Raw genomic sequence first — 56,361 nt, 5'->3', positions numbered from 1 at the left:
TCAATCCAGCGCTGCCCGGCCCCGCCGCCCATCACAGCAGGCTGGCAAGCCGGCGCACGCCCTCTTCGATCTGCGCGGGGGTGACGGCGCAGAAGGGCAGCCGCAGGAAGCGGGCGCTCGGGACGGGCTGGTCATCGTGCGGATCCGCGTAGAAGGGGCCTCCGGGGGTGAGCACCAGCCCCTGGTCCTTGGCCCGTCCCATCAGGTTCTCCGTCCGGGCGGCCTCCGGGAGGAGGACGCTCACGAAGAAGCCGCCATCGGGGATGAAGGCCTGCGCGCCGGGCAGGTGGCGCCGCACCGCATTGCCCATGGCCTCCCAGCGCGGCCGGTACAGGGCCTTGAGCGTGTCGATGTTCGGCTGGAGCCAGCCCCGGCGGATGAACTCGGCCACGGCGGCCTGGCTCGGCAGCACGGGCGAGAGCACCGTGTCCTCTGCCAGCTTCGTCACCGCCTTGATGAGCTCGGCCGGTGCCAGCATGAATCCCACGCGCAGGCCCGGGCTGAGCAGCTTGCTGAACGAGCTGAGCGTGACGATGCGCGAGGCGTCGAGCTCCCGCAGCAGCGGGTGCTCCTCGCCCTGGAAGCGCAGCTTGCGGTAGGGGATGTCCTCCAGCACCCAGAAGCCGTACTGGTTGGCCAGCTCCACCACGCGCTGGCGCTTCTGCCGCGAGAGGGTGGCGCCCGCGGGGTTCTGGAAGTCCGGCACCAGGTACAGGAACGCGGGCACGTTCTTCTTCAGCGCCGCCTCCAAGTGCTGCACGCTGATGCCGTCGCTCTCCAGCGGAATGCCCACCACGCGCGCGCCGCGCCGGCGGAACGTGGTGATGGCCCGGTCGTAGCTGGGCTGCTCGGTGAACACCACCGAGCCCGGGCGGATGAGGTGCGCGGACAGCAAGTCTTGCAGGTGCAGCGAGCCGTTGCCGATGAGCACCTCGGCCTCGCTCACGCGGTACTCCTTGGCCAGCTCCTGACGCAGCGGGAGGTATCCCTGCTGCTGCCCGTACTGGAGGACGACGGCGGTGTCGCCTTCCAGCGCCGCCGTGAAGCACTCGGCGAGTTGCCGGGTCGGAAAGGCCTCGGTCGGCGGCACACCACGCGTAAAGACGATTGTGTCGGTCATGAATGCGGTCGCGGTCAGGGGACGCGAACGAAGGCCCGCGTCAAGGACACCGAGTGTAATGGTGCCCTCCTGACGCGTCGAGTCTTCGATGCCACGGCGTGTCATGCCCACCACACGCCGCGGCCCCGGTTTTCAAAAGCGGTCGCTCTTGCTGTTCAAATGGTCGGCACGTCCTGCGCGAAGCCCTCGTTGATGAGCCGGTCCCGGAGCGAGTTGGAAATCACCTGCCCCTGGGTCTGGTGCGGCACGTTCTGGTAGGTGACGTCGATCTTGTCGTACTTGCGCTTGGCGCCGGGCGCCGTCGCGGAGGGCGTGAAGGACTCGGCCGGGGCGCTGGGATCGTACCCGCGGCCCGGGCCGATGTTCTGGTTGATCTTGGTGTTGACGCTGCCCGCGTAGCGGTAGCTGCCAATCAGTCCAAGGCGGCTGTCGGGCTGGGTCATGTCGAGCCGGTTCTGGTGCGTGGCGGCGTCCTTGCCCGGGTTGAAGAGGTTCTGGTTCTGCGTGGTGTTCAGCAGGTGGTGGGAGTCGCGGTGGAAGGCGCTCGCCGGGTGGGAGGCGTCGTGGTCCACGCGCGTCGTGGTGCGGTTGCCGGTGGGGTCCGCGTCCTTGTACTTCTGCCGGGAGCCGTAGGTCAGGCTGTGCGCCTTGTGGGCCCGGTCATCCGGGATGGCGACCGTGACGCCTTCCTTGTAGGCGTCGGTCTTGGCGTCCGCGGCCTGCCCCGGCAGCCGGTTGCGCTTGTTGAGCGACTCGCCCGAGGGCACGTGGTCCCGGTTGGTGTTCCAGTCCGCCGGCGTCCCGGACACGTGCTTCAGCTCCGAGGAGGGATCATTCGGCCGCACCCGGAGGTTCTTCTCGTAGGGGCCCACGTCCCCGGGGCGCACCGGCTCGCTGGTGCTGTTGCGGTCCGGGCGCGAGCGGTCCACCAGCGTGCCGTTGTCCAGGGACTGCTTCAGGGCCGCGTTCTGCTGGGGATCCAAGGGGGCGCCCTTGTTGCCGGGCTTCGTCTTGTCGAACTCGAAGAACTGGCCGGACTGCTTGTCATAGGCGTAGTTCTTCCCCGTGGCCGGGTCCCACGCCTTGTTGCTGCCCGTGCGCTTGCCGCCGTTCTTCAGCGTGGCGAACTGCGCGGCGTCCATCTCGAAGTAGTCGTTCTTGTGCTGCGTGCGCGTGTTGGGCGAGTCCAGGGTCTGCTGGTGGAACTTGTGGCGCTCGTCCAGGCGCACCTGCACCCGCGGCGGCGTGTTCGGGGCCGCGGGGGTGAGGTTGGGGACCTGCGCGCCCTGGGAGGTGCGCTGCCGCTTGGGGGCGGGGCCCTGCGAAGAGGGGGACAGAGAGGGCGAGAAGGACGGCTTGCTGGAGAGACCCTTGAGGCGGCCCATGGCGGTGCTCCTGCGGAGGAAGGAGAGGTGCGGCGATGACACCCCTTTGTGCACCTGCCGTACCAGGCCGTGCGCCGTCCGCGCCCAAGGGTTGCCCCTGGAATGACGGGGGGTTACGCAGGGGGCACCCTGGCTGGACTGGTGACAGGCGTCCCTGCGTGGTGACGGCTGTCACCAGCCGGGAGCCATGGACCTGGGCGCTCAAGAGTGAGAGACAGGGGAGGCCATGCTGATGACCCCCCTGGGACGTTTCCGCGCCGTGGCCCTGGCCGAGGGCCTTTCCTTCATCGTGCTGCTGTTCATCGCGATGCCCCTGAAGTACCTCGCCGGGATGCCGCTGGCCGTGAAGGTGACGGGCATGCTGCACGGCGTGCTCTTCGTGCTGTACCTCCTGTTGCTGGTGGAGGTGGGCATCACCTACCGGTGGCCGGCGTTCCGGTGGGTGGGCGCGTTCGGGGCCTCGCTGGTCCCCTTCGGCGTCTTCGTGCTGGATGCGCGGCTGCGCCAGGAGACGCCCGCCGCCGGGCAGGACTCCTGAGCCCCCGCCTTCACCGTTTGGGCGGGGGGCGGGTGGCCCGCTCCAGCTCCGACGCGAAGAGCTCGCAGACCTGGCGCACCCGCGGGATGTCGAGCGCGGATCGGGCGCACACCAGGTAGTACGAGCGGTTGAGGAGTGGGCCCAGCTCGATGGGCAGGGGGACGAGGGACGTGGGCGGGGCGTGCGGGGAGTGCAGCCGGGGGAGCGGCAGGGCCCCGAGGCCCGCCTTCGCCGCCTCGAGGAGCACCAGGAGGCTGTCGGAGGTGAACACCGGGGTGAACCCGGGGACGAGCTTCTCGAGCTGGGGATGGGGGTACAGGGAGTCGAGCGGGGGCGCCCAGGAGAGCCAGGGCAGCTCGCTCAGGCGGGGCTTGCGCGGCAGCTTCGCGGCGAGCGCCTTCGAGACGAAGACGGCGCTCTCCAGGGTGAAGGCCTTCACCACCTTCAGCCCCTCTGGCTCCGGCTCCTTGGTGCGCAGCGCGAGGTCCGCCTCGCCCCGGTGGAGATCCAGGTACTGGGTGCTGGCGAGCACCTCCAGGCGCAGGCCCGGGTGCTGTCCGGCGAGCCAGGCCGCGAAGGGCACCAGGAAGGCCACGCTCACGTAAGGGGGTGCCGTGATGCGGACGAGTCCCCCAGGGGCACCCTCGGAGGACTCCGCCGCCCGGCTCACCTCGCCGGCCCACTCCGCCATCCGCCGTGCCGGCAGGAGAAGCCGCTCGCCCGCGCCCGTCAGCGTGGCGCCCTCGGCGCTGCGCCGGAAGAGCGTCAAGCCCAGCGTGTACTCCAGCGCCGCCAGGCGGCGGCTCACCGTGGGCTGGCCGATGCGCAGCTTGCGCGCCGCCTGGCTCAGGCTTCCCGTCTCCGCCACGGCCAGGAACAGCCGCACGTCTTCCCAGGGGATATCCATGGATGCATAGGGCCATGCCGAGACAGCGGATTCCAATCCAATTTTGAATGGGTACAAAGGCCCTGTTTCCCGCTGCTCCTTCTCACCCCGAGGCCGTTCCCATGCGAAAGCTCCTGTCCCTCTGTGTTGGCGTGCTCCTGTTCACCGGCTGCGCCACGGGTTCCCACGACACCCAGAAGTCTTCCCTCGGCGTTCCGCGGCCGTTCTCGGCCCTGGAGGCTGTCATCGATGCGCCCGGCACGGTGACGGTGGAGACCATTGCCTCCAGCGACTGGGCGGCCGACCGCGGGGGGCTCATCAACCTGCAACACCCCCGCGCCCAGGCCGCGGGGCTGACCCCGGGCCAAGAGCCCGTCCAGGTCTACTTCCACGTGCTGAAGCACCCCACGCAGGGCACCTTCCTCATCGAGACGGGCGTCGAGCGGGCCATGCGCGACGCGCCCACGCAGGCGGCCTTCGGCGCGATGGCGGACTCCCTGAAGGGCATGAAGTTCAACATGCCCCTGGGCGAATGGCTGGCCCAGCAGAAGGAGGCCCCCCGGGGGGTGTTCCTCACGCACCTGCATTTCGATCACATCTCGGGCATGGCGGACGTGCCCGCGAAGACCGACGTCTACACGGGCCCCGGGGAGCTGGCCGCCAGCGAGCATGCCGATGCGATGATTCGCGAGGGCACGCAGCGGGCGCTCCAGGGCAAGAACCCCATCCGCGAGTGGGCCTATGAGGCCGATGCGGCCGGGCGCTTCGCCGGGGTGGTGGACATCTTCGGCGATGGCTCGGTCTGGGCGCTCTGGGTCCCTGGCCACACGCCGGGCAGCACCGCCTACCTCGTGCGCACCCCGCAGGGCCCCGTGCTGCTCACCGGCGATGCCTGCCACACGCGCTGGGGCTGGGAGCATGACGTCGAGCCGGGCACCTTCTCGGAGGACATCGCCCGGAGCGCCGGAAGCCTCGCGCAGCTGCGGCGGCTCGCGGCGGAGCACCCGGCCCTGGACGTGCGCTTCGGCCACCAGCGGTAGCCCCGGTTCACGGCAGGGCGGCATCCCCCCAGCGCTGGCGGGCCAGCTCCAGGACGCGGGCGTTCTCCGGCACCTGGTTCAGGAAGCGCTCCCGGCTGGCCGCATCGGAGATGCCCTGGAGGCGGGAGCGCAGGTAGGCCAGGGCCTGGTGCAGGGCTTGTTCTCCGGCGGTGGTGTCGCCCTGGGCGAAGCACGCGTCGGCGAGGAGCTGGAGCGGCCCCACCCCGGCGACGCCCTCGCCCCCCATGACTCCGGCGTGGCACCGCGCGTTTTCCGCCTCGCGCCGGGCCTCCGCCACGTGCCCCTGGCCCCACAACAGGGCCGCCAGGTTCCAGCGCGCCAGGGCCCGGAAGGGCCGGAAGGGCTCCAGCACATCACAGGCCTTGCGCGCCTGCTCCAGGGCCTCGTCCCTCTGTCCCTCCCCGGCGGCCACGCGCGCCAGCACCAGGTACGCCGAGCCGAGGTGGACCCGGTTGAGGGACGGGGGTTCCACCCACTCGCGCACCAGCTCCCGCGCTTCCCGCCAGTGGGCGGGCTCGGGACTGGCCGACAGCACGAGCGCCAGGGTGTGCTGGGCATGGGTGATGGGGAAGGGCTGGCCCACACGCAGCGCCAGGGCCATGCCCCGGCGGGCGCGCTCCTCCGCCTCTTCCCGGTTGCCGAGCTTCAGCAGTGCGTGTGCCGACCAGGTGAAGGCCGCCACCTCGTCCCGCTCCGCGCCGGCGTCCTGCAAGGAGGACTCGGCCTGCTCGGACCAGGCCAGGGCCTTCTGCGGCTCTCCCAGGAGGTAGAGATCCCGGAAGCAGTACACGATGTTCCTCCAGCCCCGCACGACGCTGTCCCGGGCGAGGATGTCCCGCCCGTGCGCCTCCAGGTGGTCGAAGCAGGCCTGGGCCTCCTGGCGGTCCCCGAAATAGGCGACCATGCTGCCCATGAAGCAGACCGCCAGGAAGTAGTCGCTCCGGGCCTCGGGCTCCGGGGCCGTCTCCAGCAGCATCCGGTGGAGTTCGAGCAGGTACTCCCGCTGCCCGAGCTGGGCGCAGCCCAGGCTCAGGCCGCTGATCAGCTTGCTCCAGGCGGCGCTGCCCTTCTGGAGATGGGGCAGCACGGCCCTGCCCGCCTCGGTCATGGTGACGAAGTCATCCATCCAGAAGGCCGCGGTGGCCTGCAGCGCGCGCAGCCGGAGCCCCGCCTCTCCCTCGGGCTCCAGCGCCCAGGCCTCCTCCATGCACCGCTGCATCCCCTGCATGTCGTGCCGGTCGAAGAGGTGCTCGGCGGCCAGGCTGTAGAAGTGGATGGCGCGCGCGGGCCACTGGCCGGACCGGAAGTGTCCGGCGAGGACCTGGGGATCATTCTCGCCGGCCTGTTCCAGCCACAGCCCCGCCCGCCGGTGGCCCGTGGGCTTGTCCCCGCTGGGCACCAGTTCGTAGGCCGCGTCCCGCACGAGGGCATGGCGGAAGCGGTATTCGCGCTCCCCCGGGAAGCGGCTCGTGGGGTGAGCCTCCACCAGCTCCTGCTCCACGAGCTGCTGGAGCCAGGGCTCCAGGGAGAGGCCTGCGGACTCCTCGCCCAGCAGCGCCCGCACGCCCCCCGTCCAGAAGAGGCGGCCCAGGAAGCTGGCCGCCAGCAGCACCTGCCGGGCCTGGGGCTCCAGCCGCCCCAGCCGCGCCTGGAGCATGGCCAGCACCGTCCGGGGCACATCCGTGCCCTGGCCCTCGGCCTCCCCGCGGATCAGCTCCTCCAGGTAGAGGGGGTTGCCGGAGGCCTGTTCCACCAGCCGGTCCACGAGCGCCCCGGGCGCTTTCGCCCCCAGGACTTCCCGGGCCAGCCGCGCCGCCGCCCGGGCGTTCAGCCCGTGCAGGTGCAGCTCCCGCATGCGGGGCGCCCCCAGCTCCGGCAGCGCCTGCTCCACCCCGGGCCGGGCCAGCGCCAGGACCATGAAGGGCCGATCCTTCAAGTCCCGCAGGGCCTCGTCCACCAGCCGCGCGGTGAGCGTATCCCCCCAGTGCAGATCCTCCAGGACGAGCAACACGGGGTGGTGGGCGCACTCGGCCCGCAGGAAGGCCCCCAGCGCCCGGCTCACCTGGGCGCTCATCTGCTGGGGGTTGCCGCGCACGGCCTGGAGCCGGGGGACCGCTTCGTCCGGGAAGGGGGTGCCGCACAGCTCGCCGAGAAACGCGGTGGTTTCCAGGGCCGCCTCGGCGGGCAGGTGCCGTGCGAGCCGGTGCTGGAGCCGCTCCCGGCGGAGCTCCAGCGGCTCGAGGCCCGTCAGCCCGCACAGCTGGCACAGGGCCTGGCCCAGCAGCCCCTGGGCCGAGCCGGCGCGCATGGGGTCTCCCCGGCCCAGCAGCACCTGCACCGGCCGCTGTTCGCGCTCCAGCCGGCGCATGAACTCGTGGCGGAGGCGGGACTTGCCCATGCCCGCGGGGCCCTTCACCAGCACCGCCTGCGCGGAGGACTCGCGCACGCAGGTGTGGAAGAGCAGCTCCAGCTGGGCCAGCTCCTGCTCCCGGCCCACGCAGGGCGTGGGCTTGCCCAGCAAGGGGCGGGAGTCATCCACGCCCAGCGGGGCCCCCTGCAGCAGGAACAGCCCCGAGGGGGAGCGGGTGCAGGGGAAGCGGGTTCCCAGCAGCCCCTCGGTGACGTCGTCCATCACCACGGGCGCGGGGCCCCCCGCGGGCAACTGCTCAAGGCGCTGCAGCAACTGGCCGGCCCGGTCCATGGCCTCGCCCACCGTGCCTCGGCCCTCCCGCCGGCCCTGGCCCGTGGTGAGCACCACGGCGGTGCCGGGAACGTGCTCCTGGATGAGGAGCGCGCAGCGGGCCGCGAGGACCGCTGAATCCGTGGCGGACCCATGCAGGGCCACCAGGGTGAGGGCCAGGGAGCCATCGGCCATGGGCTCGACCTGGCCGCCATGGGGAGACAACCAGGTGCGCAGCTGGCCGTGCAGCGTGTGCCAGGGATGTCCGTGCGCCCCGGCGGGTGGCGGGGGCGTGCGGGAGGTGGCCAGCAGCACGCTGACGAGCTGCTGCTCGGCCTGAACCCGTCCCGGCAGCGGGCTCTCCGCGACGGAGGGCGCGGAGGAGCCGGCGGCGCCGGGCAGGGGCAGGGCTTCCAGGGCCGCCCCCAGGCGGGAGGCATCCGGGAGCCGGTGCGCGGGATCCTTCGCCAGCATCCGGCGGAGCAGCTCCTCCAGGGCCTCGGGCAGCTCGGGCCGCAGCGAGCGCAGCGGCTCTGGCTCGGTGAAGAGAATCTTGGCGAGGACGGCGACGAGGTGGGGCGCGGCGAAGGGACGGCTGCCCGTCAGACACTCGTAGAGCACGCAGCCCAGGGAGAAGATGTCGGCGCTGGGCGTCAGCCCGGCACGGTGAGAAACCTGCTCGGGGGCCATGTAGCCCGGAGTGCCGAGGATGGTCTGGCTGGCGGTGAGCGACACGGAGGGCGCCAGGGAGCGCGCCAGGCCGAAGTCCAGCAGCACGGCGTCTCCGGGTTGGCCCTGGCGAAGGAAGAGGTTCGAGGGCTTGAGGTCCCGGTGGATGATGCCGCGCCCGTGCGCCACGGCGAGCGCCTGGGCCACGCGGTGCAGCAGCGCCAGCGTCTCCTGGAGGCTCAAGGGCTGGCGCGCGAGCCGCTGGGCCAGGTCCTCGCCCTCCAGCCAGTGCATGGCCAGGAAGGGGCGGCCGTCCTCGGTCTGGCCGTGGGCCACGTACGTGACGATGCCGGGGTGCTCGAGGCCGGCCAGCACGGTGGCCTCGCGGGCAAAGCGTTGCAGGGCCTCTGGGCTCTCGGCGCGCAGCAGCTTGAGCGCCACCTGTTGCCCCGTCGTGACATCCTCCGCGCGGTAGACCTCTCCCATGCCACCTTGTCCCACCCGGGATTGGAGCGTGAAGCGCTGGGCGATGCGGGCGGCTTCGGGCCCTGGAAGCCGGGCCTCGTCAGGCCGGCTGGGGATGCGGTCCATAGGGCCGCCAATCTACCGGCTCGCCGCGCATAAGGGCCGCTCTTGCGTGTCACGGCCACGCATCCGCGTGCTCCTGCCACGCGGGAAGGGGGCCAAGACGCGCCTCGTCCGCCTGTCTCCCTCGGAGCCAAGGGCTGCCACGGGCTGGCACGGGGGGTGCTGAAGGGCCCGGCACACCTTCGACGGCTCACCGCAGAAATGAAGACCCAAAATCTTTCCATGGACAGTTTCCTGCCGCGCCTCCCTCCGGAGGCCCTGGGTGGGAGTGGCCCGTTCGCCGCCCAGCACCGGGGGTGGCTCCTGGCGCAAACCCTCCGCTGGTGCCGCGACCGGCAGGAGGCGGAGGACGTCGTCCAAGAGGCGTTGCTGCGCTTCCTTCAGGCGTTTCCAGAAGACGGGCGGCTTCCCCATCCCGGGGCGTGTGAGGCGTGGTTGCGCACCACCGCGATGCGCCTCTTCTATGACCAATGCCGCAGGCGCCAGCTCCATGCGCGCTGGGTGGAGGAGGCCGGGGGAGACGGCACGGGCGCGGCCGCCGAGCCCCCCGAGGCGCGGCCTGGGTATGACACCCTCACGGACGCGCAGCTCGAGGAGGCCATCCACGCCCTGAGCCCGAAGCTGCGGACCACCTTCGAGCTTCACGCGGCGGGGCGGAAGTACCAGGACATCGCCCAGGTCCTGGGGCTCTCGTTGGGGACGGTCTCCAAGCGGCTGTACGACGCCCGGGCCAAGCTCCACAAGCTTCTGCTTCCGCACGTCTGTCAGGCCTGAGCGGAAGCATTTCCTGCACGGCGGGGGCCTGCTCCTGTAAGGACCCAGGCCACCTGTCTCCTCGAATCCGCGACGGTTCGAGTCCAGGTGGAGGCAACCGATGTCCGAGGAACTTCCGTCCCTGGTGGCGGCGCTCTACGCCGCGAGCCACTTCGAGCAAGCCGCGTTCGTCACGCTGCGGGCGCTGCTCCGAAGGGCGGAACAGGCGCTTGGCGCCAGTGGCTTCGCGCGGCAGGGCCGCCTGCTGCGGGGCACCGTGCACCTGCGGCCCGGGGATGCCTACCGGCGGCTGGTGGCGTTGGACCAGGAGGCCCTGGAGGGCCGTCCTCCGGCGCCCGCGGCGCTCCGGGAGGAGGGGCCCCAGGTGGCGCTGCTGGCCTCCGCGTCCTCGTGGCGGGCGGTGGTGGCGCATGGCGGCGCGCTGTCGATCGACGTGGGGCTGGGCACCCTCCAACCCCACCAGGAGCCCTCCCTCAGCCTGTCCGCCCCGCGCCTCACGGTGCCCTTTCCCCAGGACAGCCAGCAACGGCTGCTGAGCCGGCAGGCCACGCACGTGTGCGTGCTGCCGCTGCGGGGGGCCGGGGGCCGCATCGATGGGATGGTCGCGCTGGAGGCCAGCTGCATGGCCGCGATTGGCCAGGAGTTCATCTGGCGGGAGGTGAGCACACCCCTGCAGCTCATCGTGGATGTGGCGGCCCCCTTTCTCACGGGGCTGCCCTCCCACACGGAGGCCCCGCCGGAGACGGACGAGTACCTGCCGGTGGTGGGCGCCTCCATGGCCAGCCTGGTGGGGGTGCTGCGCGTGTTCGCCCGGCAGGACGAGACGCTGCTGCTCAGTGGGCCCACGGGCGCGGGCAAGTCCCGGCTGGCGCGCTGGTGCCATGAGCACTCGTCCCGGCAGAAGGGGCCGTTCGAGAGCCTGGATCTGATGGTGGTGCCCGAGGAACTGCAGATGGGCGAGCTGTTCGGGTGGCGCAAGGGGGCCTTCACGGGCGCGGTGCGGGACAACCCGGGCTTCCTGGCGCGCTCGCAGGGCGGCACCCTGTTCATCGATGAGATCGACAAGCTGTCGCTCAAGGCCCAGGCGGGGCTGCTGCACCTCTTGGAGGAGCGCACCTACCGCACGCTCGGGGATGCGGCGAACACCCAGCGGGCCCACGTGCGCTTCATCATCGGCACCAACGTGGACCTGCACGAGGCGGTGCGCCGGGGGACGTTCCGGGAGGACCTGTACTACCGCATCAACGTGCTGCCCGTGCGGATTCCCTCCCTGGACGAGCGCCGGGATGAGATCAGCGCCTGGGCGCGGCACATGCTCGCGCGCCACCACGCGGAGAAGAACCCGGAGGGCACGGTGCGCCTGTCCCCCGAGGCGGCGCTGCGGCTGGAGCGGGGCGCCTGGCCCGGCAACCTGCGGCAGCTCGACAACATCATCCGGCGCGCCTACACGCTGGCCCTGGTGCAGCAGGGCGAGAGCCGCCAGGCGCTGGAGCTGGGCGAGGCGCATGTCCAGCAGGCCCTGTCCTATGAGGAGGTCTCCCAGGGCTCGCTCGTGGAGGCGATGAGCCAGGCGGCGCGGGCATTCGTGATGGAGGCCCAGCGGAGAGGCGCGCCGCTCGACATTGATCTGGCCGAGAGCCTGCGGGGCTTTGTCCTGGCCGAGGCCGTCCAGCAAGTGGGCCGGGAGGAGGCCTTCCGGCTCGTGGGGCGCGAGTCCCTGGTGAAGAGCCGCAACCACCTGAAGGCCCTGCGGCAGGAGGTGAAGAAGGCCGAGGCCCTGTGCGCCGAAGTCGGCCAGGCCCCTCCGTCCAGTCTCGCCCAGGCGGCCGCGGCGGAGGAGCGCCGGTAAGCCCGGCGCCCGGGCTCAGGTGGGGCCCTCGAGTTCGAGGGCCAGGGGGACCTTCGCCAGCCGGCCGGGCTCCCGCGTGAGCCGGTGGGCCAGCCGGGCCACCCCCTCCAGCGGATCCACGGGCAGCTCCAGCCACTGCCACCCCAGCAGGGCCAGCTGGGAGGACAGCTCGCGGCGCAGCAGCCCCTCGCGCGCGAGCAGCAGCGAGCCGCCCAGGCCAACGCGGACGGGGCCCATCAGGTGGCACCGGGAGGCCACGGCGGTGATGCCGGCCGCCAGCTCCCGGGCCGCTTCGGCCACGAGCGTCCGGGCCACGGTGTCCCCCTGGGCCGCCGCGGCGAGCACCGCCGGGGCGAAGCTGGCCGCCGTGAGCTTCGGGGAGGCGCCCTCGCCATGCATCCGCGCGCACAGGGCCTCGGCGCGGGTGGCCTTGCCGGAGGCCTCGGGGGCCTCGGCGTCCTCGCCCACCCAGGCCTCGGCCGCCTCGGCCAGGCGTGTCACCGGCCCCCGGCCATCCTGCATCCGCACCACCGCGGCCAGCCCCCGGCGCCCCAGGTCGAAGCCTCCGCCCTCGTCGCTGAGCAGGTACTCCATGCCGGAGGCCCGGGCCCACTGCCCCTCGGGCGTCATGGCGGCGTAGCCCGTGCCCGTTCCGCAGATGGCCACGATGTCACACGCCCCGGCCGCCACCGGGGGAACGATGTCGTTCATCAGCCACAGCCGCTCGGCCCGCAGGGGCGCCAGGCCGCGCTCCGCCAGGGCCCGCAGCGCGGCCCCCGTCTCCTGGAGCGCCTGACGGGTGCTGGCGTTCGACAGGGCCAGGCACGCGGTGCCCACCCGCTGAACCTCGCCGGGCCGCTGGCGCCACAGCCGCTCCAGCAGGCCGGCCAGGACATCCAGGCCCCGGCCCCCGGTGCTCTGCACGTTGCAGCTGGGCCCTTCGAGCCGGGTGAGGAGCCGGCCCCCAGCGGCGAGGCCCAGGCGCGTGGTGGAGCCCCCGCCGTCGACGACGAGATCGCACGTCATGAGGCCGCCACCCGGGGCTGGAGCCGGGGCAAGGCGAATGCCGCCAGCGCCAGCACCAGGCCGGAGGCCGCGAGCATGCCCCAGGTGGTCCTCAGCCCCCACGCCTGGGCAATGGCCCCACACAGCGGGGGGCTGGCCAGGTAGCCGAAGTACGCGAGCAGCGTCACCCGGGCGATGGCGGCCCCGCGGGCCGAGGGCTCCGTGGCCTCGGTGGTCATGCTGAACACAGTGGGGATGCCCCCCGCCATGCCGAGGCCCGCCACCGCGAACCCCGCCAGCGCCAGCAGGGGGTGCGTGGCGGAGAGCACCAGCACCAGGCCCACCGCGGCGCTGATGCCCGCCAGGGAGAGCTGGGTCCGCCCATCGAGCTTCGTGGCCAGCCGCTGGGCGATGAGCCGGCCGACAAACAGGCTGCCCATGTAGACCGCCGGGCCCGTGCCGCCCAGCACCGGCTGCGCGCCGAGCACCGTCTCCAGGTACAGCGCGGACCACTGCTCGACCGCGTTCTCCACCAGGTGCACCGCGGCGCCCAGCAGGCCCAGGGTCAGCAGCAGCGGGGCCCCGCGTGCCCCGTTTCGCGGCGCGCCCTCGCCGCCGTCCGGAACGGGCAGCTTCTCCAGGTTGGCCGGCACGGCGAGGAACACCGCGAGCGCCAGCAGGCCGATGAGCAGCGGCAGCGGCAGCTCGAGCTGGCGGCCCAGCCCCGCGCCGGTGCTGGCGACCACCACGGCGAGCGGAAAGGCCGCATGGGCCATGTTGAACAGCTTGCGCCCCATGGCCGCCTCCAGCGCCGCCACGCGCGCGTTGAGCGCGATGTCGAGCGCGCCCGAGGTGGCGCCCACGAACACGAGCGCGATGCCCAGCGCCCAGGGCGAGGTGACGAGCCCCAACGGCACCACCGCCGCGGCGAAGGCCGCCAGGGTCAGCGGCAGTGCCCGGTTGCGCAGCCGGTCCACCCACGGGCCGAAGAGGAGCATCGCCGGCAGCGCCCCGGCCGCCACGCCCAGCAGGGACAGCCCCAGCTCCCGCTCGCTGGCGCCCGTCGCCACCTTCACGCCCGGCAGCAGCGCGCCCCAGGCGCCCCAGAAGATGCCCCAGGCCCCGTAGGCGAGCAGGACCCCCGCGATGGGGCCCTTCGGGTGGGGCCTCGCCGGGGCCGCCGCTTCCGCTGTGTTCGCCGTCTCCTTCATGGCACGACCAAGACCTTCCCGGGCCGCGATTTCGGCCCTTCCGCACTCAGTTCCAGGGGCAGTTCTGTCAGGCCCATGCGCCGCGATACCAGCCGCTCCAACGCCCAGGTGGCATCTGGGGCCGCCAGCCACCGCAGGCCTCGTGCAAAACACGACGGTTCGGTGCCATAGCTGCCCACCACCGTCAGAGCTTTCCGTCCCCAACGCACCGGGGCGGTGCCCTCCTGCCGGCGCAAGGCATCCAGCGCCAGCTCGGCACCGCCCTCGGTGAAGTGGTCCGAGGCCTGCGTGCCGCCGTATAGAACGATGGCCCCATCGGGCGCCACCGCCTCCAGCGCCCAGCGCAGCCAGCGCGGCTCGATGAAGGCGGTGGCCAGCACGATGGCGTCCGGCGGCGTGCGCGGCGGCTCGTCCTGGCCCAGGGCGCCCGCGGGCAGCAGCCCGGTGGCGCGCAGGAACTCCAGCTTGTCCACGCCCGCGTTGCGCAGGCTCACCGTGGCGCCCTCGGCCTGGGCCGACAGGGCGATGAGCGTGCCGGCGATGCCCGCGCCCACCACGAGCACCTGGCGTCCGGACACCTGGCCCCCCAGCGCCTGCGTCACCCGGTCGAGGCAGTGCACGGCGCACGCGAGCGGCTCGGCGAACACCGCCCGCTCCAGGGACACGCTCCGGGGCACCCAGTGCAGGGCCTCGGTCAGCTCCTGCTCCGTGCCGTCGGCCGGCATGAGGTCCGCGAAGGCCGTTCCCCGGTTGAGCGGGCGGTTGGGATCCAGGCACACCCGGTCTCCCACCGAGAAGGGGGCGCGGCCCCACTGCGCGATGATTTCGCCCACCACCTCATGGCCGAACTGGCTCGCCCCCTGGCGCTGCCGCGCGGCTTCCTTGTAGTCGGAGCGGCAGATGCCCAGCAGCAGGGGCCTCACCATCACCCCGGCCCGGTGGCGCGGGGACCAGTCCAACCCCGGGCGCAGCTGGGGGCCTTCCGGCGTCAGGGCCACGTGCCGCAGCTCCGCGTCACGCGAGGGCATGGCAGGCCTCTCCGAAGCGGGCGAGCAGCTCGTCCACCTCTTTCTCGGTGATGACGAGCGCCGGGCGGATTTCGATGACGTGGCCGCGCCCATGCTCGGAGACGCGGGTCATCAGCCCCTGGCGCAGCAGGGAGGCTTGCAGGCCCAGGGCGCGCGCCGGCGCGGGCTCGCCCTGGGGGCCCACCACCTCCAGCCCCAGCATGAGCCCCACCCCGCGCACCTCGCCGATGAAGGGGTAGTGCGGGGCGAGCCGGGCCAGGCCCTCGCGCAGGCGCGTGCCCACCTGCCGCACATGGGGCAGGAAGCCCGGGCGCGAGACAATCTCCACCGTCTTCACGGCCGCCGCCGAGGCCACCGCGTTGCCCCCGCCCGTGAAGCCGTGGTGGATGCGCGGCATGCCCATCAGGCGCTCCTCGGTGAGGATGGCGCCCAGCGGAAAGCCGCTCCCGGTGAGGCCCTTGGACAGCGTCATCATGTGCGGGGTGACGCCGAAGTAGTTCGCCGCGAACATCTCGCCGGTGCGGCCAAAGCCCGTCTGAATCTCGTCGAAGATGAGGACGATGCCCCGCTCCTCGCAGAACCGCTTGAGCTCGGGGAAGTAGCGCGGCGGGGGAACGATGTTGCCGCCCACCCCGAAGATGGGCTCGATGAGCACGCAGGCCACGCTGCCCGAGCTGGCGTAGCGGATGAAGTCGTCGATCCGCGACACGCAGGGCAGCTCGCAGTGGTCCGCTTTCTGGCCATAGAAGCAGCGCGAGCACGAGGGCTCCGGCACGTGCAGCGCCCCGGGCATGACGTAGGGGAACGGGGCCCGGTGGAAGGCGAAGCCAGAGTAGCCGATGGTGGCCATGGTCTGCCCCAGGTGGCTGCGGAACATGGTGATGATGTCCCGCTTGCCCGTGACGTGCTGGGCGATGCGGATGGCGCCCTCGTTGGCGGTGGAGCCCCCCGCGCTGCGCAGGTGCACGCGCGAGAGGTTCGCCGGTGCCACGCCCACCAGCGCCTGGGCGAGCTGCTCGACGGGCTCCGACAGGTAGGAGGAGCCCGTGTGCACCAGCCGGTCCATCTGCGCCTTCGCGGCGGCCATCACCTCGGGGTGGTTGTGGCCCAAGAGCAGGTTGAAGGTGCCGGAGATGCAGTCGAGGAACTCCCGGCCGTCCCGGGTGCGCACCCGCACGCCGGCGCCCTCGGTGAGGACGATGTCTCCGGTCTCGTAATAGAAGGGGGGCGGGACTGTCATCGGTGTGCCCCGGCGGCCTCGCCGAGTCCCAGGCTGGAGAGCTGCTGCCGCACCCACGTGGGCAAGTCGTACTTGAGGACGACTTCCCGGCGCCGCTTCGCCGCCTCGGCCCGCTCGGCGGGGGAGGCGTGCAGGGCCTCGCGCAGCGCCTGGGCCTGCTCGACGATGTCGAAGGGGTTGACGAGCCGCGAGACGTGGGCGAGCGCCTCGGCCGCGCCGCAGCGCTCCGAGAGGATGAGCACCGCGTCGCGCGGGTTGAACAGCGTGCCCTCGAAGGCCGTGAGGTTCTGTCCGTCCACGGTGGAGTTGAGCAGCAGCACGTCCGCCCGCCGCAGGGCCGCGAAGGTGCCATTCACGCTGTTGGTGCAGGTGAGGCGCACCGTGTCCGCCCCCAGCACGCGGTTGGCCGCCTCCACGGCCTGGGCCACCCGGTCGCGGTACTGGTGGTTGGCCTCCACCGTGAGCCGGTTGGGGTTCATCTTCACGAGCATCCGCGCGTGGCGCAGCCCCGGGTCCTCTTGCAGCGCCGCGGTGAAGGCGAGCACCGCCCGCTCCGCGTTCTTGATGGGGTCCGTGCGGCCCGAGTGGACGACGAGGGGCCGGTCCCCCACCCACGCGGCCAGCTCCGGGGCGCCCTCGCCCTCGCGGATGTCCAGCGCCGAGGGGCTGTAGCCGAGCGCCATGGCCTCCGCGCGCACCGTGCGGCCTTCCCACTTCACGGTGGCGGAGGCGTAGTCCACGCGCGCCTCGGGCAGCAGGTCCTCCACACAGGCCAGGAAGTTGCGCACCCAGCGCGAGGCGAAGAAGGCGATGACGTCCGCGCCCAGCATGCCGCGCAGCAGCCCCTCGCGCATGGGCCGGGGCAACATCCGCCAGTAGTCCGCCGAGGGCCAGGGGATGTGGACGAAGAGCAACTGGGGCGCCTCGGGGCGCTGGGCCCGGAGGTGCTGGGGCACCCCGCACATCTGGTAGTCGTGCAGCAGGTACACCGGGTTGGGGCACGCCTTCGAGCGCTCCAGCAGCGTGGCGGCGAAGGTCTCCGTGAAGGTCTCGAAGTTCTTCCACGCCCGGTGGCTGCGCGCGTCGAAGGTGGGCTTCGTCCAGCCATCCCAGAGGTAGTTGTTGCTGGCCCACAGCAGGTCCGCGGTGATGATCTCCTGCATGTCCTCGAAGACCTCCGGCGCGTGCTGGAGCAGGTGCAGCTGCACGGGCGCGGCGGCGCTCACCTTCACCTCCATGCCCCGGGGGTGCTGGGTGGCCACGTGCCGGTCCTCCTCCGTCATGGCGCAGGCAATCCAGGACACGCCCAGCTGGCTGGCCAGGTCGGCCACCACGTTGGCGGTGCCACCGGGGGCCAGCTCCGCGGTGAGCGTCCCGGCGACGTCGCGGTGGTACGTCACGGGGGCACGCTTGCTGGCGAGGAAGATGCGTTCTCGGCTCATGGGGACAATCTCCTGACCGGCGGGGGCCGGCCTCAACGAGGGGACACTTCGAGCAACGGGCGGAGGCGCGCCGCACCGGCGGCGAGGCCCGAGATGCTCAGCCCGGAGAGCTCCGGGAGCTGGTGCAGCCGCAGGCTGCGCAGGCAGGCATTGGGGGGACGGCACGCGTAGCGCCCGGCGGCGCGCTCCACGGGCCGCACGAGGCCCGGGTCCGCGCCCAGGCTCCGGGCGATGAGCTGGCCCCACTCGAAGCGCGAGGCCCGGTCGGGGCCGGCCAGGTGGAGCAGCCCGGCGGTGCCTCCCGGCACCAGGCGCGCGAGAACCGCCGCCGCGTCGTCCACGAGAATGGGCGTGTTCCAGTGGTCCACGGGCGCCTGCACGGACTGCCCGGCGCGCACGGTGTCCGCCACCACCATGAAGAAGTTGCGCCAGCCGCGTTCCGGGCCGCGCGGCTCGTAGCCGTAGACGAGGCTGGTGCGGACGATGAGGGCGCCCGGGTCCGCCGTGAGCAGCACCCCCTCGGCGGCGAGCTTTGCCCGGCCATAGGCGTTGGCGGGGCAGGGGGCGTGGGCTTCGTCGTAGCCGGGGGCCTGGCCGTCGAAGACGTTGTCCGTGGAGATGAGCACCTTGCGGACCGTGGGGGCCTCCTGGCACAGGCGCGTGGCGATGCCCGCGTGCAGGGCCATGGCCGCCTCGGGCGCCTGCTCGCACCCGGTGATGTCCGAGGGCCCATGCACGAGCACCACGGCCTGCGCCCCGGTGGCGGCCACCGCCTGGGCGATGGCCCCCGGCCGCGAGGCATCCAGGCCGAGCCACGCCGCGTCCCCGAGCCCCTCGGGCCGGTGGCGCGAGGACAGGGTGGCGGTGAGCCCCGCTTCCCGCAGGGCCTGGCCGAGCCGCTGGCCGATGAAGCCGCTGCCGATGATGAGCACCCGCTTCATGCGCGCCTCACCACCAGCGTTCCTGCCGGGGGGTGTGCAGCAGCAGGGGCCGGATGAAGTCGAGCGCCAGGCGGCAGCCCTCCCAGCGGCCGAGGGTGTTGTCCTCGTTCTCCACGGCCACATCCCCGGTGTAGCCCGCCAGGTGCAGCTCGGTGAGGATGCGGCGCCAGTCGAGCTGGCCCCAGCCGGGAATCCGGAAGCGGAAGTTGCGCTCGGCCGGCGCGTAGTAGCGGTTGTGCGCCAGGAAGTGCCGCCGCGTCACCGGGCGCAGCACCTCGGCGTCCTTGGCGTGGACGTGCCAGATGCGGCTGCCGAACTGGCGGATGAAGTCCACCGCATCCACCCCGGCCAGGGCCAGGTTGCCGGTGTCCACGTTGAAGCCCCACTCGGCGAACTCGCCCAGCACCTCCAGGCTCCGCGCGGCGCTCTCCGTCTCGTACACGAGCTGCTTGGGGTGCAGCTCGTGCGCGAAGCGCACCCCGTACTCGCGGTATACGGGCAGCACCTGGCCCATCACCTCCGCGCACTGGGCGAACTGGGGCGCCCACCCGTCCTCCTGCCCCGGCCAGCGGAACCAGCGCGCGTAGTCCGGACAGCCGATGAAGCCCGCCACCAGGCGCACCCCCAGGGCGTCCGCCGCCCGGGCGCAGTCCTGCATGCGCCGGATGGCGTAGGCCCGCTTCTCCGCGGGGGTGCCCTTGTAGATGCCGTCCGTCACCTCGTGCAGCGGCCCCAGCAGGAGCTGCCCATCCGCGTGGTTGCTGATCGCCGAGATGGACAGGCCCGCGTCCGCGAGCTGCCGCTGCACGCTGGCGCGCCGGGTGGGCTCCAGCAGGTCCTCCAGCTGGAGCATGCGTGAGGAGGTGTCGACCGCCAGGTCGATGCACTCCAGGCCCAGCGCCTTCACCCGGGAGAGGGCCTCCCCGAGGGGCAGGTCCATGTAGGCCGTGGACGCGAGGCTCAGCCGCATGCCGGAGCCTCCTTCGCGACGAGCTGGCAGGCGGCGTCGTACTGGCCCCGGGTGATGTCGTCGATGATGGTGCAGCGGTCGATCGCCGTGGGCATGACGAGCAGCAGCCGGCCGTTGCGCACCAGCCGGGCCGTCTCCAGGTGGTGCCACACCACCTCCCGCAGCTCGTCCGGCACGGTGACGGGCAGCCGCAGCTTGCTCAGCAGCCGGAGCACGCGGCGCAGCGTGTCCGGCGAGGCGAGCCCCATGCCCACGGAGATGCCGGTGACGGTGGCGGTGCCGATGGCCACTGCCTCGCCGTGCCGGTAGCGCACGTAGTTCGTCGCGGCCTCCAGGCCGTGGCCCACGCTGTGGCCCAGGTTGAGCAACCGGCGCAGGTCCTGCTCGAAGGGGTCCGGCGCGAGCAGCTCGAGCTTCTTGCCGATGGCCGCCGGGATGATGGGCTCCAAGCTCTCGATGAACGGCCCGGGCGCGGGCTGGTCCACCGCCCAGGTGCCCTGCATGGGCAGCCGCTCCAACTGCTCGAAGAGGCCCGGGGTGCCGATGAGGGCCACCTTCACCACCTCGGCCAGGCCGTTGATGACTTCCGCCAGGGGCAGGGTGGCCAGACACGACGGATCAATGACGACCAGGTCCGGGTGATAGAAGCCGCCGATGAGGTTCTTGCCCGTGCTGTGGTCGACGCCGACCTTGCCCCCGATGGCCCCGTCCACCTGGCCCATCAAGGACGTGGCCACGTTGGCGTAGGGGATGCCCCGCAGGTAGGTGGTGGCCACGAAGCCCACGAGATCACACAGCACGCCCCCGCCCAGGGCCACGAGGAAGGTGCGGCGGCGCACGCCCTTCGCGCGCAGCTCGTCCCAGAGCCGCTGCGCCTGGGCGACGGACTTCGACGTCTCGCCCGCGGGCAGGTGGATGCTCTGCACGCGCGCCCCCGTGGCGCTGATGCGCTTCATCACCAGCTCCGCGTACAGGGGGCCCACGTGGTGGTCGGTGATGACGACGGCGGAGTCCGCGTCGTTGGCCGCCATCACCGGGCCCAGGAGCGCATCGAGCCGGGCCAGGGTGCCCCGGCCCACATGAATGGCGTAGCGGTCCTCCCGGTGCACCGTGACGCGGTAGCCCGCGGGCGCGCCCTCGATGAGGAGCGAGCCATGGTGAGGGGACTTCACGTCAGGGGTAGGGCTGGCTGTGGATCCAATGGAAGGCATGGGGTCGGCTCCCGGGCAACGCGAGGTGTCTGCCGCGGACGAACAGGTAGTGGGAGCCGCCGTGGCCAGGGAGTGGGAAACGGGCAGGGCGGCGTTTTTCCACTCTCCCCGGGTGCTGGGCTGCTGCTTACTTCCATGCAACACGAGGCCGCGCGGCCCGGCCCTGCGGGAGAGGAGCGTCGTCCATGGAGCACTTGCGAGCGGTGTTACTGGCCGGCGGGCGCGGCGTGCGCATGGGCCGCCTGGGGCACGGCCGGCTCAAGCCGCTGGTGCCCTTCGGCGGCCAGTGCCACCTCATCGACTTCAGCCTCTTCAACTGCCGCGCCTCGGGCATCGGGGAAGTGCTGTTGATGTCCCAGCACAACGAGGCCCCGCTGCTGCACTACTTGCTGGAGCGCTGGCACGGCCAGGGGATGAAGATCCACTTCGGCCCCTACCAGGGCGTGACGCGCGAGACGTGCGAGCACATGCTCGCCACGGTGCACCGGCCCGTGGAGGCCGGCACGGCCGATGCCCTGCGCTTCAACGCGCCCTACATCTTCGGCCCGGGCGTGCGGGACGTGCTCGTGCTCCATGCCGACCACGTCTACCGGTTCGACTACGGGCCGATGCTGGCCCTGCACCGCGAGCGCCGCGCGGCGCTGACGCTCGGCTACCAGCGCATCGCCCGCGAGGCCGTACCGCTCTTTGGCATGGTGGAGTTTGGCGAGGACGGCCAGCTGCTGCGCTTCGTGGAGAAGCCCGCCGCGCCCACCGCCGACACCGTCTTCACCGCGGTGGCCATCTTCTCCGCGGAGCCCTTGCAGCGGTACCTGGAGACGCTGTCGCGGGGGCCGTGGCAGGCGGACATCAGCCGGGATGTCATCCCCGCCATGCTCCAGGCCGGCGAGCGCATCCTCGGCTACCGGTTCGACGGGTACTGGGAGGACATCGGCACGGTGGCGCGCTACCTGGAGGCCCACCGCCGCCTCGTCGCGGAGCCGCCCACGCTCAGCCCCGGGCAGATGCCGCACACGCTCACGCCCGGCGTGGCCCGCCACTGGGTGCGCCATGCCGGGGGGCTTCGCCACACGCTCACCGGCGAGGATGTGCGGTGTGAGGGCCAGGCCGAGCGCTCGGTGCTCTTTCCGGGCGTGGTGATTGGCCCGCGCGCGGTGGTGCGCGACAGCGTGGTGCTGCCCGGGGCGCGCATCGACGGGGACAGCCTCGTCGAGGGCAGCATCGTGCTCGATGGGGAGCACGTCCACGGCACCCACCTCCAGAACCGAACGGAATGAAGCCCCGCGGCCCCGTGGCCCCCAGCCAGGAGAAAGAGAGCGTCATGCCGAGCGACAGGGTTCATTCCACCGATGGCGGGCGCCGGGCGTCCCTGCTCTCGCGCAGCGGGTGGGCCTGGGAGTTCTTGCGCCGCAACCCCACCTACCAAGCCCAATGGAAGGCCCTGGAGGCCCAGGGCCGGCAGCCCACGCACTTCTTCGCGGGAGACTTAGAGGTGCGGCGCGTCACCGAGCGCCATGAGGAGGTCGCTCCGTGGGGACTCCTGGCGTTTCGTGGATCCCTCGCTCGATGCCTGGTCCACCTCCGTGTTCTGGGCCCACGGCGCACTGCCCCGGCTGAACGCCCGCATCCTCACGGGCCCCGCGCGCGCGCGCGGCTTCTTGCTGGAGCACCTGCGGTGCCAGAAGAGCCTGCTGCTGTCCCCCGAGGGCGGCACGCTGATGCTCACGGGCAACGGGGAGACGGTGGCGCTGGGGTGCGAGGGCGAGGTGGAGGCCCTGCTCGCGCCCGGGGCCGCCTTCGTCCTCTGGGTGTCCGGGCCGGAGGATCTCGACGGGGCCATCTCCGCCCTGGATGACTTCCGGACCCTGCTGGGAGAGGAACTGCCGGAGCCGCTGCCCCGCTCCAAGCAGCTCCAGAGCTACCTGACGGCGCTGGATGCGGCGAAGGCGGGCGCCTCGTACCGGGACATCGCCGTGCTCCTGTATGGCGAGGCGGCCGCGGCCAAGCACTGGCGGAATCCCGCCCGGCACATGAAGGATGCCGTCCGCTACGCCGTCCGGCGAGGAGGCGAGCTCATGGAGGGCGGCTACCGCCGGCTGCTGATGAAGCAACTGGCGGGGACGGTGTAGGTCCGCTAGCGGACGCTTCCTGGCCCCTGGGCCGGAGTTCCAGTTGGCGGGGCCGGGGTGCGTCTCCATCTCACGTGAAGGCTTTGGGTTCAGGAGGGCGGGATGCGGCGCATCGCATGGGTGGTGCTGTGGGGAGTCATGCTCGGGACGATGGGGGGTTGCTCGCTCCGCAAGGTGTCCAGAAACGCGGCCGCGGGGGCCATCGAGTCCCTGGGCAAGCCGGGTGAGGAGGAGGCCTTCCGGAGCAAGGTGTCCCAGGTGGCCGACCGGCTCCTGGAAGGTGCCCTGGTGGATCCGCCCAGCGCCCGGGACGTGGGCCGGGACACCGCCAGCGGCATGCTGGAGGGCGTCGAGGGCTACCTCTCCGAGGACGGACGGGGCGCGCGGCTCGGCGAGGCCGGGGCGGAGTTCGCCCAGGAGATGGTGCCCGTGCTGGCCGCGGAGATGCGGCACATGGGGCCCACCGGCCGCTACCTCCTCGAGCAGAGCGGGCAGGGGCTCGTGGATGGGCTCTCCTCCCGCCGGGGGGAGATCGCCGCGCTGATGGCCGAGATCGCCGACCAGGTGGGCCGCTCCATGGCGAGCGCCATGGCCCAGCAGCTCCGCACCGAGCTGCAGAACCAGCAGGCCCCGCTGGCCGCGGACACGGCCCTCTCCCAGGCGGTGGAGGGGGTGGCCTACCGGGCCGCGGCGGCCGCGGTGCGCGGGGGCATGAACGAGCTGGGCCAGACGGTGCCCGAGTGCAAGGACGGCCCGTGCGCGCCCCAGGTCGTCTCTCAGCTCAGCCGCTCCGCCCTGGGCGGCGCCGTGGCGGCCCTGCTGCCCGTGGCGCTCGTGGGGCTGGGCGCCTTCATGGTGGGCGTGGTGGTGGCGGCGCTCGCGGCGCGGGCCTTCGCGCGCCGGCAGCCGGCCCGCCGCGTGTAAAGCGCGGCGCCTCAGTGCGGCCCCGTGTCCTCCACGGGGAGCGTCAAGGTGCGCCGCACCAGGTCCCGGCAGGTGGGGCAGAGGACGCCGGAGCGCTCCCAGTGCACCTGCTCCTCCCACTCGCGCGCATCCTCCGGCCCCTGCTCCAACTGCTGGAGCAGGGCGTCGAGGCCGCCGGCATCGTCACCTCCTGACGCGTCGAGCACATCCTGCTCACCCTGGAGGACCAGGGTGAAGCGGTAGTACAGCTCGCGCGCGGAAATGGAGCGCCCGCAGGTGGCGCACCTCTTCGGCGAAAGTGTTGTCACGGACAGGCAGTCTACCAACTCCCCCCGGCCCGAGTGCGGGGCCTGCAACGCTGTCCACCGGGCCATCCTCTGTGTCTGGATTCTTTCGCGCCGGAGGACATCTGGGGGATGCGCGACAGCCCTGCTCCATTGGAAATTGCCGCCCCGGCGGCCAGAGCGCAGTCTTCAACGCATCCCTGCTGCTGACACTGAAAATAAGTCGTCAGGGCAGAGACGCTGAGTTGAACGGCTGAAGTTTTCGGGGGGGAATCATGAAACGCACTGGATGGGGTGTCCTGGTGGGCGCTGGCGTTGTGTTGGGGGGAATGCCTGCCGCCGCGCAGACGCGCTCGCCGTGGCAGATGCACCATGGGCTGGAGGCCTCCACCTCCAACCCACAGGGCCTGCGGGAATTCTCGTGTACACCCGCGCACCACGGTGACAGCTGTGAATACGAGGAGGCCACCATTCCCCCGGGAGAGGACACGGGGTGGGCCCTCGCGCCAAACCCAGACACGATTGGCTTCTCCATCCCCTCGCGCATCTGCCAGGCGCCGGTGGTGTGTTTCGCGTATGGAGACTTCACCTATTTCCAGACGTTCGTGGATGTGCCCGCGAACGTGGCGGTGACCGAGTTCACCCTCTCCTTCGAGGGCATGGATGATGGCTCGCGGGTGACGCTCTTCAACTCCACGCACCCGCAGGGGCTCGTCGTCCCCGGCAGCTACGTGTACCTGAACGGCTCGGGCACGGCGAACCTGGGCACCTATGTGAAGGCCGGCGAGCGCAACCGCGTGGTCGTCACCCAGGTGGATGATTGCTGCTCGGGCAACCGGCTGCAGAAGGCGGAGGTGGTGCTCAACGGGAAGGTGCTCGAGACGCCCTCCGGCAGCTGCCAGGGCCCCAGCGACTGCGACGACGGCAACGCGTGCACCACGGACGTGTGCAAGCCCGACGGGACGTGTGAGCACCCGCTGCTGGTCTGCTCCGGCGGCCAGTCCTGCGGCCAGAACCCCGGCGGGGACAACGGGGATGAGGACGAGGGCAACGGTGGGGATGGCGATGGCGGCGGCGTCATCATCGGCATCCAGGGCCAGGGCCCGGCCACCTGCCCGGGGAACCTCACGGACCTGACGATGTCGGTGCAGGGCACGCTCGACATGGTGCTGGAGTGCGGCCAGGACACCTGGAAGGACCCCGGCGCCCGCGCGTGGGATGCCTCCTGCAACGCCTTGCAGGTGCACACGTTCAACACGGGCAGTGACGGGTACGGCCCGGGCCCCAACCCGTGCGCCGAGGGCACCTACTCGGTGCAGTATGTCGCGTGGGATGCGGAGGGCCGCACCACCAGCTCCGTGCGCACGGTGAAGGTGGACGACACCACGCCGCCCACCTTCCGGCTCAAGGGCCCCGCGCACGTGACGCACACCTGTGGCACCCAGTGGGTGGATCCGGGTTGGGAGGCCATGGATGCCTGCTACGGCAACATCTCCCCCGAGGTGCACTGGTCGGGCTTCCCCAACGCCTGGGTGGAGGGCTCCTACACGGTGGTCTACACGCTCACCGACAGCGGGGGGAACACGGCCCCCACGCTGTCGCGCACCGTGGATGTGGTGAACTGCCCCTGGTAGGCCCGTAGGCCGCTGGGCCGCTGCGCCTACAACTCGTCGAAGAACTCGTCGTTGTAGGTGTAGCGGCTCAGGCGCTTGATGAGCGCCTCCATGGCCTCCACGGGCTTCACCGAGAAGAGCATCTGCCGCAGCTTGCGGATCTTCTCGTACTCCTTGAGGGTGAAGAGCTTCTCCTCCTTGCGCGTGCCGGACTGGGCGATGTTGATGGCGGGGAAGACGCGCTTCTCGGCGAGCAGCCGGTCCAGCGTCACCTCGGAGTTACCGGTGCCCTTGAACTCCTCGAAAATCACCTCGTCCATGCGGCTGCCGGTGTCGATGAGCGCCGTGCCGATGATGGTGAGCGTGCCGGCCTCTTCCGTGGCGCGCGCGGCGCCAAAAATCCGCTTGGGGCGCTCCAGCGCGCGGCTGTCCACGCCGCCGGTGAGGGTGCGGCCCGAGCTGTCCACTTCCTTGTTGTAGGCGCGCGCCAGCCGGGTGATGGAGTCCAGGAGGATGAGCACGTCCTTGCCGCTCTCCACGAGCCGGCGCGCGCGCTCCAGCGCCAGCTCCGCCACCTTGAGGTGGTCGCCCGTGGGCCGGTCCGAGCTCGAGGCGAGCACCTCCGCCTTGATGCTGCGGCGCATGTCGGTGACTTCCTCGGGGCGCTCGTCGATGAGCAGCACCATGACATGCATTTCCGGGTGGTTGGCGAGCACCGCCTGGGCGATGCGCTGGAGCATGATGGTCTTTCCCGTCTTGGGCGGGGCGACGATGAGCGCGCGCTGCCCCTTGCCGATGGGGGCAATCAGGTCCAGCACCCGGGTGACCATCTCCTTGTGGCCGTTCTCCAGCTTGAGGCGCTCGATGGGGTCCACCGAGGTGAGGTCCGCGAAGTGGGGCAGCCGGGGCGCCCCGTCCAGCGGGCGGCCGTCCACGGTGTCCACGCGCTGGATGAGGCCCTTGGTGCCCCGCATCTGCGCGAACGCGGTGACGTACTGGCCCTGACGCAGCCGCAGCTTCTGCACCAGGTTCTTGGGCAGCTCCGCGTCATCCGGCGAGGGCAGCAGGTTCTTCTTCAGCTGGCGCAGGAAGGCGTTGGGCCCCTTGGCCTCGGTGTCCAGCACGCCCTCCACGGGGGACAGGTTCTGCTGGGGCGCGGCGTGGCCCTGCGCGCCGCCGTGGTGCTGCTGCCGCGGGCCGTGGTGGCCGTGCTGCTGCCCGCCGGCGGGGGGCGGCGGCTGGCCGTGGCCCTGGGGCTGCGGCGGGGCCTGCGGGGGCTGTTGCTGCTGCTGGGCCAGGCGCTGCTGGTACTGCTGGAGCTCCTGCGGGGTGAGGAACACCTGCACCATCTGCCCGTCCTGCCCGGGCTGCATGCGGTAGGCCTGGCCCTCCGGGGTGAAGAGCACCTGCGCGCCCCGGCGGCGGCGGCGGCGGCGGCGGCGGCGGCCACCGCCCGGGCCCGGAGGCCCGCCGGGGCCGGCCTGGCCCGGCGTGGACGAGGCATCGCCCTCATCGGGCCCCTCATCCCCGTCGCCGTCATCACCACCATCGCCATCGCCCCCGTCATGGTCCGGGGCGGACGGCTCGGGCCGGGCGGCCTCGGCGGGACGGAGGGGATTGCGCGGATCGTTGTTGTCAGGGGTTTCGCTCATGGAATTCCGGAGGCAGTCCGCACGGAGGGGCCGGGAGGCCGGAGCCGCGCGGGTTCGACGTACATGTGGGACAGGGTGCCTGACGCGGGGCCGTCGAGGGGACCCACGCACCAGTGCGCGGGCACTCGCCGGCCAGAACCGCCGGTCCTGGAACCCTCCAGCGGCCCGAAAGCCAGCCCGAGGGCATCTCCTACCCTATCAGAGGACCCGCGAGAGACTTCGAGAATTTCATCCACGGGGGGACCCCGGTTGCATGGAACCAGACGCTGTGGCCCTACCGGGTGGACAGGGAAAAGGGCAGGGCGGCTTTTAACCCCGGCTCCAGCGCCTCGCCCGTGAGCCCCGTCTCCCGGAGGAGCCCCTGCAGGCCAGGGGGGAGCGTGGCGGTGGGGCCGGGCAGCAGCCGGGCGAGCACCCCCGGCTCGCCGCCCAGGGAGGAGAACAGCCCCTTCGCATCCCCGTACACCACCAGCTCCAGCTCCTCCGTGGGCGAGGCCCCGCCCCGGCGCCGGGCCGCCGCCACCGCGTCCGGCAGCCCCCCCAGCCGGTCCACCAGCCCCCGCGCGTGGGCGTCCTGGCCGGACCAGACGCGGCCCCGGGCCAGGCGGTCCACCTGGGCCTTCTCCAGCTTCCGGGCCTGGGCCACGTAGGTGATGAAGTCGTCATAGCTGGTGTCCACCCAGGCCTGCACCGCGCGCTGCTCCTCGGGCGTCCACGGGCGCCAGAAGCCCATGAGGTCCGCCAGCGGGGCCCGGGGCAGCGTCTGCTGCGTCACCCCCAGCTTGTCCTCCAGCAGGCCCTTGAGGGCGGGCTTCAGGTAGAAGACGCCGATGCTGCCGGTGAGGGTGGTGGGGTTGGCGAAGACTTCGTCCGCGGCCATGGCCGCGTAGTAGCCGCCCGAGGCCGCCACATCCCCCATGGAGGCGATGACGGGCTTCACCTTCTTGGCCTCCAGCACCGCCCGGTACATCAGGTCCGAGGCGAGCACGTCCCCGCCGCCGGAGTCCACGCGCAGGACGATGGCCACCACGGAGGGGTCCACCTGGGCCCGGTACAGCGCCAGGGCCACCGTCTCCGCCCCGGCGATGCGGCTGGCGCCCAGCGGATCCTCCCGGCTCTTGCCCCCGGCGATGGTGCCCAGCACGGGCACGATGGCGATGCGGCGCGTGCTGCCCCAGCGCGTCTGCCGCGCGTCCCTCGGCGTGTAGTCCTCCGCGTAGGCGGCGCCCGGCACGAGCTGCTCCAGCCGCTCCTGCAGCGCCTCCTGGCCCTCGACGATGCCGTCGATGAGTCCCAGGGACTGGGCCATGCGGGGCGGTATGAGGCCCACCTTCCAGGCCTCGCGCAGCCGCTCCACCGGCAGCTTGCGCCCGCTCGTCACCGCCTGCTCGTACCAGCCCACCTGCGTGTCCAGCCAGGCGTTGAGCGTCTCCCGCTCCGCCTCGCTCATGTCCTTCCGGGTGAGCTGCTCGGGCGCCGTCTTGTACTCGCCCACGCGCGCCACGTCCCAGGACACGCCCAGCTTCTCCATCGTCCCGCCCACGCTGGTGACGCTCGCCGACAGGCCGTTGATGAGGAACGAGGAGGCGGGCAGTGCGTAAATCTGGTCCGCGGCGGAGGCGACGAAGTAGCCCTGGTCGTCACACGAGAGCGCCAGCGCCAGCACCTTCTTGCCCGCGGCGCGCAGCCGCAGCACCGCCTGCCGCAGCTCCTCGGCCCGTCCCCAGCCCAGGCCGCCCAGCCCCTCCATCTTCAGCACCACGCCGCGCAGCCGCTCGTCGCGCGTGGCCAGCTCCAGGAAGCGCATCAGCCGCAGGTAGGGGTCCGAGCCGGTGATGCCCAGCAGCGCCAGCCCGGGGTTGCCCCCTCCGGCGAGCCGGTCGTTCAGATCCACCAGCGCCACCACCCGCGAGGCCTCGGCCAGGCTCCGGTAGGGCGCCAGGGACAGGCGCAGCGCCAGCGTGTGGTCCAGCCCATCCTCCGTGCCGCCGCCCGCGTAGGTGAGGCCCAGGAACGCCGTGTCCAGCGTGGCGGCCACCTGCACGGACAGCGGCTCGCCCCGCCTCAGGCCATGCGAGGCCCCCGCGCTCAGCCGCAGCCCCCGCACCACCTCGGCCTTCAGCGTGTAGCTCAGGCGGCCCTCGTCCAGCCCCCCGGGGCGCAGCAGGTAGTCCGCGCCCAGCGTGTAGCGCTCGCCGAAGGGCCGCAGGCCCACGCCCAGCTCCAGGGTGCGCGGCAGCTTCAGGGCGCCTTCCTCCGGCGCGTTGACGTCCTTCGCGACAATCCCGTAGGAGAAGCTCCGCGCGGGGCGCCCCGACACGCCCACGTCCCAGCTCGACAGCCGGTCCAGGGCCGCGCTCTCCTCCGAGGAGAAGGCATGGTGCGCGGCGCCGAGCGCCAGCGTGTCCGTGCCCAGCGAGAAGCCGAACGTGGTGCGGCGGTAGTCCGGCCCGGCCGGGTGGCGCAGCCACTCCACCCCCAGGCCCAGCCCGGCCGCCCCGAACAGCGAGGTGCCGGTGAACAGGCCGTTGCCCACCTGGTCCAGCACCCGGTGGCGCTCGTGCACGTAGAAGAGCTGGGGCGCCTCCACGAAGCGCAGGCCCGCGGGGTTGATGGACAGCGAGGTGGCCTCGTCCACCAGCGCCGTGGACTCCGGCGGGAGCGTCAGCCCCCGCGAGCCGACGAGCGGGCGGACGATGGCGGGGGTCTGGGCGAGGACGGCACCCGGGAGCAGGAGCAGGGGCAAGGCCAGGAGAAGGCGCATACGCGGCCGGACTCTAGGCCGGGCCCTGCCCAGGACAAGCGCCCCGCGCTACCAATCCTCCGTACCGTTCACTCCATCGAGCGGATCGCCGCCACGGGGTTTCTTCTCGGACACACCGCGGCGGCCGCCCGCGCTCTCCCCGTTCCAGTCCTCGGTGCCCTGGCGGTTGTCCAGCGGGTCCGAGTGCTTCTTCTCCTTGGGGTTGCCGCCGCCCAGGGCGGTGGTGACGAGCGCGTTCACCAACCGGCCCAGCTCCGCCTTCTCCTGGCCGAACTCGTCGCCCTGGAGCACCACGCGCTTGCCCGCGAGCTTCTTGCCGCTGCGCAAGTCGAAGAAGCCCACCACCAGCTCCGTGCCCTGGGGGCCCAGTGCCTTCACCGTGCCGAGCATGCCGCGGTCCACGCCCAGGGCCTTGCCCAGCGCGGTGGCCGCCGGGCTGGGCGCCGTCTTGACGATTTCCGCGGCCACCGCGTCCAGCTGCGCGTCGTACTTCTTGTACTCGGGGGTGGGGGTGAGCTCGGCGGCCACCTCCACGTCGTCCGGCGACACCTCGATGAGCTCGCCGTGCTGCCGGAAGCCGGGGCGCTCCAGGCGCAGCAGGTGCTTGCCCACCTGCATCGTGTTCACCGTCATCGGGGTGTAGCCCTGGAACTCCCCGTCCACGTACACGCGCGCGCCGGCCGGCTGGCTCTTCACCACCGCGCTGCCGCGCAGCATCGCGCTGCGGCTGGTGGCCACCTGGGCCCGCAGGGCGATGAACTCCTTGGGGTAGCGCTTGGGGTTCAGCTCGAACGTGGGGTTGAGCGCCATCAAGTCAATGAGGTGCAGCCGGGCCTCCTCCACGTCCCCGCGCCGGTGGAGCACGGCGGCATACAGGGCGGTGGCCTCGCACAGCTCGGTGCAGGTGCTCATCACCCCCGCGGCCGCCTGCAGCTCCTTGAGGGCCGCGCGCAGCTTGCGCTCCGCGTCCTCGTAGTCGTTGGCCTCGTAGGCCTTGAGGCTCTGCGTGAGCCCCTGGGTGCCCCGCTGGAGCGCGGCCTTGGCCTCCTCGTCCTGGGGCATGCCGAACAGCTCCTCGGGCTTGCGCACCGTGAAGCCGGAGAACTGCTCCAGCCCTTCGAGCAGGTAGCTCTCGAGCTTCACGCCCCGCGCCTCGGCCCCCTGGTCCATGGGGATGAGCAGCGCGCTGACGCGCCGCGGGGTGGGCGGAGGGGCGGCCGCCAGGGCAAGGGCGGGGAACAATGCGAGCGCCAGGGCTTTCATGGAGAGACCTCGGAACCTGCCGATACGTGCGAGGGGAGGGCCATTCCTAGAAGCCCAGTCCCGGGAAACCAGAGATGACGCCGCCGGACCGCCCCTTGCTGGCCTGGGTGGCATAGAGCACGCCGCCCGTCACCACGGCGGCGCCGCCCACCACGGCGGCCCAGAACCAGGGCTTCTTGACGAGCGTCGCCGTCAGGGGTGCGGGCGGGGGGGCCGACAGCGGCCCTCCCACCAGGAAGCCGTGGATGCGCTCCGCGGCCCCTTCCACGCTGTCGCCGGGCTTCTTCGAGCGCGCGTCCATCCGCACGCCGCGCAGCCGGCCTTGCGTCTGCACATCCCACACCTGCACCTCGCCGCCCACGCGGCCCTTCTTCTCGCTCACCGCGGCGAGCACCACGTAGCGCGCGCCCAGCCGCTCGCCCAGGGCGGCCACCTCGGGGGGCAGCGCGCTGGCCTGGAAGCCCTGCTCGGAGGTGGCCCGGGCCACGGTGTCCCGCAGGGTGGCCATCTCCGGCAGCAGCGCCAGCGAGGGCTTCAGCTCGGCCCGCTGGCCGGAGGCCACCTGCGGGTAGGCGATGGCGGCCTGGTAGCCGGGCCGGGACACCACCACCGGGTGCCGCCCCACGTGCAGCGTCAGCTCCGGCAGCGGGGTGAGGCCCACGTCCTTGCCGTCCACCGTCACCTTCGCGCCCCGGGGGGCCGAGTCGATGGCGAGCGTGCCCGGCGGCTGCCGGGAGAACTCCTGCTGCATGTCCGTGAAGGCCGTCTGCACGTCCGTGCCGAACAGGTTCGAGTCCGGCTGGGTGGTGGGGGAGGCCGACAGGGCCTGCAGGAAGGAGCGCTGGGCCGCCTTCGCATCCCCGTTGAGCAGCTGCGAGGCGCCGAGGAAGAGGAAGGTGCTTGCCAGCCGCTCGGGCTTCAGCGCCTCGGGGTGCCGCTGGTAGGCCTCCGCCGCGGCGAGGAACTTCCCCGCGGCGGCCTCGGGATCCAGGTTGTCGTAGAGCCCCTTGCCCTCCTCGAAGAGGGCGTCGGCCTCCGCCAGGGAGGCGGGGGCGGGCGGGGGAAACACGGCCGCCAGGTCCACCAGGGCCACATCCGGCTTCGCGGCCAGCAGGCCGGAGAGCTGCTCCTGGAGCGCCTCGGCGGAGGCCGGGGAGGCGCCTGGACGCGGCGCGGCAAACACCACCGTCCGGGGGCCCACGGGCATGGGCTGCACCTCGGCCACGGGGGCGGGCGGCGGCTCGGCAGGGGGGGGAAGGGGCTCGGCGGCGGGCGCCACGGGGGCGCTCACCGCGGCGGGCTTCTTCGCCTTGGCGCGGCGGGAGGACTGGGCCTCGGCGGAGACGCTCAGGGCGAGCGCGAGCACGAGGAGAAGACGGACAGGGGGCACGGCCCGGATGCTACCCGAGCCGGACCCCTGGACACCATGCTCTGCGGGAGCGGGCTCCCGGCAGGCTCAGAAGTCGAGATCCTGGACCTCGCCCGCCCGCTCCATGATGAACTTGAAGCGCGCGCTCACATCCTTGCCGAGCAGGTCGTTGATGACGCGGTCGGTCTCCAGGGGGTTGTCGATCGTCACCTGGAGGCTCATCCGCTTCTTTGGATCCAACGTCGTGGTCTTCAGCTCGTCGGCCGTCATCTCGCCCAGACCCTTGAAGCGCATGATGTTGGGCTTGGCGTTGCCCTTGGTCTTCTCCCGGATGATGCGGTCCCGGTCCGCCTCATCCAGCGCCCAGTACGTCTCCTTGCCGATCTCCACCTTGTAGAGCGGCGGCTGGGCGATGTGCACCGCGCCGCTCTCGATGAGCGGCCGCAGGTGCCGGTAGAAGAAGGTGAGCAGCAGCGTGGCGATGTGGTGGCCGTCGCTGTCGGCGTCCATCAAGAGGAAGATGCGGCCGTAGCGCAGCTTGGAGATGTCGAAGTCCGAGCCGATGCCGCACCCCAGGGCGCTGACGATGTCCTGGAGCTCCTTGTTGGTGGCGACCTTGTCCGTGGAGGCCTGCTCCGCATTCAGCACCTTGCCGCGCAGGGGGAGGATGGCCTGGGTGCGCCTGTCCCGTCCCTGCTTGGCGCTGCCGCCTGCGGAGTCACCTTCGACGAGGAACAGCTCGCTCGTGCCCGGCTCCGTGGAGGAGCAGTCGGCGAGCTTGCCCGGCAGGTTCAGCCGGTGGCTCACCGCCGTCTTGCGGCTCACCGCCTGGGAGGCGGCGCGGCTGGCCTCGCGCGCGCGGGCGGCCAGGATGATGCGCGCCACGGCCGCCTCGCCGATGGACTTGTTGTCGTTGAGCCACTTCTCCAGCGCCGGCCGCAGCACGCCGTCCACCTGGGCCGTCACCTCGGGGTTGTTCAGGCGCCCCTTGGTTTGCCCCTGGAACTGCGGCTCCACCACGTAGCAGGAGAGGATGGCGGTGATGCCCTCGCGGATGTCCTCCGCGGTGAGGGTGACGCCCTTGGGGCTCAGGTTGTGCGTCTCGATGTAGTTGCGCACCGCCTTCACCACCGCCCCGCGCAGGCCCGCCTCGTGCGTGCCGCCCTGCGGGGTGGGGATGCCGTTGACGTAGGAGCGGATGTTCTCGTCCGTCGCCTCCGTCCACACCAGCGCGGCCTCCAGGCGCACCTCGCTCTCGCGCGAGTGGTAGAAGACGGCGCTGCCCGGGGGCACCACCGGCTTGTTGCGCTCGGCCACCACCTTGTTGAGGTACTCGGCGATGCCGCCGTCGTGCTTGTACGTCACCGCGGTGGCGGGGCTGGCCGTCTCGTCCTTCCAGATGACGGTCATGCCCTTGTGCAGGTAGCTCTTGGCCTCCAGGCGCTCGCGGATGAGCTCCGGGTCGAACTTCAGCTTCTCGCCGAAGATTTCCGGATCCGGCTCGAAGGTGATGGCGGTGCCGGAGCCGCGCGCCGGGCCCTCCACCTTGAGCGGCGAGGTGGCCTTGCCGCGCGCGTAGTGCTGCACGTGGCGCTTGCCCTCGCGCTTGATTTCCACGAGCAGCTTGCGCGCCAGCGCGTTCACCACCGAGCTGCCCACGCCGTGCAGACCGCCCGAGTGGATGTAGTTGCCCTGCTCGAACTTACCGCCCGCGTGCAGCGTGGTGAGGATGACCTCCACCGCGGGCTTCTTGAGCTTGGGCATGATGTCCACGGGGATGCCGCGCCCGTTGTCCACCACGGTGATGGTGCGGCTGTCCTTGTGGAGCGTCACTTCCACGGTGGAGGCGTGGCCGTTGATGACCTCGTCCACCGAGTTGTCGAGGATCTCCCACAGCAGGTGGTGATAGCCCGTGCCGTCGGTGCCTCCGATGTACATGGCCGGGCGCTTGCGCACCGGCTCCAGGCCCTCGAGGACCTGGATGTCCGCACCTGTGTACGTTTCCTTCTTCGCCATGGCGTTCCTCGGCTAGTCCTTCTTCTCGGGCAGCGGCACGAAGGTGATGGGCCGCTGCACCTCCTTCACCAAGTCCTTGCGGGACATCTCGTGGCCCTTGCCGCCCCGCGCCGTCACCTCGTACTTCGCCGGGGTGAGGGTCAGCTTGCGGCCCTTCTGCGTCTCGAACGAGATGGCCGCGTCCTTCTGGCCCGGCGCCGCCGCGAGGAAGTCCACCACGCGGTCCCCAGGCTCCAGCTTCATGACGAGCACGCCCTTGCCGGGCCCCGCCAGCTCGTTCACCTCCGCCACCTTGCACACCGTGGCGCTCGTGCGCTCGGTGAGCACCGCCAGCAGGTCCTTCTCGCCCACCGGCTGCACGCCGATGATTTCATCGCCCTCGCCCGTCTTGGCGTAGCGGCGGCCCGAGCGGGTGGACACCTCCAGGTGCCCCTCCAGCGGGAAGCGCAGGCCCAGGCCCTCCTTGGTGACGGCCACCAGCTTCTGCGGCCGGTGCAGCCGCGCGTCCAGCGACAGCGCGCCCACAATCCGCTCGCCGTCGTCGAACTTGAACAGCTTCTGCACCGGGTCGCCGTAGCCCGTGGACGCAGGCACGTCGTTGAAGCGCGTGACGTAGGCGGCGCCGAAGTTGCTGAACAGCACCAGGTTCGCCTTGAGGCTGCCCGCGAGCACCGCCATCACCGCGTCGCCCTCGCGCAGGCGCGTGGTGGACGGGTCCTTCACCTCGCGCACGCGCTTGATCCACCCGTCGCGCGTGAGCACCACGTGGGCGTCCTCATCCACGATGAAGGCGTCCGCGCTGAACTCCATCTCCTCGGAGCCCGCGCCGCCAATGCGCGTGCGGCGCTTGTCGTTGTAGGTGGCCTTGATCTCCGCCAGCTCGTCCTTGACGGTGCCCCACAGCTTGCGCTTGTCCTTGAGGATGCCCTCGATGCGCTTCACTTCCAGGCGCTTCTGCTTGAGCTCCTCCTGGATGACCAGAATCTCCAGGCGGGCCAGCTTGTAGAGCTTCATCTCCAGGATGGCGTCCACCTGGACTTCATCCAGCTTGAAGCGGGCCATGAGCTTCTTGGCCGCATCCTGCTTGCCCTCGGAGGCGCGGATGATGCGGATCATCTCATCCAGCGCGTCGTAGACCTTCTCGAAGCCCTCCAGGATGTGGACGCGCTTCTGCAGCTCGCCCAGCTCGTGCTGGAAGCGCTTGGTCACCACCTCGAAGCGGAAGTCGAGGAAGTACTGGAGGATGCTCTTGAGATCCAACCGCTTGGGCGCCCCCACCTCCGGGTTGTCCGTGGGCACCAGGCAGGTGAGGTTCACGCCGAAGTTCGTCTGCAGGGGCGTGTGCTTGTAGAGGTAGGCCATCACCAGCTCGGGGCTGGCGTCGCGCTTGAACTCCAGGACGATGCGCACCTCCTTGGTGGACTCGTCGCGCACATCCAGGAGCAGCGGCAGCTTCCGCTCGCGCACCAGGTCGCCAATCTTGGAGACCAGGGTGCTCTTGTTCACCGTGTAGGGGATGGAGGTGATGACGATCTGCTGACCGCCCTTCTTCATGTCCTCCAGCTCGTACTCACCGCGGATGCGGATGCTGCCCTGGCCCGTCTCGTAGATGTCCCGCAGCTCCGCCTTGGTGTTGAGAATCTGCCCGCCGGTGGGGAAGTCCGGACCCTTCACGAACTTCATCAGGTCCTTCACCGCGAGGCTGCCGTTCTCGATGAGCGCCGCGAGCGCGTCGCACAGCTCGCCCAGGTGGTGAGGGGGGATGTTGGTGGCCATGCCCACGGCGATGCCCGTGGTGCCGTTCATGAGCAGCTGCGGCAGGCGCGAGGGGATGACGATGGGCTCGGACAGGGTGCCGTCGTAGTTGGGACGGAAGCCCACCGTCTTCTTGCCCAGCTCCGTCAGCATCTCCCCGGAGATGCCCGCCAGGCGGCACTCGGTGTAGCGCATGGCCGCCGCGGCATCGCCGTCCAGCGAGCCGAAGTTGCCGTGGCCGTCCACCAGCGGGTAGCGCAGCGAGAAGTCCTGCGCCAGGCGCACGAGCGCGTCGTAGATGGAGGCGTCACCATGGGGGTGGTACTGGCCCATGATGGTGCCGACCACTTTGGCCGACTTCTGGTACTTGGCCTCCTGGGTGAGCCGGTGGTCGTGATACATGCCGTACAGCACGCGGCGCTGCACCGGCTTGAGGCCATCGCGCACGTCGGGCAGGGCCCGCGAGGTGATGACCGACAGGGCGTAGTTGAGGTAGCGCCGCCGCGCCTCCTCGGCCAGCGGGGCCAGCTGGAAGTTGTCACCGCCGCCGCCGCCCACCGCGGACGGGCCCCCGCCTCCCCCGTTGCCCGAGGCCCCCTGCTTCTTGCGCGTCTTGATTTCAGCTTGTGCGAGTGTGCTCATGTGTTCTGGCAAAGGAACATCCGTTCCCCAACGCGGCCCGCGCCTCGCGCAGTCCACGCCATCACGGAAAACGGGTGGGTGATTGTCGGCCCCCCTACCATGGCCCACTGACAGAGAAAAAGAATTCGAGGGGTTGCGTCCTCTCGGACGCGCCCCATCTATACCGGCGTTCAGTGGTCCGCGCCACTCCAAGCCCCGCGTAACGCAGCGAAAAGACAGCCCTCCTCGCCCGCTGGGCCGGGGGCGCGCCAAGGCCTCACGCGCGTGCTCCGGCGGCTACTCGCCGTCGTGGGCGCTCGAGGGCCGCGTGGGGCCACTCTTGGGGGCGGGGCCCTTGCTGCTGCCGCCACGGAAGATGCGCACGCCACTGCCCGAGCCGCTGCTGAGCATGCCGGGGAGGGTGCCCTGGATCGCCTTGCCGCCCGGCGGGTGGTAGATGACGCGCACCTTCCGGCCCGAGGGGAGGGTGGAGCTGGTGCCGTCGATGAGCAAGTACACGGTCCGCTCGTCGAGCTGCACGCGCTCTGGGTCCTGCCGGTGGTTGAGGTCCGCGAGCGCCTCGCCCTCGTCCACCGAGGCGGCGTTGTCGGCGAGCTGGCGCACCTTGACGCGCAGGAAGGTGTCCGCGCGGTGCTCCTTGTACTCGCGCGCGCCCTGGACGATGACGGCCAGGTCCGCGCCCGTCTCCGGCACGCCCTTGCCAAGCTGGAGGCCCGTGGCGGCGTTCGAATCGGTGTCCAGGAAGAGGGTGGCGTTGGCACAGCGGTTCTTGCAGGCCTCGCCCCAGGGGTCCTTGTTGAAGACCAGGCGCATGGCGAAGTCGCTGCCCTGGGGGCCGACCGTGGCGTCGACGATGACGGGGCGCTCCTCGTCCGGCGGGGGGCTGTAGCGCAGGGTGGACTTGGGGGCGGCGGCGCTCGTGCTGGCGAGCAGGGTCCAAGCGAGCGTCAACAACGGTCTCTTCACGTCAGGGGCTCCCAGGGCAGGGCTTCACGGGGGCATTCAAGTGGGAAGCGGGGGCGCGCCTCAAGCGGCCTGGCGTGAGGATCCGGTGTTTGTGGGTTCGAGGTTGCGGGGGCCTGCCCGTAAAAGGCGGGTGTTCCACGGCCTACCTCTCCGGTAGAGTCCCGGGCGCGCCCGGGATGGGCGCGAGGAGGCGGGATGAGCCGGGAAAACCTGTACGTGCGGCAGCTCAAGCTCGGGCCGATGGACAACTTCGTGTACCTGGTGGGGGCCGCGGAGGCCCCCGAGGTGCTGGTGGTGGATCCGGCCTGGGACGTGCCGGCCATCGAGCGCGCGGTGGCCGAGGACGGCAAGCGGCTGGTGGGGGCGTTCGTGTCGCACTGCCACAAGGACCACATCAACGGCCTGCCGGAGCTGCTGTCCCGGCACGACGTGCCCGTGTACGCTCAGCGCGAGGAGGTGGCGTTCTCGGAGGACCTGCGCGCCCTGAGCGATGCGCTGCGGCCGGTGGGGCCGGGGGAGGCGCTGACGGTGGGGCCGAAAACCTTCCACGCGCTCCACACGCCGGGCCACACGCCGGGCTCGCACTGCCTGTTCGCCGGGGATGCGCTGGTGTCCGGGGACACGGTGTTCATCAACGGGTGCGGGCGGTGTGACATGCGCGGGGGCAACCCGGAGGACATGTACCGCTCGCTGTCCCAGGTGCTCCTGCGGGTGCCGGACGAGACGCGGCTGTGGCCCGGGCACGACTACGCGGACGTGCCCGTGGCGGCGATGGGGCAGGTGCGCCAGGGCAACCCGTACTTCGCCTTTCCGGACGTGGCCTCCTTCGTGGCTTACCGCATGCGGCCGAGGCGGTGAGCGTGGACCCCACCACGATTCCATTTGGTGAGGAGGTGGGCCCCTGGCGCGTGGTGGACTACTGCGGCCAGGGCTCCTACGGGATTGTCTACCGGGTCGAGCGGAGGGGGCGCGAGTGGGAGGGCTCCTTCGCGCTCAAGATGGCATTGCACCCGCTGAGCCCGCGGTTCGAGCGGGAGGCGGAGCTGCTCGCGCGTGTGGACCACCCGCACGTGCCACGGCTGCATGACCGGGGCTGGTGGACGGTGCACGGGGGCGTGGCCTTTCCGTATCTGGTCATGGACTGGGTGGATGGGTGGACGCTGTATGAGTGGGGCTACCGGCACTCGCTCACCTCGCGGCAGGCGCTGCGATTGCTGGCGCAGGTGGCGCGCGCCCTGGAGGCGGTCCACGCGGCGGGCGGCGTACACCGGGATGTGAAGGGCGAGAACATCATGGTGCGGCGCGACGACGCGCACGCGGTGCTGCTGGATTTTGGCTCCTGCACGTACCAGGGGGCGCGGCAACTCACGCACCATCCGCCGCCGCCGGGGACGCCGCAATACCAGAGCCCCGAGTGCGTGTGCTTCCAATGGGACACCCTGCGGCACCCCACGGCGCACTATGACTCCCAGCCCGCGGACGATGTGTATGCGCTGGGCGTGACGGCCTACCGCCTCGTGGGGGGGCAGTTTCCGCCCGTGGCGATGGAGATGCGGGAGACGGCGGACGGCCTCCTGCCTTTCTATCCGCCGGTGGAGGCTCCCGCGAAGCAGAGGAATGTGAGCCCGGAGCTGTCCCGGCTCATTCTGCGGATGCTCTCGCGCGAGCCTTCGAAGCGGGGCAGTGCCGCGCAGCTGGCGCAGGCGCTTGAACGGGCCGCCAGGCGCGCGGGGCGCCGGGCGGATCAGCGGATTGCACCGATTGCGGTGAAGCCGTACGGAGGGCTTGCGGCATGGCGCGCAGCGTGGAGTCCCGCCCTCTCGTGGTGGCTCCCCGGGGTGGCGCTGGGGCTCATTCTGGGCTTGAGCATTGGACTCAAGCCCTGGAAGGCCCCACCCCGGGCAGTGCCTCCCATGCGCGTGGCCCAGGAAAGCCGGAGCATGGGCCGGGAGGGTGGTGGCTCCGTGGGACTCGCGGACGCGGCGGTTCCGGGGGCTGGGAGCGAGGAGGCGCTGGAGTTCGTGCAGGACGGCATCCTCCTCAACATGCCCAAGAAGCCGCTGCCCGGGCAGAGCCGCCCGCCGTGCGACAAGCCCGAGGTGGAGATCAACGAGGGCTGCTGGGTAAGGCTACTCGATGCTGCGCCGCCTTGTGGTGACCGCAAATACGAGTGGAAGGGCAAGTGTTACAAGCCAATGATTGACCCGCCTCGCCCGTCCACGTCGGATCCGCCGTGAGCGGCGGCGGGGAAGTTCCTCAAAAGGGGAACTTCCCGGTCAAGTGGAGCTGCGGCTTGGACCTGCACACCCCTCCACAATGAACCCACCGTGAAGAGGGACTAGGGACTACGGCAACTCTTCCACCAGCAGCAGGTTTTGTCCCTGATTCCAACCAAAATAATTGGAACCACAGGAACTGCCATCATCGTGCAAGGTAGTCGACCAGATGGCGAACGTGTGAATGCCTGCCGATAGGTTCGGAACAATACAGGTCAGGTTCACCGGGTGGTTATGGTTTTGGCCGCTGCCACCCGAACTGTATACGTGTTGTGCGTTCGCGCAACCTGAGGGCTGGTTGTCGACATAGAGTTGGAATCTGCCTACGCGGCTGTTGCAGTTATACACCGCGCGGAAATTGTCTGAGTATGTGACCTTCACCGTCTTTCCGGCAGCGCTGACATTGTGGAGAACCTGTCGTTCGCCGACGCCTGACCAATTGCCGGACAGTTCGCCACTGGCAACGCCCTTGGTCGAGTAGGTCAAATTTGTGTTTGAGATTTCCTCGACAAGAAGAAGCGGATTACTCCGAGCCCATCCGAGACGAGGGGTGCCCCCAAAGCCGGATGGCACTGTAAAGGCGACGTGCAGCGTGTGCCACGCGGCAGAGACATTCGGCAGGATACAAGTCAGGACAAACGGGTTGCGGATGTCAGCGCCAATTCCCTGGGCGTCGTATTGGCTCGTGTAGCAGTTGGTGTTGGCTCCGTCCAACTGGATCATCACGGTACCCGCTGCGCCATTTTGATTGAGGGCTACGCCAAAAGTATCTGCGAAGGTTACCTTGAGTAGCGTCGCGGTGGACTGCTTCAGGAACGTGACTTCACGCCCGGTTGCCTTCACGTACGACGTGCTGGTGGTAGTCGTCTCGGAACCTGCCTTCGAGAATGCATAAGGCTTGGTTCCATCGAGTTCCTCCGCGAGGAGCACCGCGTCGGTAAGGTAGCCGACGTAGCTGGTTCCTGCGCCTGAGATGGCCCACACCTCGAACTCATAGAGCCCTTTCGGGAGCTGCTCGGTGAGACACACGTTCGCCAAAGGAAAGAGGTAGTTCTGGCTCCAACTGGATGCGCTCCAATTGTACTGATTGACGTCGCAACCAAACCCACTCCCGTTCATGCGAATGGAGTAGGTGCCAGAACCACCTGAGGCGACGTTGACCGCCACCCGGAAGTTGTCGGAAACGGTGATTTTGATGCGCGAGGTGTCACTGGTTTTGTAGAGCGAAACTTTGCGTCCTGCGGGAACCCACAGATTGGCGATCTCACCGGAGTCGTAGGTGCCGGACGGATTGCTTGCCCACTTGGTACGGAAGAAGTTGGCCGAACTGCACACGAACTGTGTTGTCTGCACTTCGGAGGTGTTCAGCGTTCCATCGCCATTGGTGTCCAGGCCGCTCTTCACGGAGGCGCCACCATAGGCGCAGTTGGTGCCCGCAGGCTCCGAGTCAAGCCTCACCAGGGCGTTCTTGCCGTTCTGCCCGGTGACTCCGGTTAGCCCATTGCACACGAAGGTGGTGTTGGAGACCTCATCCGCGTCGAGCGTTCCGTTGCCGTTTGAGTCGAGGCCGCTCTTCACGGCGGTGCCGCCTTGGCTGCAATTGGCACCGGAGGGCTCCACGTCGAGCCGGATGAGGGCATTGGCGCCCGTCAAGCTCGTTGCGGCCTGACAGACGTACTGCGTCGCCGTCAGCTCAGTGGACTGAAACTGGCCATCGGCGTTCACGTCGATGCCCCCGAGCACCGCCGTCCCGCCCGCTGGGCAGTTCGTCCCGGCCGCCTCGGGCACCATTTTCACCACATAGGCCTTGCCGCCCTGTCCGTCTTTGCTGTTGCAGACGTACTGCGTGCTGGTGACTTCGCTGTCGTTCTGCAAGCCGTCGGCGTTCACATCCAGGCCGGACAGAACCGCGATGCCACCAGAGGCGCATCGGGTGGAGCCCTCCTCAGGCAGTAACTTCACGAGGGACATTTGGCCGCTTGAGTTGCTGGTGCCGCCGCTGCACACGTAGGAGGTCTGCCGGACCTCGTTGTCGTTGAGCGCACCGTCGCCATTGTCGTCCAAGCCGGTCTGAATGGCGGTGCCGCCCTGAGGGCAGCGCGCTCCGGGAGGCTCCGGAACGAGCCGGACCGAGGCATCTTTGCCGTTGATGCCGCTCTCTGAGGGCGCGGTACAAGCGGTGAGCGCAACAACCAAACCGATCAAGGCAGACCGGTGGAAACTCCACTGTTCGAACATCCGATACTCCTGTGAGGGGACGATGAAGGCTGATCCGCAAGACACGCCATGGGGCGGTCCATTCGCTGTCAGCGAGCGGGGCAGATAGCAGTTGTGCCCCCGGCGTCAAAAGTTTGAGCGCCTGTCGCTCCAAAACTTCTGAGGAGAAGGGGAAAAGCCACAGGAACGGCTATGAGGTCCGGAGTCGAGGTGCCTAAACGTTTAGGCACCTCGGGAAAGCGGCAGTCCGAGGGCGCTCACGGACAGCATCGAAACGTTTTTCCAGGGCCGGATGCGGAAGAAGCCTGGAGCGTCATCGTCTCTGGCGTGGTGTTCCCATAGACTGGAACCTTCTTCGAGAAGGAGGGACCCCATGGCCACCCGTCTGATCGTTGTGGTCCTGCTCGGGGCCCTGCTCCATGCGTGCGCCACGCAGCCTCGGGTTCGCCTCGACACGGGGCACGGGGCGCCTCGGGAGTACAGTCCATCCTCCTCGGCAAGGGCCGTGAGGGTGGACGAAGAGGCGTTCGAGAAGTCGCTGGCGCAGTTGGTCCTGAGTACGCCGTTGACTCTCCGTCCGCCGGAGGAGGGCTGGCTCGTGCGTGCCTCTTCCCCTGGCAGACGCGAGGACCCCCGCTGGCAGCGGCTCATGCGCAAGACTTTACGCGATGATGTGATGGGGCTGAGCGAATGGGATAAGTTGGGGATAGGCTTGGGCCTGTCACTCCATCCCCTGAAGGAGAGCATCGCCAAGGCGGTGGAGGACACCCTGGCTCCTCAGCTTTTCCTCACCATCATCGCGGCGGGGCTCATCACCTGGGCCGTCTTGGCGGCCAATCCCGAGCCCGTGTTCACCAAGGCGGCCGCCATCGTCTCTGCGCTCCTGTTGATCTACTTGGGAGTGGAGACCTTTCTGGAGATGGTGGCGGCGAGCCGGGAGCTGAAGCAGGCCACGGATCGGGCAACCACGTGGGAAGAGTTGGAGCACGCCAGCCATCGTTTCGCGAACCGGATCGGCCCTAAGGTGGCCCGCATCTTTGTCCTGGCGGTGACGGTGGCGGTAGGCCATGGCGTGACGGGAGGGGCTGCCTGGCTGTCCTCGCGGCTGTCGGTTCTGCCCAGTTTCCCGGAAGCGGCGGCAGTGGGCGTCTCCCGGCTGGGATTTCATCTGGAGAACGTGGGACAGATCAGCTCGGTGGCCGTTACAGGAAGAACCATTGTCATTTCCCTGCCTGCTACGGCGGTCTCGATGGCGGCCCGGAGCACAAGCGGAGGAGGCTCCGCGGCTGGGGCAGCCCCTGCCTTCCGGTCCTGGGGCTCATTCAGTGGCCTCAAGAGTGCCTTGGGCCCGGCGGGCGCGGGCAAGCAGTGGCATCACATTGTCGAGCAGACGCCAGGCAACGTGCGGCGCTTCGGAGCGCGTGCCCTTCACAACACCGAGAACGTCATCCCTCTGGAGGAGGCGCTGCACCTCCGCTTGAGCGCTTTCTACTCCAGGAAGGCGGCAGGGGTGACCGGCTCAACGGAACTGACCGTGCGGCAGTGGTTGAGCACCCAGTCGCATGAGGCTCAACGCAAATTCGGACTCATGGCCATGGAGAACATGAAGAAAGGAGTCTGGTGATGGAGGTGGAGAAGCTCGTTGCGGCATTCGCCCACCATGTGGAAGCGGGGACTGACGCAGTCTGGCGAGGGGACGCCAAGGCTGGGAACCGCCATGCGAACCAGTCCATTGCGGCCTTCAAGAAGCTTCGAACTCTTGGCAACGCAGGGCGGGACGCCCTCAGCGCCCTTCTCCATCATCCCCGGATGGATGTCCGGGTCGCAGCGGCGGCATTCCTGCTTCGCTATCGCACGAAGGAAGCCAGGGCCGTTCTGGAAGAAGCCGCTCAAGGGGAAGGCATGGTCCCGTTCGAGGCGCAGCAAACCTTGCAGCGGTGGGAGGAAGGCACCTGGGCTTTGGATCCGGAATAGAGGGGGCAATCCCTTCGTGAAAGCCGCACCCGTTGGCTTGGCATGAAGGGTGCGGCTTTCCTCTGTCAGCGCGGTGCCCGGGAGTCAGGCCACGGAGCGCACGGGCAGGGCGCCATCCATCAGCGCCTCGGTCAGCTTGTCCACGTCGGCCAGCGGCACGTCCTTGAAGGTGACGAGCGCCTGGCCCTTGCGGTTGCGCACGGAGACGCGCACGGGGCTGGTGGCCGGGAACCGGCTCGTCACGGCCTCACGGTAGCCTTGGACCTGGGCCATCTCCCCGTCGGAGAGGGGCTTGCTGGAGGTCGGCTGGCGCTTGAACTGCAAGGCCTTGCGCAAGTCCTCCACGGTGCAGGCACTGAACGGCTTGGGCTGAACCACGCCCTGCTCGTTAGGGACGTCAATGGGAGTAGGGCCTGGCTCGTTCGGATCCGAAGTGATGCTGGCCGCCTCCTCGTAGGTGCGCAGCAGGCTCAGGGCCGAGACGCCATACTTCGTGCAGGCCGACGCGTTGAAGGCCTTGGCCACTGCGCCGTACATGGCCAGGGCCGCGCGTGACAGCGCCTTCACGTGTTCGGCGAAATAGGCCTGGGCGTTCTTGTAGCCGGTGGCCTCCGCCAGCCCGTTGTCCACCACGTGGTTGTAGAGCAGGCCGATGCGGTGGTGGTTGTAGTTCTCCTGCGAGACGAGCACGAGCATGTGTTGGCGCACCTGCTCCAGCGTCATGCGGCGGATGTCATCGTGGCTGTTCTGCGAGGTCATCAAAAGCTCCCATGTCGGAGGGGGCCGCGAGAGTGCGGCGTGTCCGCGCAAAGCACGCGGCGGGCCAACCCTTCAGACCTGGGGCGCGGTAAGCGGAAGGAGCCAGTCCCCAGCCGTGGACGTCCTGTTTCGTGGACGAAAACCGTCTCGATCGTGGACGGTGAGTCCACGGGATGGACTGTTACCCGGGGGGATGTCTAAACGTTTAGACACCTCCGCCAAGCGGCAGTCCGAGGGGACGCGTGGGCAGCCTCGAAACGTTCTCCCAGGGATGGATGCGGAAGAAGCCCGGCGCTTCATCGCCTTGGATTCAACCGGTCGCTGCGGTGGTGGAGTACCTGCCCTGGTAGGTTCTGGTTTCACTGTCTCGGTACCCGTGGATGCCGAGGGGCACGAGCACCACATCGCCACCAACAAGTGGAAAGAGGCGTCCCACAGTGGCGGACCGTGGACGCCCAAGTTTCAGGAGGTCTTCGACCGGGCCGGCATGTCACTGGATGACGCGGCGAACAAGGTGCGTGTCAAGGGGCACCAAGGACCCCATCCCGAGGAGTACCACCGCGAGGTTTTCAAACGGCTCAACAACGCCACGCTGCTCTGCCGCAGCATGCGGAAGTGTGGCGAGTCGCTCGTCAGGGAGCTTCAGAAGTTGGCGAAGGATATTGTCACGGAGGGCAGTGAACTCAACAAGCTGGTCACCCGAACCCCGTAGCGTTAGGACCGCATCATGGAGACGCGGTACTTCGACTTGGTCGCTGACCTCTCCGCCCCCGGGCACTGGGAGCTGGGAAAGACGCTGGATGAGCGTGGCCAGGAGGTCTGGCCCTGGCTCCTCATGCAAGGTGAGCCCGCCGCCCTCGAGGGGCGCCTCAAGCTTCGCATCCGATCCCCAGGGAAACCGCTCGACTTCTCCTTCGCGGCCTTTGATGTTCCCGTTGTCAGTGCCCGGGTCGCGTCCCTCTTGACCGCAGAGGCCCCGGGGGATGTGCAGCTTCTTCCGGTAGACATCGACTCGCAAGCCGAGCCGTACTTCCTCGTCAACGTCATCCGCGCCGTGAGGTGCATCGACGACCAGGCTTCGGCCGAGGTGCAGTACTGGAAGCCAGAGGACGGTGAGCCAGACAGAGTCGGTGAGTATCGGGCCGTTCACGGCATGCGCATCGACCCGGTGAAGGTGGGGGATGCCAAGGTGTTCCGTCCCTGGGGGTGGACGGTGGCCCTCATCGTGTCCGAGGACGTCAAGGAAGCCCTGGAGCGCGCGGGTGTCACGGGGGTGAAGTTCACGGAGGTCACCGGCCCGAGCGCCATCAGCCCGGAGGAGCGCGAGCGAAACCGCAGGCTCCTCGAGCTGCGGGAGCAGACGGATGCCGCCCGCGAAGCCTTCTGGCGCACCTTGGGGCGACTGGATGAGGAAGCCATCATCCCCATCGTCGTGGGCGGGGCGTGGCCCGCCCGGCGCCAGGTCTGGCGCATCATCCACCGCCCCGGTGGGCGCACCCTGCTGGTCACCGACGGGCTCTCGGACTTCTTCGTGGAGCGCGTGGAGCCGTCCGTAGGCTTCGGCCTGGAGTTGGCCCTGGAGACGGACGAGCCTCTCCAGGATGCCGAGAAGATTTGGGCCCTGCTGCTCCTGGAACGGGTCGCAGACGAGGTCGCGGAGCACGAGCGGGTGCGCGACAAGGTGAGGTCAGGCTTCATGTCCATGGAGGTCTCCGGCAAGGGCTTACCCGAGCCTTTCCTCACCCAGGAGGGGAGGGTGGGGGTGCTCTTGGGCATGGAGACGGACACGCTTCCTCAGTCCTTCTCCATGCCGGCCGGCGAGGTGCGGCTCGTCACCGTCAAGGTGCTGCTGCCCACGGAGCTGGTCTACCTCCTGGAGCATGGGAAGACGGGCCGGGACGCGTTGCTGCGGCGCTTCGGCCAGGAGGGACAGGGGCACCTGTCCCGTCTCTGGCGGAGCCCGGTGGTGTAGAAGCCCTGTCTGGGATTCACGCCACGGAGCGGTCCCTCAAGAGAGCTACGGGATGAGCGCGACGAGAGAGCTGTGCACCGCCACAATCAATGGCCTGCGGATGCACTACATGTTGCTGGGCGAGGGGCCTCCGCTCGTTCTCCTCCACGGCTTCACCGGGGCAGGTGCGGACTGGGCCCACGTGTTTGACCTGGATGCGCTTGGCCGCCAGTACCGGCTCGTCATCCCCGACCTGCGAGGCCACGGCCACAGCGACAATCCGTCGGAGGACTTCACCACGCGCCAGTGCGCGGCGGATGTCCTCGCGCTCCTGGAGTCGCTGGGACTCGATCAGGTTCGCGCCATCGGAATGAGCCTGGGGGCCAACACGCTGCTGCATGTCGCGACACGCGCTCCGGACCGCGTGAGGCGAATGGTGCTCGTCTCCGGCACGCCGTACTACCCCGCGCAGGCGCGCCGCATCATGAGCGCCTTCACCGAGGCGTCGCGCTCCGAGTCCGAGTGGGCGGACATGCGCTCGAAGCACGTGCATGGGGACGCGCAGATTCGAGCGCTCTGGCGGCACGGACGCGGCTTCGCAGACAGCTTCGAGGACATGAATTTCACGCCACCGCTGCTGGGCACGGTGCGCGCACCGGCACTGCTCGTTCAGGGGGACCAGGACCCGCTCTATCCGATCGAGCTGACGGTCGAACTGTATCGCGCCCTTCCCGCGTCCCGCCTGTGGGTCATTCCCGGCGGAGGCCATTGCCCCATCTTCGGCGAGCACCGCGAGGCCTTCGTGCGCACGGCACTGGCCTTTCTCGAGGAACCGCCGCTGGCGCCTTGAGTGAGTGACTGCTCCGGCCCTCCCAAGGAGGGCCAAGGCATGGCCCTCCCGGGAGTCCTCTCAAATCAGACTACCGCCACTGATAGACGCGCACCCAGTCGACTTCCATGGACTGCGGCGTGTTGCGGATGAGGTCCACCGTGGACTGCGGCACGCCGGGGTACGGCGAGGTGGCGCCATTCACGCCCTGGGGATAGGAGCCGCCCACCGCCAGGTTGAGGATGATGTAGAAGGGCTTGTCATACACCCAGGCGCCGTACCGGTTGACCTCCGCCTTCGTCGCCGTCTTCACCAGCACGTCATCGATGTACCACTTCACGTCCGTGGGGGAGTACTCCGCGCGGTACACGTGGAAGTTGCTGACGGCGGAGTTCGGGTAGAAGCGGCTGTTGATGGGCGTGTTGCCCGAGTAGCCGGGGCCGTGCAGCGCGCCCGAGGTCCAGTCGCGGTAGCCGACGTTCTCCAGGATGTCGATCTCGCCGCAGTTCGGCCAGCCCACGGAGTTGATGTCGTGGCCGAGCATCCAGAAGGCAGGCCAGAGCCCCGGGCCCACGGGCAGCTTGATGCGCGCCTCGACGCGGGTGTGGCCGAACTGGCGCTTGCCCGCGCTCTCCAGGCGGCCCGAGGTGAAGGGATATCCGTTGTTGGACTGGAGGCGCGCGGTGAGTTTCAGCGTGCCGTTGCTCACCGACACGTTCTGGGACGACGTCGTGTACTGCTGCTGCTCGTTGTTGACGTGGATGTTGGTGACGTAGGACCAGTTGGACGTGTTGACGCTGGTGCCGTCGAACTCGTCACTCCAGATCTGCACCCAGCCGGCCCGGTTCGCGGCCTGCTCGGTGGTGGCCGCCTCGGTGGGCGCCTGGACTTCCTCGGGCCCACAGCCCGTGGTGGCCAGCAACGCGGTGCCCATGCCCATCGCCAGCAGGTGCTTGAAGCCACCCAGACGCTTCGGATTGGAAAGCTTGCTCATGTCGAAAACTCCCCTCGGCCTGGCCCGCCAGGGTGGCGTGCCGTCCATCAGAGGATTCGTCTTTTACATGAGTTCTCATAAAACAGCGAATGTTTGATTTGCAGGAAATGATGACGCAGCAAGCCACTGGTGCAACGCAAAGGGCCTGAAAACAATGCAAACGTTTGCAGTGCTTCCAGGCCCTCTCACCCAACTCTTTCAGGGATTGAACAATGCGGGCCACCACCGGGCGCGGCAGAAATACACCTCGTTGTATCCGCCCTCGTCCCCCTCGAGCCTCGAATCCCTGGGAAACGTTTCGATGGCCGTCCCATCGGGGCCCAGGCTCATGGAACCGCACGGGCCCCACCGGTCGGGAGGCAGCGCCGGGAAGCGCGTCTTGCCGCAGGACTGGCCCGAGGCGGAGAGGATCTCCGCCTCATGCTGGCAGGCGAGGGGACGTCCCCACCGGAGATAGCCCTTGCCGCTGGGAAGCCGGACCAGCGGCCGCGCCGCATCGTTCGAGAGCCAGGCGGGGGCGGGGTGGGCCTGGGGGTCCATCGGCGCGTAGGCCGTCCACGTCATCGTGTCGCCGGAGGGGACGCCCAGGAACAGCCCCTGCTCCGCCTGAGGAACGAGCACGGAGGAGGACCCCCAGGCATTCAGGGGGCCTGGGGCCCGCGCGAGGAAGGGGGTACCCGGTTGGCCCGAGGCATCCACCCAGAGGCCCTGCGCCGAGCCCGTCAACACCAGGGTATGGCCCTGGGCGTCCACGCCCAGCGCCGCCACGGGCGCGCGGAATGAACCACCGCTTGTTGCCTGCCACCATGTCTCCCCTCCGTTCTGTTCGACGGGGGGAATGGTGACTCGCTCGGTCGAGCGCCAGGGGCGGACGCCCTCGCGGCGGAAGAGCGTCGGGTGGTGAAAACGGGGACGGTGGGGAGCCCAGAAACACGAAGGCCGGTAGCCCCGAGTTTCCCCAGGAACTACCGGCTTTTATGAGTGAGCGGCGGAAGGGATTCGAACCCTCGACCCCGAGCTTGGGAAGCGCGGCCTCGACTCGTCCAACCGTTACTAGCCGTTCGCAAGCTCTCAGAACTATTGGGGATTCGGAGCCGGGACGGGTCCAACCGTCCCAGCCGATAGCAGGGGGCAACAAGGCTTTTGCTGCACCCGTGCTGCAAGGTGAGGCCCCTTCTCGTCTGCGAGTCCTTCCTGTAAGTGCGGAGCGCCTGCTCACCGTGCGCGAGGTGGCGGAGCGGTTGGGAGTCTGCACCGCCACCGTCTACGGACTGTGTGGGCGAGGCGACCTGCCCCACGTACGGGTGAGCAACGCCATCCGCATCCGGCCTGTGGACGTGGAGGACTTTCTCTCACAGGGTCGCCGCTGACTCGCTACCTGTGGTTCCCGGTTCCCCTCCTTATAGTGGGAACCGGAACTGCGCTTCGGCATGACGCCCCTGCTCACCGTGCGCGAGGTGGCGGAGCGGTTGGGAGTCTGCCGGGTCACGGTCTATGCGCGCTTGGAGCGCGGGGAGTTGGAGCGGGTGTGGGTTGGGGGCTCCATCCGCATCCCGGTCGCGTCGCTGGAGGCGCTCCTTGCCCGAGGGCGGCGCTGATGCTCCGGTTGGTGGTTCCTGGTTCCTGGCTCTATAGTGGGAACCGAGACCGCACGAGCACTGCGCCTCGTCATCCCGTACACCGGACGACTCCTGTACGGTGGGCGCGCTCGGCCTCATCAACGGCTGCCTCGACGTCATCGACGGCGGCCCGCTCGAAGGTTGGGTTGGGTGACGTGCGTCCGCGAGGATGGGCGCCCGGTCCGCTTCGAGTGCACCCTGACGCCCCCGACGGCGCGGACCTCCCGGCGAGGCGGGCGCTGACTACGCCCTGCGCCTGCACCGCCGAGGTCAGCTCTCGGCGTCGTCCTTATCCTTGAAGGGCGCGTACTTGGCCATCAAGTCACGCACCGTGACGACCCGGGGTTCGCGGCCGTCAGCCATAAGCTTGACGGTGAGGATTCTGTCCTTTTCCGGAATGTCGACAGTGGTCCTGGTGCTGGCAACCACCGTCCAGATGGTCCGGCCGGCGGTGCCCTCTCCGGTGGCAGCGCTGTTCTCGGTCCACTTGGACCCCATTAGTGCTTCGGCGGTGGTGTCGTTCGGGTTCATGCCCGGGACTCTACCCGTCCCTGGCTTCCGGGGAACGCCGCCCCTTTTCGCTCTGCATGACCCCCTCGATTGAGACCGCCCTCATCGCGCTCGCGGTGAGCCAGCCCCTGGTCCCCCTCCTCAACGGGTTGCTGGCCCGGCGGCAGACGAAGCACGAGCAGGCCGTGGACCAGGTGCCGTTGCTCGTTCCCTCAAGCCGGGGCGGAGCCGGGGCTGGAGGAGGAGAGCCCCGCCTTTGCCGCGACGGTGGAGGAGCCGGGGTGGGGGCGGTTGGCAAGGGGTAGCAGGCCCTAGCACGGGCTCGCAACCTACGGAAAGTACAAGAGATTCTCAACATGTGGCGGCGGTGCCGCTTAGCACGGTTTCCACCCTTTCGACTGGCCGTGGTGCGCCGGTGGTGCGGACCTTGGTGCGGCCAGCGGCCCCACTGCTGCTCACCGTGCGCGAGGTGGCGGCGGAGCTGGCCGTCTGCCGGGCCACGGTCTATGCGCGCTTGGAGCGCGGGGAGTTGGAGCGGGTGTGGGTTGGAGGCTCCATCCGCATTCCGGTGGCGTCGCTTGAGGCGCTTCTCACCCGAGGGCGGCGCTGATGCTCGGGCCGGTGGTTCCCAGTTCCCCCCCCTATAGCGGGAACCGGAACCGCTCAAGACTGCTACTTGGCGCACTGGGCCCTCCGGTGTTTACCGGCTATGCGAGAGGGGGAGTACCCTACGTGCGGGTGAGCAACGCCATCCGCGTCCGGCCCGCGGACGTGGAGGACTTCCTCTCACAGGGTCGCGGCTGACTCGCTGCCGGTAGTTGTCGGTCCCAGCCCTACAACGGAAACTGGAACCACTTGAGGAACAGATCCGCCAGAGGAGCAACGTTGATCTGGAGGAGTAGGTGACGAAATTATGAGCGGCATATGCGCCTACTCCTCATCTTGCTGATGACCGTGCCCCTATCTGCGGTGGCAGACATCTACGAGTGCAAGGTCACACGAAAGGTGTACGCAACTGGCGAGGACTCTCCAGCGGATCTGAAGAAGTGGCAGCCCTCTACGATCTTGGAGATCAACCAGAGCAGCCCCTCGTACGCATCACGCTGCGCGTACTCCACAATCGCAAAGAAGGTCACATGCGACCGGTACGAAATGGATCGCGTGGACGTGGACCCCAACGTGGGGCACATCAAGATGTACCGGTTCACGTCGCAGATGACCGTCCAACTCTTCGCTAACCTCAACTTCATGGAGGACATGGGGCGAGGAATCGTCTCTTTCGGGAAGTGCAAGGCACTCACTCCCCCAACCACCAACGACGTGAAGTAGGCGGTCTCACCGGCTGCACCTTGCGGTTGTGCTCCTCGACGCGCTTCTACTGCTCCTCAATCAAGCGGCGGAGGACTCGGGCGGCCCGCGTCGTAGAGCAGCTCTGCATTACACGCCCGGCATATCTCCCCGAAACAGCAACCGAGGGAGCGGAGCATCCGCACCTATCGGTCCCCTGTCAGCCGTTCTGATTCCCTGCATCGTAGGACGCGAGAGCAGGCAGTGCGGGTCTCCCCGAGCGTTCACTCTGAGCGCCTCCGGAGGACTGGAAGCGGCTTCCCGTTCCTTCTGGCTCTTGACCTTTGGCCCTTGTCCCGCATGCATCCCTGCCGCGCCGATTAGGGCGCTCCGCGCCCGGCGTGGTGCTCGGGTGCAATTACTGATTCCCAGTTCCCGGCCTTATGGTGAGAACCGGAACCGCGCTTCGGCATCGTAGTGGTGCCGCTGCTCAACGCACGTACGAGGCGGCGGCAGAACTGAACGTGTGCGGGGCTACCCTCTATGCGCTCCTCGAACATGGAGAACTAGAGCAGGTGTGGATGGACCCTCCTCTGCGTTCAGGCCGTTTCGCAATGAATCACGCTTTGTTCAGCAACAGCCCTGATATTTGATTTTCCTACCGGACGTTCATCGAGACAGTGCTTACGTCCATTGCGAGTTCTATATATCCGATCTCTTCGCTTGTCGCTGGAGCTGCCGTAATGGTCACTGTGTTCCATGCTCCTGGCGCGATCTCAGTGATAATTTTTTCTTCTTTCGAGCGGAGGGTTTTTTCCCATTTTGCATGGCTGACTAGCGACTCGACATCAAATGGAGACTCGCCTTGTTCAAACCGCTTACCCCACTTCAGGTAAATTGTTGGCTGTTTGTAGGAGATAGACTGCGGGTTTCCGATGTGTAGCGTTAAGCGTTGTCCATCTGCGTAAGGAGCAATCTTTTGCAACGAAACCAAGAACGTAGCTCCGTTGGATAATAGAGGGCTGTAGCCGCGAGACCCGGGCTCTAAGGTCACGCTGCTCTGATGACCGATGGACAGCTTGATCACCTTAGCATGGAGTTCCGACACTGAAGAATTCAGGGTAGAGACTTCCGCCTGTAACTTCATCAACTCTGCGTCCAACTTCTCTATCGCTTTGATTGCTTGTTCAGCTTTCGCCTGGGTTGGATTGCTTTTAGGCTGCTTGGTGCATCCATTGCTCGTGAGAAGGAGCGGTAAAAAGGCTAATAAAGGGAGAAGGCGCATGGTCTTCTAAGCGTAAGCGGCTCTAGGATGGAGGACAATACGGCCTAAGTGATGCCGTTTCCGGAGAGTCCGTTTGGACCCCCTCTCTTTCAGAGGTAGTGTTGACAAGCCATTTGGCATAGCAAGCGATTAGCGATCTCCATGACCTGCCGGTAGATCCTGACTTGGACCGATGACGAGTTCAAATCAGCGGCGTTATGCCAGGGAGGCAACTACTCGCAGCATCAACCTGAGTTGTAGCCGAGTAAGCCGTCCGAGTAGGATCAACAGGCGCCGCGTTTCCGGCGTTTCCGCCAACGCAGGAGGCACCTCTCGTGCCCAGGATGCCCGTCCTGGCAAACCACGCAGAGGAACGAACCCCATCAGCTCATTCGGGCCCATGTGGAGCGTGATGCATAGCCGGAACAACGTCGAGATGCTCGGCAGCGACACCCCTCGCTCGATCCGGCCGTAGACTTCCGGAACGATGCCAACTCCCTCGGCCACGTCCTGCTGCGTGAGCCCGGCTTCCCTACGCGCCAATCTCGCAGCTTTGCCGAGGGTGACTGCGAGCCGCTGCTCCCTTCTCTTTACGCTGCGGGAAAGTCCAGGCCGCTTCCGGCGCATTTGGCGCCGAGAAACACTCGTCCCTTCCCGGGCCTCCCCTTTACCTTTCATGTTGGAAACCTCATGCGCTACGCCAACGCGAGGCGGGGCTCAAGCTGGTAAGCATGTGTGAGAAGATGGAATCGTTCCCATCCCGGAATCCGCTGGAGAGGAATCCGTTCCGGAGCCCGAAGAAGGCGCGGAGGGTGCTCAGTGGGTCCCGCCCGGTTCGGTGGTGATCTCCTCTTCCCCCACCAGCACGGGGGGAAACGCATCATCACCTGTGGGCTCGATGACGCCCCGGCTCGTGCTGGCCCCATCGCGTGAGTGACGGCCTTCCTCCAGAGCCTCTGTAGCCCCGTAAGGAACTTCGAGCATCGCGAGGCCCGCTCGCAGCTCCGCCTCCAATGCAGCCGCAGACAGGTAGCGGTCTTCCGGGCGTCGCTGGAGCACTCTGCGGAGGATGGAACGCAGCGGGAGCGGGAGTGGCTCGGTCAGCTCCGCCACGTCTTGGGGGGAAAATGTGGCTGCCCGCAGGATGCAATCCTCCGCGTGCTCAGGCAGGTCCGCCACCATGGCCGTCATGGCGGCACCGAGCACTTGCTCCTTGACCTCTGGCGTGAGCGCCTTGTCCAAGTCCCCGGGCCGTGCAGTGAACGTGTTGTAGAGGTGGCTCCCCGTGGCCAGTTCCAGCAGCACCAGCCCCAGCGAGAACAGGTCCGAGCGCGGATCCACCTCTTCTCCCAGGAGCGCCTCCGGCGAAGCGTAGAAAACTTCCCCGTGAGGACGCGGAAGCGTCGTTGTCACCCGGCCCGAAAGCAGAGAGCGCACGCAGGCGAAGTCTGTGAGCATCACCTCGCCCTCGGTGCCCAGGTAGATGCGGGTGGGGCTCACGTCACGATGCACGATGCCCAGTGGGGCTCCTCTCTCATCCGTGCGGTTGTGCGCGTAATGCAGGATGTTGGCTATCTCTGCGCCCACGTAGAGGCAGAACGCGGGGGTAAAGGGCGCCTTGCGCATGAGCGAGTAGGTCATCAGGGTGTTGAGTGAGGCGCCCTCGACCAGCTCGGACACAATATGGAGAACCCCTTGGACTTCATGGATGCCGAAGATTTGAGCAATCCCGGGATGGTGTAGATGGGCCGCCAAGCGCGCTTCCTCGCGGAGCCGAGCACGTGCCTTGGCGAGCGCCTCGGGCTCATCTGACGTGGCTGGCAAGCTGCGAACGATGACCTGGCGGATGCGCTTCTCGCTCGTGCGCTCCCACGCCACGGCGGTCCTTTCGCCCAGCTTCGATTGCGCCCACTCCTCGACCAGCCCGCGAGACAGATCCACTTCGTAGGACAGCTCGCCTTGAGAGAAGAGGATGACGCCGGGGATGTTCCAGGGGGGCCTCGCCGTAGACATGCGGTGGTGACTCCTCGCAGCGCGAAAGGGCGCCGCGCAACGGAGCGAAACACTACCCAGCATGAGCCAGCGGAATGAACGACGCTGGGGATTGGCCGTGCCGCGCAGCGCCACTACAGCGTCAGCAGAAGCCCGCCATGGCACGCCGATACAGCGTCCGGTTCACCGCCACCGCGTCACGCCGCCCGCATCCGCTTCCTTCCTGCCCACGGCCTTTCCAGGCTTGGAACCCTCTTCCTTGAACATGCCTCCGCGCTTTAGCTCAAGGCAGATCGGAACCGTGCGTCCGTTGGGAAGGCGGGCGCGGAAATACCGGCCAACGATTTTGTCGCCTGTGGTCCACAGATGCCCCTCCAGAATTGTCCCCTCAGGGGCCTTCCCGTTTGGCTCGGAAAGAGCCCCTGTCACGGGACCATCCTTGAACACAGTCACAGTCTCCTCCCGTTTGCTGGTGCGGCGGGGAATCTTCCCTTTGGTCACGTCAACGGTGACAAGGAGGGTATCGCCAGAGTCCAAGGACCAATCGAGTTCTTGCTCCATGGCCTTCACGGCTTTCTCCGGACACAATTCCGGAGCCGGGCGCGTCTGCACACTCGGGCAGCCTGCCTCGACCCAGGCGAGAGAGGCCACGAGGAGCGCACACCTCTGCGCTTTCGAGAGCACGCGCTGAGCACTGGCCTTCTGGACTTGAGA

The 56,361-nt window shown here is 69.2% G+C and carries 47 protein-coding genes and 3 pseudogenes; 21 read left to right on the top strand and 29 right to left on the bottom strand.

What is annotated here, in order from left to right; translation table 11 throughout:
- Window positions 1–31: 31 nt before the first annotated feature.
- Both KY661_RS28610 and KY661_RS28605 read right to left on the bottom strand, forming a co-directional pair.
- A complete protein-coding gene (locus KY661_RS28610) occupies window positions 32–1,120 on the bottom strand; it encodes an aminotransferase-like domain-containing protein (RefSeq protein ID WP_225413236.1) in 1,089 nt (362 codons plus the stop codon).
- 155 nt (window positions 1,121–1,275) lie between these two features.
- Entirely contained in the window at window positions 1,276–2,505 is a 1,230-nt protein-coding gene (locus KY661_RS28605; protein WP_225413235.1) for a hypothetical protein, read from the bottom strand.
- Between the two features lie 226 nt (window positions 2,506–2,731).
- On the opposite strand from KY661_RS28605, the gene KY661_RS28600 reads away from it, so the two are divergent.
- Window positions 2,732–3,043, top strand: a complete 312-nt coding sequence (locus KY661_RS28600; protein ID WP_225413234.1) for a DUF3817 domain-containing protein — start codon at window positions 2,732–2,734, stop codon at window positions 3,041–3,043.
- Between the two features lie 10 nt (window positions 3,044–3,053).
- Here KY661_RS28600 and KY661_RS28595 read toward each other — a convergent pair whose 3' ends face one another.
- Window positions 3,054–3,950, bottom strand: a complete 897-nt coding sequence (locus tag KY661_RS28595) for a LysR family transcriptional regulator (protein WP_225413233.1) — start codon at window positions 3,948–3,950, stop codon at window positions 3,054–3,056.
- Between the two features lie 101 nt (window positions 3,951–4,051).
- Here KY661_RS28595 and KY661_RS28590 point away from each other — a divergent pair, with 101 nt between their 5' ends.
- Window positions 4,052–4,969 carry an MBL fold metallo-hydrolase gene (locus tag KY661_RS28590; RefSeq protein WP_225413232.1) on the top strand — a complete coding sequence of 306 codons (918 nt, stop codon included), beginning with the start codon at window positions 4,052–4,054 and terminating at the stop codon, window positions 4,967–4,969.
- Between the two features lie 7 nt (window positions 4,970–4,976).
- On the opposite strand, the gene KY661_RS37395 is transcribed toward KY661_RS28590, so the two are convergent.
- Window positions 4,977–8,930, bottom strand: a complete 3,954-nt coding sequence (locus KY661_RS37395; protein ID WP_263437441.1) for a serine/threonine-protein kinase — start codon at window positions 8,928–8,930, stop codon at window positions 4,977–4,979.
- A gap of 219 nt (window positions 8,931–9,149) precedes the next feature.
- Here KY661_RS37395 and KY661_RS28575 point away from each other — a divergent pair, with 219 nt between their 5' ends.
- Complete coding sequence (locus KY661_RS28575) at window positions 9,150–9,701, top strand: RNA polymerase sigma factor (protein ID WP_225413231.1); 552 nt, start codon at window positions 9,150–9,152, stop codon at window positions 9,699–9,701.
- A 100-nt stretch (window positions 9,702–9,801) separates the two neighbouring features.
- On the top strand, window positions 9,802–11,550 hold the full coding sequence (locus tag KY661_RS28570) for a sigma-54-dependent transcriptional regulator (protein WP_225413230.1): 1,749 nt from the start codon (window positions 9,802–9,804) through the stop codon (window positions 11,548–11,550).
- Between the two features lie 15 nt (window positions 11,551–11,565).
- Here KY661_RS28570 and KY661_RS28565 read toward each other — a convergent pair whose 3' ends face one another.
- From KY661_RS28565 to KY661_RS28530, 8 genes are read right to left on the bottom strand one after another with little or no spacing between them, the layout of a single operon-like run.
- The gene (locus tag KY661_RS28565) at window positions 11,566–12,576 is read right to left on the bottom strand and encodes an N-acetylglucosamine kinase (protein ID WP_225413229.1); all 1,011 of its coding nucleotides are present in this window, start codon (window positions 12,574–12,576) and stop codon (window positions 11,566–11,568) included.
- Window positions 12,573–13,766 carry an MFS transporter gene (locus KY661_RS28560; RefSeq protein ID WP_225413228.1) on the bottom strand — a complete coding sequence of 398 codons (1,194 nt, stop codon included), beginning with the start codon at window positions 13,764–13,766 and terminating at the stop codon, window positions 12,573–12,575. Before KY661_RS28560 ends, KY661_RS28565 begins: the two co-directional genes overlap by 4 nt.
- Window positions 13,763–14,794 (bottom strand): alcohol dehydrogenase catalytic domain-containing protein, encoded by a 1,032-nt coding sequence (locus tag KY661_RS28555; RefSeq protein ID WP_225413227.1) that lies wholly within the window; start codon window positions 14,792–14,794, stop codon window positions 13,763–13,765. Before KY661_RS28555 ends, KY661_RS28560 begins: the two co-directional genes overlap by 4 nt.
- A complete protein-coding gene (locus KY661_RS28550; protein WP_225413226.1) occupies window positions 14,781–16,034 on the bottom strand; it encodes an aspartate aminotransferase family protein in 1,254 nt (417 codons plus the stop codon). The genes KY661_RS28555 and KY661_RS28550 overlap by 14 nt, the downstream gene beginning before the upstream one ends.
- Entirely contained in the window at window positions 16,031–17,476 is a 1,446-nt protein-coding gene (locus KY661_RS28545; RefSeq protein ID WP_225413225.1) for a trehalose-6-phosphate synthase, read from the bottom strand. The genes KY661_RS28550 and KY661_RS28545 overlap by 4 nt, the downstream gene beginning before the upstream one ends.
- A gap of 32 nt (window positions 17,477–17,508) precedes the next feature.
- Entirely contained in the window at window positions 17,509–18,417 is a 909-nt protein-coding gene (locus KY661_RS28540) for an SDR family oxidoreductase (protein ID WP_225413224.1), read from the bottom strand.
- Window positions 18,418–18,424: 7 nt separating this feature from the next.
- On the bottom strand, window positions 18,425–19,387 hold the full coding sequence (locus KY661_RS28535; RefSeq protein WP_225413223.1) for a sugar phosphate isomerase/epimerase family protein: 963 nt from the start codon (window positions 19,385–19,387) through the stop codon (window positions 18,425–18,427).
- Window positions 19,378–20,598, bottom strand: a complete 1,221-nt coding sequence (locus tag KY661_RS28530) for a 3-dehydroquinate synthase family protein (RefSeq protein ID WP_225413222.1) — start codon at window positions 20,596–20,598, stop codon at window positions 19,378–19,380. Before KY661_RS28530 ends, KY661_RS28535 begins: the two co-directional genes overlap by 10 nt.
- A 185-nt stretch (window positions 20,599–20,783) precedes the next feature.
- On the opposite strand from KY661_RS28530, the gene KY661_RS28525 reads away from it, so the two are divergent.
- The 4 genes and pseudogenes from KY661_RS28525 (at window position 20,784) to KY661_RS28510 (ending at window position 23,651) form a co-directional block, all read left to right on the top strand.
- On the top strand, window positions 20,784–21,875 hold the full coding sequence (locus KY661_RS28525; RefSeq protein ID WP_225413221.1) for a sugar phosphate nucleotidyltransferase: 1,092 nt from the start codon (window positions 20,784–20,786) through the stop codon (window positions 21,873–21,875).
- Window positions 21,872–22,126 (top strand): annotated as a pseudogene (locus tag KY661_RS37785) (transcriptional regulator domain-containing protein); the annotation flags it as partial. The gene KY661_RS28525 and the pseudogene KY661_RS37785, both read left to right, overlap by 4 nt.
- Window positions 22,127–22,148: 22 nt before the next feature.
- Window positions 22,149–22,727: a DUF2285 domain-containing protein gene (locus KY661_RS28515; protein WP_225413293.1), complete on the top strand. Its 579-nt coding sequence runs from the start codon at window positions 22,149–22,151 to the stop codon at window positions 22,725–22,727.
- A 102-nt stretch (window positions 22,728–22,829) separates the two neighbouring features.
- Window positions 22,830–23,651 carry a hypothetical protein gene (locus KY661_RS28510; RefSeq protein WP_225413220.1) on the top strand — a complete coding sequence of 274 codons (822 nt, stop codon included), beginning with the start codon at window positions 22,830–22,832 and terminating at the stop codon, window positions 23,649–23,651.
- A gap of 11 nt (window positions 23,652–23,662) precedes the next feature.
- Here KY661_RS28510 and KY661_RS28505 read toward each other — a convergent pair whose 3' ends face one another.
- Window positions 23,663–23,959 (bottom strand): hypothetical protein, encoded by a 297-nt coding sequence (locus KY661_RS28505; RefSeq protein WP_075005187.1) that lies wholly within the window; start codon window positions 23,957–23,959, stop codon window positions 23,663–23,665.
- A 251-nt stretch (window positions 23,960–24,210) separates the two neighbouring features.
- On the opposite strand from KY661_RS28505, the gene KY661_RS28500 reads away from it, so the two are divergent.
- Window positions 24,211–25,569 carry an immunoglobulin-like domain-containing protein gene (locus KY661_RS28500; protein WP_225413219.1) on the top strand — a complete coding sequence of 453 codons (1,359 nt, stop codon included), beginning with the start codon at window positions 24,211–24,213 and terminating at the stop codon, window positions 25,567–25,569.
- 26 nt (window positions 25,570–25,595) lie between these two features.
- Here the strand turns inward: KY661_RS28500 and rho are convergent, their stop codons facing one another.
- The 7 genes from rho to KY661_RS28465 all read right to left on the bottom strand — a co-directional run bounded on the left by rho (window position 25,596) and on the right by KY661_RS28465 (window position 37,975).
- Window positions 25,596–27,200, bottom strand: coding sequence for a transcription termination factor Rho (rho, locus tag KY661_RS28495; RefSeq protein WP_225413218.1), 1,605 nt, complete (start codon window positions 27,198–27,200; stop codon window positions 25,596–25,598).
- Window positions 27,201–27,474: 274 nt separating this feature from the next.
- Complete coding sequence (sppA, locus tag KY661_RS28490; RefSeq protein ID WP_225413217.1) at window positions 27,475–29,964, bottom strand: signal peptide peptidase SppA; 2,490 nt, start codon at window positions 29,962–29,964, stop codon at window positions 27,475–27,477.
- A gap of 48 nt (window positions 29,965–30,012) precedes the next feature.
- Entirely contained in the window at window positions 30,013–31,227 is a 1,215-nt protein-coding gene (locus tag KY661_RS28485) for a PEGA domain-containing protein (protein WP_225413216.1), read from the bottom strand.
- 46 nt (window positions 31,228–31,273) lie between these two features.
- Window positions 31,274–32,617, bottom strand: a complete 1,344-nt coding sequence (locus KY661_RS28480; protein ID WP_225413215.1) for a PEGA domain-containing protein — start codon at window positions 32,615–32,617, stop codon at window positions 31,274–31,276.
- A gap of 66 nt (window positions 32,618–32,683) precedes the next feature.
- Window positions 32,684–34,612 (bottom strand): DNA gyrase/topoisomerase IV subunit B, encoded by a 1,929-nt coding sequence (locus tag KY661_RS28475; protein ID WP_225413214.1) that lies wholly within the window; start codon window positions 34,610–34,612, stop codon window positions 32,684–32,686.
- 12 nt (window positions 34,613–34,624) lie between these two features.
- Window positions 34,625–37,009, bottom strand: coding sequence for a DNA gyrase/topoisomerase IV subunit A (locus tag KY661_RS28470; protein WP_225413213.1), 2,385 nt, complete (start codon window positions 37,007–37,009; stop codon window positions 34,625–34,627).
- 276 nt (window positions 37,010–37,285) lie between these two features.
- Entirely contained in the window at window positions 37,286–37,975 is a 690-nt protein-coding gene (locus KY661_RS28465; protein ID WP_225413212.1) for a hypothetical protein, read from the bottom strand.
- A 195-nt stretch (window positions 37,976–38,170) separates the two neighbouring features.
- Here KY661_RS28465 and KY661_RS28460 point away from each other — a divergent pair, with 195 nt between their 5' ends.
- Together KY661_RS28460 and KY661_RS28455 are read left to right on the top strand one after the other, a co-directional pair.
- Entirely contained in the window at window positions 38,171–38,833 is a 663-nt protein-coding gene (locus tag KY661_RS28460) for an MBL fold metallo-hydrolase (protein WP_225413211.1), read from the top strand.
- Between the two features lie 2 nt (window positions 38,834–38,835).
- Window positions 38,836–40,212: a serine/threonine protein kinase gene (locus tag KY661_RS28455; protein ID WP_225413210.1), complete on the top strand. Its 1,377-nt coding sequence runs from the start codon at window positions 38,836–38,838 to the stop codon at window positions 40,210–40,212.
- Between the two features lie 108 nt (window positions 40,213–40,320).
- Here KY661_RS28455 and KY661_RS28450 read toward each other — a convergent pair whose 3' ends face one another.
- Window positions 40,321–42,489, bottom strand: coding sequence for a DUF7151 family protein (locus KY661_RS28450; protein ID WP_225413209.1), 2,169 nt, complete (start codon window positions 42,487–42,489; stop codon window positions 40,321–40,323).
- A gap of 352 nt (window positions 42,490–42,841) precedes the next feature.
- On the opposite strand from KY661_RS28450, the gene KY661_RS28445 reads away from it, so the two are divergent.
- Window positions 42,842–44,092, top strand: a complete 1,251-nt coding sequence (locus KY661_RS28445; protein ID WP_225413208.1) for a hypothetical protein — start codon at window positions 42,842–42,844, stop codon at window positions 44,090–44,092.
- On the top strand, window positions 44,092–44,442 hold the full coding sequence (locus tag KY661_RS28440; RefSeq protein WP_225413207.1) for a DUF2019 domain-containing protein: 351 nt from the start codon (window positions 44,092–44,094) through the stop codon (window positions 44,440–44,442). Before KY661_RS28445 ends, KY661_RS28440 begins: the two co-directional genes overlap by 1 nt.
- Window positions 44,443–44,526: 84 nt before the next feature.
- Here KY661_RS28440 and KY661_RS28435 read toward each other — a convergent pair whose 3' ends face one another.
- Window positions 44,527–45,201 carry a hypothetical protein gene (locus tag KY661_RS28435; protein ID WP_225413206.1) on the bottom strand — a complete coding sequence of 225 codons (675 nt, stop codon included), beginning with the start codon at window positions 45,199–45,201 and terminating at the stop codon, window positions 44,527–44,529.
- Between the two features lie 367 nt (window positions 45,202–45,568).
- Here KY661_RS28435 and KY661_RS28430 point away from each other — a divergent pair.
- The 3 genes and pseudogenes from KY661_RS28430 to KY661_RS28420 all read left to right on the top strand — a co-directional run.
- Window positions 45,569–45,913: pseudogene (locus KY661_RS28430) on the top strand (AHH domain-containing protein); the annotation flags it as partial.
- 15 nt (window positions 45,914–45,928) lie between these two features.
- Window positions 45,929–47,173, top strand: a complete 1,245-nt coding sequence (locus tag KY661_RS28425) for an imm11 family protein (protein ID WP_225413204.1) — start codon at window positions 45,929–45,931, stop codon at window positions 47,171–47,173.
- A 52-nt stretch (window positions 47,174–47,225) separates the two neighbouring features.
- Window positions 47,226–48,002, top strand: coding sequence for an alpha/beta fold hydrolase (locus tag KY661_RS28420; protein WP_225413203.1), 777 nt, complete (start codon window positions 47,226–47,228; stop codon window positions 48,000–48,002).
- 70 nt (window positions 48,003–48,072) lie between these two features.
- On the opposite strand, the gene KY661_RS28415 is transcribed toward KY661_RS28420, so the two are convergent.
- Together KY661_RS28415 and KY661_RS28410 are read right to left on the bottom strand one after the other, a co-directional pair.
- Window positions 48,073–48,975 (bottom strand): glycoside hydrolase family 16 protein, encoded by a 903-nt coding sequence (locus tag KY661_RS28415; protein ID WP_225413202.1) that lies wholly within the window; start codon window positions 48,973–48,975, stop codon window positions 48,073–48,075.
- Window positions 48,976–49,173: 198 nt separating this feature from the next.
- Window positions 49,174–49,743, bottom strand: a complete 570-nt coding sequence (locus KY661_RS28410; protein WP_225413201.1) for a hypothetical protein — start codon at window positions 49,741–49,743, stop codon at window positions 49,174–49,176.
- Between the two features lie 209 nt (window positions 49,744–49,952).
- Between KY661_RS28410 and KY661_RS28405 the strand changes: the two genes are divergently transcribed.
- Together KY661_RS28405 and KY661_RS28400 are read left to right on the top strand one after the other, a co-directional pair.
- Window positions 49,953–50,345 carry a helix-turn-helix domain-containing protein gene (locus KY661_RS28405; protein WP_225413200.1) on the top strand — a complete coding sequence of 131 codons (393 nt, stop codon included), beginning with the start codon at window positions 49,953–49,955 and terminating at the stop codon, window positions 50,343–50,345.
- 60 nt (window positions 50,346–50,405) lie between these two features.
- Complete coding sequence (locus tag KY661_RS28400) at window positions 50,406–50,573, top strand: helix-turn-helix domain-containing protein (RefSeq protein ID WP_225413199.1); 168 nt, start codon at window positions 50,406–50,408, stop codon at window positions 50,571–50,573.
- A gap of 291 nt (window positions 50,574–50,864) precedes the next feature.
- Here the strand turns inward: KY661_RS28400 and KY661_RS28395 are convergent, their stop codons facing one another.
- Window positions 50,865–51,125: a hypothetical protein gene (locus KY661_RS28395; protein ID WP_225413198.1), complete on the bottom strand. Its 261-nt coding sequence runs from the start codon at window positions 51,123–51,125 to the stop codon at window positions 50,865–50,867.
- A gap of 56 nt (window positions 51,126–51,181) precedes the next feature.
- Between KY661_RS28395 and KY661_RS28390 the strand changes: the two genes are divergently transcribed.
- The 3 genes from KY661_RS28390 to KY661_RS28380 all read left to right on the top strand — a co-directional run bounded on the left by KY661_RS28390 (window position 51,182) and on the right by KY661_RS28380 (window position 52,433).
- Window positions 51,182–51,409, top strand: coding sequence for a hypothetical protein (locus tag KY661_RS28390; protein ID WP_225413197.1), 228 nt, complete (start codon window positions 51,182–51,184; stop codon window positions 51,407–51,409).
- A 110-nt stretch (window positions 51,410–51,519) separates the two neighbouring features.
- Entirely contained in the window at window positions 51,520–51,714 is a 195-nt protein-coding gene (locus KY661_RS28385; protein WP_225413196.1) for a helix-turn-helix domain-containing protein, read from the top strand.
- A 314-nt stretch (window positions 51,715–52,028) separates the two neighbouring features.
- Entirely contained in the window at window positions 52,029–52,433 is a 405-nt protein-coding gene (locus tag KY661_RS28380) for a hypothetical protein (protein WP_225413195.1), read from the top strand.
- A gap of 616 nt (window positions 52,434–53,049) precedes the next feature.
- Here the strand turns inward: KY661_RS28380 and KY661_RS28375 are convergent.
- The 4 genes and pseudogenes from KY661_RS28375 to KY661_RS28360 all read right to left on the bottom strand — a co-directional run.
- A complete protein-coding gene (locus KY661_RS28375) occupies window positions 53,050–53,676 on the bottom strand; it encodes a DUF3251 domain-containing protein (protein ID WP_225413194.1) in 627 nt (208 codons plus the stop codon).
- 195 nt (window positions 53,677–53,871) lie between these two features.
- Complete coding sequence (locus KY661_RS28370; RefSeq protein ID WP_225413292.1) at window positions 53,872–54,282, bottom strand: helix-turn-helix transcriptional regulator; 411 nt, start codon at window positions 54,280–54,282, stop codon at window positions 53,872–53,874.
- A gap of 189 nt (window positions 54,283–54,471) precedes the next feature.
- Window positions 54,472–55,668 (bottom strand): serine/threonine-protein kinase, encoded by a 1,197-nt coding sequence (locus KY661_RS28365; RefSeq protein ID WP_225413193.1) that lies wholly within the window; start codon window positions 55,666–55,668, stop codon window positions 54,472–54,474.
- Window positions 55,669–55,830: 162 nt separating this feature from the next.
- Window positions 55,831–56,361, bottom strand: a pseudogene (locus KY661_RS28360) (serine/threonine protein kinase); the annotation flags it as partial.

It is taken from the genome of Allostigmatella hybrida (genome assembly GCF_020103775.1).
Lineage (GTDB): Bacteria > Myxococcota > Myxococcia > Myxococcales > Myxococcaceae > Hyalangium > Hyalangium aurantiaca.
The sequence above is the reverse complement of the archived record's forward strand: the minus strand, read 5'-3'. Positions and strand labels throughout refer to the sequence as shown.

Coding starts and splice junctions, on each gene's coding strand:
- KY661_RS28610 (WP_225413236.1), bottom strand. CDS start 1,120: ATGACCGACACAATCGTCTTTACGCGTGGTGTGCCGCCGACCGAGGCC.
- KY661_RS28605 (WP_225413235.1), bottom strand. CDS start 2,505: ATGGGCCGCCTCAAGGGTCTCTCCAGCAAGCCGTCCTTCTCGCCCTCT.
- KY661_RS28600 (WP_225413234.1), top strand. CDS start 2,732: ATGCTGATGACCCCCCTGGGACGTTTCCGCGCCGTGGCCCTGGCCGAG.
- KY661_RS28595 (WP_225413233.1), bottom strand. CDS start 3,950: ATGGATATCCCCTGGGAAGACGTGCGGCTGTTCCTGGCCGTGGCGGAG.
- KY661_RS28590 (WP_225413232.1), top strand. CDS start 4,052: ATGCGAAAGCTCCTGTCCCTCTGTGTTGGCGTGCTCCTGTTCACCGGC.
- KY661_RS37395 (WP_263437441.1), bottom strand. CDS start 8,930: ATGGACCGCATCCCCAGCCGGCCTGACGAGGCCCGGCTTCCAGGGCCC.
- KY661_RS28575 (WP_225413231.1), top strand. CDS start 9,150: ATGGACAGTTTCCTGCCGCGCCTCCCTCCGGAGGCCCTGGGTGGGAGT.
- KY661_RS28570 (WP_225413230.1), top strand. CDS start 9,802: ATGTCCGAGGAACTTCCGTCCCTGGTGGCGGCGCTCTACGCCGCGAGC.
- KY661_RS28565 (WP_225413229.1), bottom strand. CDS start 12,576: ATGACGTGCGATCTCGTCGTCGACGGCGGGGGCTCCACCACGCGCCTG.
- KY661_RS28560 (WP_225413228.1), bottom strand. CDS start 13,766: ATGAAGGAGACGGCGAACACAGCGGAAGCGGCGGCCCCGGCGAGGCCC.
- KY661_RS28555 (WP_225413227.1), bottom strand. CDS start 14,794: ATGCCCTCGCGTGACGCGGAGCTGCGGCACGTGGCCCTGACGCCGGAA.
- KY661_RS28550 (WP_225413226.1), bottom strand. CDS start 16,034: ATGACAGTCCCGCCCCCCTTCTATTACGAGACCGGAGACATCGTCCTC.
- KY661_RS28545 (WP_225413225.1), bottom strand. CDS start 17,476: ATGAGCCGAGAACGCATCTTCCTCGCCAGCAAGCGTGCCCCCGTGACG.
- KY661_RS28540 (WP_225413224.1), bottom strand. CDS start 18,417: ATGAAGCGGGTGCTCATCATCGGCAGCGGCTTCATCGGCCAGCGGCTC.
- KY661_RS28535 (WP_225413223.1), bottom strand. CDS start 19,387: ATGCGGCTGAGCCTCGCGTCCACGGCCTACATGGACCTGCCCCTCGGG.
- KY661_RS28530 (WP_225413222.1), bottom strand. CDS start 20,598: ATGCCTTCCATTGGATCCACAGCCAGCCCTACCCCTGACGTGAAGTCC.
- KY661_RS28525 (WP_225413221.1), top strand. CDS start 20,784: ATGGAGCACTTGCGAGCGGTGTTACTGGCCGGCGGGCGCGGCGTGCGC.
- KY661_RS28510 (WP_225413220.1), top strand. CDS start 22,830: ATGCGGCGCATCGCATGGGTGGTGCTGTGGGGAGTCATGCTCGGGACG.
- KY661_RS28500 (WP_225413219.1), top strand. CDS start 24,211: ATGAAACGCACTGGATGGGGTGTCCTGGTGGGCGCTGGCGTTGTGTTG.
- rho (WP_225413218.1), bottom strand. CDS start 27,200: ATGAGCGAAACCCCTGACAACAACGATCCGCGCAATCCCCTCCGTCCC.
- sppA (WP_225413217.1), bottom strand. CDS start 29,964: ATGCGCCTTCTCCTGGCCTTGCCCCTGCTCCTGCTCCCGGGTGCCGTC.
- KY661_RS28485 (WP_225413216.1), bottom strand. CDS start 31,227: ATGAAAGCCCTGGCGCTCGCATTGTTCCCCGCCCTTGCCCTGGCGGCC.
- KY661_RS28475 (WP_225413214.1), bottom strand. CDS start 34,612: ATGGCGAAGAAGGAAACGTACACAGGTGCGGACATCCAGGTCCTCGAG.
- KY661_RS28470 (WP_225413213.1), bottom strand. CDS start 37,009: ATGAGCACACTCGCACAAGCTGAAATCAAGACGCGCAAGAAGCAGGGG.
- KY661_RS28460 (WP_225413211.1), top strand. CDS start 38,171: ATGAGCCGGGAAAACCTGTACGTGCGGCAGCTCAAGCTCGGGCCGATG.
- KY661_RS28450 (WP_225413209.1), bottom strand. CDS start 42,489: ATGTTCGAACAGTGGAGTTTCCACCGGTCTGCCTTGATCGGTTTGGTT.
- KY661_RS28445 (WP_225413208.1), top strand. CDS start 42,842: ATGGCCACCCGTCTGATCGTTGTGGTCCTGCTCGGGGCCCTGCTCCAT.
- KY661_RS28440 (WP_225413207.1), top strand. CDS start 44,092: ATGGAGGTGGAGAAGCTCGTTGCGGCATTCGCCCACCATGTGGAAGCG.
- KY661_RS28435 (WP_225413206.1), bottom strand. CDS start 45,201: ATGACCTCGCAGAACAGCCACGATGACATCCGCCGCATGACGCTGGAG.
- KY661_RS28425 (WP_225413204.1), top strand. CDS start 45,929: ATGGAGACGCGGTACTTCGACTTGGTCGCTGACCTCTCCGCCCCCGGG.
- KY661_RS28420 (WP_225413203.1), top strand. CDS start 47,226: ATGAGCGCGACGAGAGAGCTGTGCACCGCCACAATCAATGGCCTGCGG.
- KY661_RS28415 (WP_225413202.1), bottom strand. CDS start 48,975: ATGAGCAAGCTTTCCAATCCGAAGCGTCTGGGTGGCTTCAAGCACCTG.
- KY661_RS28405 (WP_225413200.1), top strand. CDS start 49,953: ATGAGTGAGCGGCGGAAGGGATTCGAACCCTCGACCCCGAGCTTGGGA.
- KY661_RS28400 (WP_225413199.1), top strand. CDS start 50,406: ATGACGCCCCTGCTCACCGTGCGCGAGGTGGCGGAGCGGTTGGGAGTC.
- KY661_RS28395 (WP_225413198.1), bottom strand. CDS start 51,125: ATGAACCCGAACGACACCACCGCCGAAGCACTAATGGGGTCCAAGTGG.
- KY661_RS28390 (WP_225413197.1), top strand. CDS start 51,182: ATGACCCCCTCGATTGAGACCGCCCTCATCGCGCTCGCGGTGAGCCAG.
- KY661_RS28380 (WP_225413195.1), top strand. CDS start 52,029: ATGCGCCTACTCCTCATCTTGCTGATGACCGTGCCCCTATCTGCGGTG.
- KY661_RS28375 (WP_225413194.1), bottom strand. CDS start 53,676: ATGCGCCTTCTCCCTTTATTAGCCTTTTTACCGCTCCTTCTCACGAGC.
- KY661_RS28370 (WP_225413292.1), bottom strand. CDS start 54,282: ATGCGCCGGAAGCGGCCTGGACTTTCCCGCAGCGTAAAGAGAAGGGAG.
- KY661_RS28365 (WP_225413193.1), bottom strand. CDS start 55,668: ATGTCTACGGCGAGGCCCCCCTGGAACATCCCCGGCGTCATCCTCTTC.